Below are 57254 nucleotides of genomic sequence, written 5' to 3'. Positions count from 1 at the left end.
GGCCGGCCACGTCGCTGTCGCAGGCGGCGATGCGCTGCGCCAGTTCGATCGCTTCGCGCTCGTACAGGTCCAGCTTGTCGCGGTTGTTGAAGCCGAGCAGCCAGCGGCGGCGGTCGCTGATGTTGTGGCGATCGTCCTTCTCGAAACGCTCGCCCGGGTGCTTGACCTGGCCTTCCTTGGTGATGCCGCGGTCGGTATCGCGCAGGTGGCGCGCATCGACGCATTCGTAGTCGAAGCGCTTGCCCAGCTCGCGGCGCAGCCAGCCGGCATAGCCGTGCTCGCGCAGCACCAGCTTGTGCAGCAGCGAGCGTGCCCCCGGCTCGCGGCCATGCAGCGCATCATCGTTGCGGCGCACGCGGTAATACACCAGGCGGGTACCGAGGTGGGTCTGGTTGATCCACTCCGAGACCTGGGCATGGTGGCGCTCATCGACCAGCAGCGACTGCGCGAAGCCATGCAGCACACGCTCGATCGCGCCCTGCCACGCGGCGTCTTCATCGCGGACCTGCAGCAGTTCACCCACGAACGGCAGCGCCGCCTCGGGAATGCCGGTGTCGCTGCTCAGGCGCGCGCGCAGCTGCTGCATCGGCGCCGGAATGCTGGACGGGGTGCGCTTGAGCGCCTCCAGTTCCGAACGCACCTCGGCAAAGCGGCGCTCGTCATCGCGCTTGCCGCCCATGCGCTCGGCGATGGCTTCATCCAGCTCGGCCGCGGCACGCTGGCCGTCGTCCAGTCTGGCCTGGGCGCGGGCCAGCTGTTCGGCGAAGCCGTGCGCGGTCTCGGCCAGGGTTTCGCCGAGCTCGCGGCTGGCATGGTTGGCCTGGTTGCGCTTGGCCAGGCGGCGGTCGCGTTCCTGGGCGACACGGCCCTGTTCGCGCTCCAGCTCTTCGATGCGCTCGCCGCCCTGCTGGCGACGCTGCGCCTCCAGTTCGGCGAGGTGGCTTTCATGGTTCTCCAGCGCGCTGCGGCGCTGGCCTTCTTCACCGGACAGGCCGCGGTCGCGGGTGTCCAGTTCCAGCAGGCGAGCCTCGAGCAGGGCCAGGCGACGCTGCTCGCGCACACCGTCGATGCCCAGCTTCATCTCGTCCAGGTCTTCACGCTGGCGGCGCAGTGCCTGCAGATCGGCGTAGTGACCGCGCGCCGGCAGCAGCGTTTCGACCTGGCGGCGCGCGGTGACCACGGCCTGGTGGGCGCCATCGAGTTCGGCGAAATCATCGACCAGGCGCTCGGCGGCATCGAAGGTGCGCGGCGCATCGAGCATGAAGTCGCGCAGGAACACGTTCAGATCGCCGAGGTTCTTCGCCGACTGCGTCTTGTGCAGCAGGCGCAGCGCCATTTCGTTCTCGATCCCGAGCACGTGGCGGAACCATTCGGCATAGCTGGCGAAGCTGTCGAAGTGATGCACATCGCCCAGGCGCTGCTTGAGCTTGCGCAGGTCCAGGTCGAAGCCGCCGAGGTCGCGCGCGATGTCGAAGCTGCGCTCTGCGACCATGTAGTGCTTGCGCACATCGGCCGCGGCGGCGCCGTTGCCGGCGATCCAGAACAGCCGCACCAGGCTGACGATGCGGCCGTCGTTGCTGCGGTACTCCAGCACCAGCGCGGTCCAGGTGGCGCCCTTGCGCAGGTACTGGGTGGCGATCTCGCCGGTGCCGCTGTCCTGCTGGTCAGCCCACGCGCCACGCACATAGGAGACCAGGTTGCGGTCGCGGCCACTGCGTTCGGCTTCGCGCGCGGCGGCGTTGAAGTCGACCAGGGCCGGCGGCACCAGCAGCGCGGACATCGCATCGAGCAGGGTCGACTTGCCCGAGCCGGAGCGGCCGACGAACAGGAAGCCACGTTCGGCGATCGGCACTTCGGTCAGGCCGGAGAAGGTGCCCCAGTTGTGGACCTGCAGGCGGCGCATGCGGAACTGCTGCGCGCGCGGGTCGGGCTGGTCGCCGGGGAACAGGGCGGGTGCGGGAATGTGGACGGTCATGGCAGGGCTAGCAATCCAGGCAGGGCAGCGGCGCGCGGGCGCGCGCTCAGGCGTCGAGGTCGGCCGGCGCTTCGCGCAGGCGGCGGTACACCTGGGCCAGGGCGGCGACATCTTCGGCGGAGAACATCAGTTTCAGTGCCGGCGAGACTTCATGACGCGCATCGTCACCGCCAAGGCGGGTGAGGATGTGGTTGTCCTTCATCTTCTGCACGGCACTGGCGACGCGGCGGTTGAAGCCGGCGCGGTCGGTGGACAGGTGGCGCTCGTACACGGCCAGTGCTTCGGCCAGCTCGCCATCTTCGACCACCGCGCGCACGCCGCGTGCATCGGCTTCAGCCAGCTGCTGGCGCAGGTGCAGCAGCAGCACCGAGTCGATGAAGGTCAGCGGCGAGGTACGCAGCAGCACCGGCGCGTCGATATCTTCGGTATCGGCCTGGCGGGTGAAGGCCACCCCGCTCTCGCGGTCCAGCACCAGCTCCAGGAACAGGTCCGAGAGCGCCGAACGGATCGCCGCTTCACTGCGGATCAGCGCCGGCCACAGCTTGGCGTGGCGCAGCTGGTCGATGCTGGGGCCGATCAGCAGCTGGCACAGCGCGCGGCGGCCATCGAGCGGCAGCCGGCCGGTGTCGCCCATGTAGAAGACATCGTTGCTGCGTCGCAGGACCGGCGTCACCACGACCGGCTCGTCGTCATGCTCGTCGGCGCCGCCGTCGATCGGGGTGTCGGTGGATTGTTCATGCCAGCTCATGGCGTTTCTCCTGGGTGAACCAGATCAGCGGAATGCGGGCGCGACGCCATTGGCCATCGCCGCCGCGCCATTGCGCGATCTCCTGTTGATCGGTGGCGACCTCGCCATGGCGGGTGCCGAGGGAGAGGTAACCGATGATGCTGCCCAGCCCCTGCGGGGCCTCACGGTGGTCGAGCACCTGCGCGATCGACAGCCGCGGCTGCTCGCCAAGCAGGTCGTGCAGATCGCGGCGCAGGGTGCGGAAGTCGATTTCCGAGGCGGCGACGAGATCGCCGACGCTCTCCAGCGAGATCGCGGCGGTGTCGTTGCGCTGCACGCTGCCATCGACCTGCGCCTGGCGCGGGTCGTGCAGCTTCCATTGCGAGAGCGAACGCAGGCGGCTGGTAGTCAGCTGCAGGTCGCGGCCGATGCTGCGCTGGGCCGGGATGTGGTCGCGCAGGCCCAGCGCCTCGCCTTGGGCCTGCTTCAGCAGCTGGTTGAGGCGGCGCTGTTCCAGGTAGCCGCGGCTCTGCACGAAGCCACGCAGGCTGCGCGCGAAGTGCTGCAGCACATCGTGGACCTGGCCACCGCGCTCGAGCATGGTGGTGGTGAAGCCGCGCAAGAAGGTGCGTTCGTTGCGGTCCAGCTTGCGGGCGAAGCCACGGGCAAGCACGGTCTCCAGCGCGGCGTCGAGCTGGGCGCTCTGTTCGGCATCGTTGAGCAGGCGCCAGAACGCGTCGAAGCTGCGCCCGGCATCGCTGTCACCGATCACATCCACGCCTTCGAACAGCTTGGAGAGCACGTCGCCGCGCTCGCCTTCGTCATCGATGATGCGTTCGCGGAATTCGCGGTTGAGGCGTTCGAAGTCGTCACGCACGCGGCGGAAATCTTCAGTCAGTTCGTCGGCCAGGCCGATGATCTGGCGGGTCCGTTCCAGCGCGCGCTTGCCATCCAGCGATGACACCTTGCCGCCGCTGACGCGGGCGATCTCGGCATCGATGCGGTCGCGCTCGTCGCGCAGCGCGGACAGGCGCGCATCCGGATTGGATTCGGTCAGCGCGGCCAGCTGCGAGAGCTGCTCGATCACCAATGCCAGCCGGCTCTCCGTAGCGGCGGCGCGTGCCTGCTCCAGGCTGTCGGCGAAGCGGATCGCCTGCGCGGCCTGGGTGGACAGTTCGTACTGTTCCTGGTCGGCACCCTCGGGCAGGCGGCGTTCCAGCCAGCCCTGGGCCAGCCAGTGGGCGATGTAGGCCTGCGCGGTGCGCGGCAGATCGCGCGACAGTTCATCGGCCTTCAGATCATCCAGCGCGCGCTGCAGGCGTTCGTGCAGCACCGCGGTGGACAGGGTCCGCTCGTCCTGCATCAGCAGGCTCTGCAGCAGGCCGATGATCTCCGGCGCGTGATCGGCCGCCAGCAGCTTCCACTGCGATTGTTCGCGCAGGTGGCGGTAACGGGTAATGCGCTCGCGATGCTTCATTCGAGACCGGGGACAGGAAGACGGGCCGCGCGGGTCGCAGCGGCCGGGAGGGAAACGGGACGCGCACGCACCCGCAGGGCCGGGCCGAAGCCCAGCACCTGCCGGCCGCGCGCGACGGCGCGGGGAATCAGCGCTTGCCGCCCACTTCGATGAAACGCAGGAACTCGGCGCGGGTACGCGCGTCCTCGCGGAAGCTGCCCAGCATCTTGGAGGTGACCATGCTGACGCCACGCTTGTGGATGCCGCGGGTGGTCATGCACTCGTGCGCACCTTCCACCACCACGCCCACGCCGACCGGCTGCAGCACGTCCTGGATGCACTGGGCGATCTGCGCGGTCATCTTTTCCTGGACCTGGAAGCGGCGTGCGTACGCCTCGACCACGCGGGCCAGCTTGCTGATGCCCACCACCTTGCCGGCCGGCAGGTAGCCGACGTGCACGCGGCCGATGATCGGCGCCATGTGGTGTTCGCAGTGGCTTTCGTACTCGATGTCGCGCAGCACGATCAGTTCATCGTAGCCGGCCACTTCCTCGAAGGTCCGCTCCATGTAGGCGCGCGGGTCATCGCGGTAGCCGCTGAACCAGTCGCCATAGGCTTCGGCGACGCGGCGCGGGGTATCCAGCAGGCCTTCGCGGGTCGGATCTTCACCGGCCCAGCGCAGCAGGGTGCGCACCGCCGATTCGGCCTCGGCCTGGGTGACGGGGTTGGCGTCGTTGTCTTGCTTGCTCATTACATACAGCACCCGAAGGGGGGCGAGCATCGTACCCGACAGACCCCTCGGGCGTCCTGCGCCGGGGCTCGGTGGCCCTGCCCGCGCAGGCCCTCGTTGGGCGACGGTTGTGCCGGAGGTATTGATAGGAGGGAAATTAGTAGTATCCTATCTATTCTGATGAACCGATCCTTCGACGAACGCACCCAGCTGCAGATGCAGCTCAGTTCCGGCCTGCTGTACGCAGGGCGGCAGTGGCAGCGCCTGGCCGACCAGGCCCTGGGCAGCTACGGCATCTCCGCCGCCTGCACCATGCCGCTGCTGATGATCGGGCGCGCCGGCGGGGGTATCCGCCAAGTGGCACTGGCCCATCAGCTGGGCATGGAAGGCCCGTCGCTGGTACGCCTGCTGGACAAGCTGGCCGCCAGCGACCTGGTCCGCCGCGAATGCGACGCCAGCGACCGCCGCGCCAACCTGCTGTGGCTGACCGACAAGGGCCAGGCCCTGGTCAGCGAGCTGGAAACCCAGTTGATCGGCCTGCGCCAGGACGTGTTCGGCGAGCTGTCCATGGATGAACTGCGCACCGTGCTGAAGCTGTGGCAGCTGCTGGCCGACGCTGCCGATCGCGTGACGTAAGCCTGTTCCCCCGTTGTGCCGCCCGGTGTCGTCCCTCGACGCCGGGCGATCCCCTTTCCGCTCCCCTGCGAATCCTTTGCCTCGATGTACGGTGAATTCAGTCTCTATGGTGTGTTCGTCCCGACCCTGCTCGGGCTGATGCTGCTTGCCTACCTGCTCAAGAGCGGGTTGCGCGTGGTCCTGCAGCGCACCGGCGCCTACCGCCACATCTGGCACCCCGCCCTGTTCAACCTGGCCCTGTACGTGATCGTGCTCGGCGGGTTGTTTTCCCTGATGCGTTGGATGCAATCGTGAACAAGATCCTCAAGCAGACATTCCCGGTCGTATTGACCGTCGTGGCCGTGGTGGCCGCCGTGCTGGTGCTGCGTCACCTGTGGGCGTACTACATGGACGAACCGTGGACGCGCGATGCGCACGTCAGCGCCGACGTGGTGCAGGTGGCGCCGGATGTGTCCGGGCTGGTGGAAGCGGTGAAGGTGGCCGACAACCAGCCGGTCAAGCGCGGTGAGGTGCTGTTCGTGGTCGACCGGGCGCGCTATGAGATCGCGCTGGAGCAGGCCCAGGCCGCCCTGGGCGAGCGCCGCGCCACGCTGGACCAGCTGCGCCGCGAGATCGCGCGTGACCGTAGCCTGCAGGATCTGGTCGCCGCCGAGGATGCCGAAGTGCGCCGCGCCAAGCTGCTCGCCGCGCAGGCCTCGATGGCGACCGCACAGGCCGCGGTGGATCTGGCCAAGCTCAACCTGGCGCGCACTGAAGTGCGCAGCCCCAGCGATGGCCACGTCAACGACCGCACCGTGCGTGCCGGTGACTATGTGACCGCCGGGCGCCCGGTGATGGCCGTGCTCGATACCGCCTCGTTCCGCGTGGATGGCTACTTCGAGGAAACCCGCCTGCAGGGCGTGCATGCCGGCCAGAAGGTCGACATCCGCCTGATGGGCGAGGCGCAGCCGCTGCAGGGCCACGTGCAGAGCATCGCCGCCGGCATCGAAGACCGTTACCGCAGCGAAGGCAGCAGCCTGCTGCCGAACGTGACCCCGGCCTTCGACTGGGTGCGGCTGGCCCAGCGCATCCCGGTGCGCATCCATATCGACCGCGTGCCGGCCGGGGTCAACCTGATCGCCGGGCGTACCGCCACCGTCACCATCCAGCCGGACACCGCGCCGGCCACGCCGGCACAACCGGCACGGACGGCACTGTGAACCGCCCGGCGCTGCACCGCATCGCGCTGGGGCTGGCGCTGACCACGCTGGCCGCGTGCCGCACCGTCGGCCCGGACTACGCGGTGCCGGCCGGCTCCGCGTTCCAGCGGCCGGAGGCCAATGCCGCCTTCCTCGACACCGGCAACCCGCAGGTCGCCGCTGGCGCCGCGCTGCCCGCACGCTGGTGGGAGCTGTACCAGGACGACACCCTCAACGCGCTGGTGCAGCAGGCGCTGCGCGACAACGTGGAACTCAAGGTGGCCGATGCCAACCTGCGTCGCGCTGCTGCCGTGTACGAGCAGGCGCTGGATGCCGGTGGGTTCGAATACGAGGCCGAGGCCGGGGTGAGCCGCGCGCAGCTGTCGGCCGAATCATTCCTGCTTGAACACGAACTGCCGCCGATCAACCTGGCCGACGGCAAGTTCGCGGTGTCCTATCAATTCGATCTGTTCGGCAAGCTCAAGCGCGCCTCCGAAGCCGCGCATGCCGACGAGCAGGCCACCGCCGCCGCGATGGACCTGGCGCGCGTGTCGCTGGTGGCGCAGGTGGCCGGCAGTTACGTCGACATCTGCCACGCCAACCACGAACTGCATGTGGCCGAGCACTCGCTGCAGCTGCAGCAGCGCAGCCGCGAGGTCACCCAGCGCTTGATCACCGCCGGCCGCGGCACCCCGCCGGAGCTGGCGCGTGCCAACGCCCAGGTGGCGATGCTGCAGGCCGCGTTGCCGCCGCTTCGCGCGCACCGGCAGGCCGCCGAATACCAGTTGGCCGCCCTGCTCGGCCGCACCCCGGGCCAGCTGCCCGACGGCGTGAGCGACTGCAGCCAGGCCCCGACCCTGGCCCAGGCGCTGCCGATCGGCGATGGCCGCGCGCTGCTGCAGCGCCGCCCGGACATCCGCCAGGCCGAGCGCAAGCTGGCTGCCGCCACCGCGCGGATCGGCGTGGCCACCGCCGAGCTCTACCCGGACATCCGCCTCGGCGCCTCGCTCGGTGCGGCCGGCCTGCTGGAAGACTTCGGCACGCCGCTGACCCAGCAGTGGTCGATCGGCCCGCTGATCTCCTGGACGCTGCCCTCCTCCGGCACGCATGCACGCATCCACGCCACCGAAGCCGGTGCCGATGCGGCGCTGGCCGAGTTCGACCACAGCGTGCTGCAGGCCCTGCGCGAAACCCAGACCGCGCTGAGCCGCTATGCCCAAGACCTGCAGCGCCTTCAGTTCCTGCAGCAGGCGCAGCAGCAGGCCGACCTGGCCGCCAGCCAGAACCGCCGCCTGTACCAGGGCGGGCGCACGCCCTACCTGGCCAGCCTGGACGCGGACCGCAGCCTGGCCAGCGCCGATGCGACGCTCGCCGATGCCCAGGCGCAGGTCTCGCGCGACCAGATCCAGTTGTTCCTGGTGCTCGGCGGGGGCTGGAATGCCGACGCCGTCGCCGCCGGCACGGCCGCGAGGTAAGCCATGCTGCTGCTGGACAGACAGGCCTGGTTGTTCTCGGTCAAGACCTTCCTGGCGGCGCTGGCCGCGCTGTACATCGGGCTGGCCGGCAATCTCTCGCGCCCGTACTGGGCGATGGCCACGGTCTACATCGTGACCCAACCGATGCTGGGCCCGACCCGCGCCAAGGGCGCCGACCGCATCCTCGGCACCCTCATCGCCGGTGCGGCCACGCTGTGGATGCTGCCGCACCTGGTGGAAACGCCGCTGCTGCTGAGCGCGGCGATGTCGCTGTGGCTGTCCACCTGCCTGTTCATCGCCCTGCTCAACCGAGGCCCGCGCGGCTACGCGTTCCTGCTGGCCGGTTACACCACCGCCTTCATCGGCTTCCCGGCGGTGACCTCGCCGGACACCATCTTCGACACCGTGGTGGCGCGCAGCGAGGAGATCATCCTCGGCACCGTGGTGGCGGTACTGTTCGCCTCGCTGTTCTTCCCCGCCTCGGTGCGGCCGATGCTGCGCGCGCGGATCGGCGGCTGGATGGGCGATGCCGCCGACTGGTGCCGGCAGATCCTCTCGCGCGGTCACGCGCATGGACCGCGCAACCGCCTGGCCGCCGATCTGGTCCAGTTCGAAGCGCTGATCGAGTTCATGCGTCGCGACGACCCCCGCCACGCCGGGGCGGCGGTCTCGATGGAGCGCCTGCGCGAACGCATGCTGCTGATGCTGCCGGTGCTGTCCTCGATCGCCGACCGGCTCGGTGCGCTGCGCGCGGGTGGCCGCGCGCTGCCACCGGGGCTGGAGCCGTTGATCGCCGATCTGGCGCAGTGGCTGGAGCAGCCCGGCCGCTCCAGTGCCAGCGCCTACGCCACGCTGCGCGCGCGCATCGTCGCGCTCAAGCCGGCGGTGGATGGCGAGCTGGATCATCTGCTGCTGGTGACCCTGCTGCTGCGCCTGGAAGAACTGGTCGACCTCTGGCAGGACTGCACCACCCTGCACGCTGCCATCGATGCCGGCACCGCGCCGAGCGATACCGCGCACTACCGCGTGCGCGCCCAGCGCGTGGACCATGTGCGCCATGTGGACTACGGGATGGCGCTGTTCTCCGCGGCCAGTGCCGGTGTCGCCCTGATGACCTACTGCGTGCTGTGGATCGGGCTGGGCTGGGAAGGCGGTGGCAACGGCGCGATGATGGCCGCGGTGGCCGCCGCGTTCTTCGCCGCGCAGGATGATCCCGCACCGAGCATGCTGTCCTTCCTGCTCTGGGCCATCGTGGCCAGCCTGGTGGCCGGCGTGTACCTGTTCGGGATCTTCCCTGCCGTGCACGACTTCGGCAGCCTGGCCCTGGTGCTGGCGGTGATCTTCCTGCCACTGGGCCTGCTGCTGCATCGGCCCAAGACCGCGTTGATTGGCTTGCCGCTGACGGTGAACCTGGTGGCGCTGCTGAACGTGCAGAACACCTACAGCGCCAACATCCAGAGCTTCATCAACTCCGCCGTGGCGATGTTCATCGGCATCGGCTTTGCGGTGGTGATGACCCGGCTGTTCCGCTCGGTGGGTGCCGAGTGGACCGCGCGCCGGCTGGTGCGCCAAGGCTGGACCACGCTGGCCGATGCGGCCGAGGGCCGCGGCCAGCAGGATCGCCAGCAGTTCGCCGCGCGCATGCTGGATCTGCTCGGCCTGCTCGCACCGCGCCTGGCAGCCACGCCGGAAGGCAGCGACATCGCCTCGGTGGACATGCTCACCGAGGCGCGCATCGGCCTGAACATCCTGCAGCTGCGCCGCTCCCGGCACGGCCTGCCGCCGGCCAGCGTGGCCGCGATCGAGGCCATCCTGGACGACATCGCCGCGTACTACCGCGCGCAGGCGGCCAAACGCCGCCCCCTGCCGGCACCGCCCGGGCTTCAGGCACGGCTGGAGGCCTCGCTCAAGCGCGTGCAGACCGTGGAGGCGGGCAAGGCCCGCGACGAGGCCCTGATGGGGTTGATCGGGCTGCGCTATGCGCTGTTCCCGGAGGCACCGGTCATCGAGGCCGCCGCCGACCCCGCCGCGGCAGCACCGGGCCTGCCGGCGCCGCGCTGAACCGGCCCCGGCGCGCGCCGGCCGGTCCGCGCCGATCAGGGCTATCCTGACGCATGCATTTGCGCATGGATCAAGGTGATTCCCGATGAGTTACGACCTGATGGTGTTCGACCCCGCCGTCGCCCCGCGCGAGGCCGAGGCCTTCCTGCAGTGGTACGACGCGCAGACCGAGTGGAACGAGACGCACGACTACGACGACCCGGCCGTGTCGGTGCCGGCGCTGCAGGCGTTCTTCGCCGCGCTCGCCGAGCATTACCCGCCGATGGACGGTCCGCTGTCCGATGAGGAAGACGACCGCCCGGAGGTGACCGACTACAGCATCGGCCAGCACGTGGTCTACGCCTCGTTCGATGACGAGGTGGCCGAGAACGCGCATGGCCTGGTGCAGGTGCTGGCCAACACCCACCAGCTGGGCTTCTTCGATGTCAGCGGTGACGGCGCCATCGTGTTCCCCGATGGCACCGTGGTGATTCCGGAGTAAGACCGGACACGGGGCTAGAACAACTGCCCCTGGGCCGGCGCCGCCACGACGGCGTCGGCCACTGTGCTCCCCTCGCGGCCCTGCAGGCGAGCAGCCAGACCTGACAGCCGGCTGGCGTGCCGCGCCAATGCGGCCTCCAGCACCTCCGCACTGCCCAGCACATGCAGCGCCTGCCGCGCGCGGGTCATGCCGGTATAGATCAGCTCGCGCGACAGCACGCGATTGTCGCGTCGCGGCAGCTGCAACCAGACCTCATCGAACTCCGAGCCCTGCGCCTTGTGCACGGTCATCGCGAACGCGCTTTCGTGCGCCGGCAATGCACCCGGGTGGAAGCCACGTGGTTGATCCGGCGTTTCGCCCGGGAACCACGCGGTCACGCTGCCGTGGCGATCGATCAGGCAGATGCCGATGTCGCCGTTGAACAGGCGGTGCCGGTAGCTGTTCTCGGTGATCAGCAGCAGCCGGCCGTGGAAGTAACCCGGCGCCATGCCCGGCCGCGGCACACCGGCCAGCAGCGCTTCGATGCGGGCGTTGAGCCCGCGCGCGCCCTGTGGGCCTTCGCGCACGGCGGTGAGCAGGCGGATGCGGCCGGCATTGGCCAGCGCAACGCCGGGATCGGCGGCTTCGCCGAGGCCGCGCCAATGCCCGAGCAGCTGCTCGCGGTGATGCTGCAGCGGATCGCTCTGGTCTTCATGGAAGTGCACACCGGCCAGCGTGCCCGTCCTCAGCAGTGCCAGCGCGGTGGCGCTGTTGCCGTCGCGCACGGCATGCGCCAGCGGCGCCAGATCGAGCGCGTCTGTCTGCCGATAGCCCCGCTGCAGCTGCACGCGCCGGCCGGCGAACCGGCGTGGCGGTGCCAGCGGTTGCAGGGCATCGGGGGCGAGCAGCACGCGCAGCGCCTGGGCATCGTCAGCCTGGGTACCCAGGCCATCGCCGCTGGCACGCAGGATCGCGCTGAGCACATCGCCGGCTTCCACCGAGGGCAGCTGGTCCGGATCGCCGAGCAGCACCAGCCGGGTGCCATCGGCGACCGCCTCGACCAGCTTGGTCATCAGCGGCAGGTCGATCATCGAGGCCTCGTCCACCACCACCACGTCGTACGGCAGCGGGTTGTCGGGGTGATGCCGGAAGCGTGGCGAATCCGGGATCACCCCGAGCAGCCGATGCAGGGTGGTGCCGGTGCTCGGCATCGCGTCGCACAGCGCCGGTGCGATGCCCACCAGGCGCAGCCGCTGCACGGCCAGGCGCAGGCTCTCGGCCATGCGCTCGGCCGCGCGGCCGGTGGGCGCGGCGAGCGCGACCCGTGGCAATGCCTGGTCGGCCTGCACCGCCTGTGCGGCAAGCAGCACCAGCAGCCGCGCGATGGTGGTGGTCTTGCCGGTGCCGGGGCCGCCGGTCACCAGCACCAGTGGATGGCGCAGCGCGACGGCCGCGGCGCGGGCCTGGTGATCGATCCCATCGTGGGCCTGCGGGAACAGCTGGCCGAACAGCGTGGCCAGGGTGCCGGGATCGGCGTCGGGCAGCGGATGCGTGGCGATGCGCTGCAGGCCCTCGGCAAGCCGACGTTCGTATTCGCGGTAGCGACGCAGATAGAGCAGGCCGTTCTCCAGCACCAGCGGTGCATCGCCAGCGACCACGTCCTCCGCGCCGGGTACCTCCACCCACGGCGACGCCTGCAGCTGCGCCAACCACGCCTCGGGTGCCGGCCAGTCGACATCGACCTCGATCAGGCGCTGCGGCTGGGTCGGATCCAGGCCGGCGTGTCCTTCCGAGACCGCCAGCGAGGCCAGTGCGGCACCGACCAGCACCGCGTCGGGCGTGTCAGGGCGCAGCCTGCGCAGGCTCTGCGCCAGGGCATGGTCCAGCGTGCGAAGCACGTTGCCACGGTAGAGCGTGGTGAGCAGGCTCATGCCTCCCCCCGTGCGCGCGCGGCCATGCGTGCCTGGGCGTGTTCGCCCCCGGCGAACAGGGCATCCAGCGCATCGACCAGGGCCGGATCGAAGCGATGCGCATACAGGCCCGGGCTGTCGTCGCGGCGGGCATCCAGGCCGCGGCAGAACAGATAGCGGATACCGCCCATGTCGCGCGCATAGTCGTACTGCGCGCCCAGCCGGAAGCGCAGCCAGCGGTGCAACGCGACGGTGTAGATCAGCGCCTGCAGGTCGTATTCGCTGTGCTGCATGGCGCTGGCCAGCCGGGCCGCGTCGTAGCCGGGCAGGCGATTGGATTTGTAGTCGAGCACGTACCAGCGGTCCGCACGCACGTAGGTGAGATCGATCTTGCCCGTCATCAGCCCCTCCAGCCGCCGGCGGGTGCCGAAGCCATGGCGGTCACGCACCAGCCCGTGCGCGTGCAGCAGGCTCAGCAGCGCTGGAACGGCGGTCGGCTGCATCGCGAAGTGGAACTCGATCTCGGCACGGCGTGCATCGGCCGGCAGGTCGTGCAGTGCGCCGCCTTCCGGCAGGGGCACGGTCAGGGTCTGGCCGACCAGCCCGGTCAGCATGGCCACGCCATCGTCCAGGTCTTCCTCGGCATAGCCTTCCGCGCGCAGCGAGGCGCGCAGGACCTCGGCTTCTTCGCCGGGTGCGGTCTCGCCGGCCTGCCAGCCGCCCCACTGGGCGAAGTCGGTGTTTTCCAGCGCATCGTGCAGCACGTTGCCGAAGCGGCTGCCCATGAAGCGCGGGTCGCTCTCTTCGCTGGCCACGGCCGGTTGTTCTGCTTCCAGGCTGAGGTCCACGCCGGCCGGCTCATCGGCTGCGGGTGACGGCACTTCGGTCGCGGCCGCATCGGTGTCGTGGCCCGCGTCGGCATGCGCCAGCTGGGTGAAGCTGTACACCCACCAGTCGTGCGGCACGCGGCGGGTCAGCGCGCGGACCGGTGGCAGTTCGCCGTCGCGCTCGAAGGCGAGCTGCGCCGGGCGGGGTTCCACCGGGCCCTCGATCACGGCGATGTCCGGATGCGCACGCAGCGCTTCCAGGTCCGACAGCATCGGTGCCAGGCGGGTCTTCGCCAGCCCGGCCAGATCACCGGCGGCGATCCACAGGGCGTGCTCGGCCCGGGTCAACCCGACGTAGAGCAGGCGCGCGTCTTCGGCGTCCTGTTCCTGGGTGCTGCGCGTGCTGGCCGCATTCCAGCTGTCGTCCTTGTCCAGTTTCCAGTGCAGCTCGCGGCGGCCGTTGGCGTACACCGTGCAGTTGGCCTCGGTGTTCGGTGCGCCCCCCCCGATGCCGACGAACGGCAGGAACACCAGCGGATACTCCAGCCCCTTGCTCTTGTGCAGGGTGATGATCTGCACGCGGCGCGCATCCGATTCCAGGCGCAGCAGCTGCTGTTCGTCGTTCTGGTCGGCATGCGCCATCTGCACCTGAAGCCAGTCGAGCAGGCCGTGCATGCCCAGCGTCTGCCCGGCCGCCTGCTGCAGCAGTTCACCCAGCTGCAGGTAGTTGGTCAGGCGGCGCTCGCCATCCAGCAGGCCCAGCAGGCGCTCGGCGTGTTCGGCGCAGAGATCGGCGATCACCGCGAACGGGCCGCCGCGCTGCCAGCGCTCACGCCATTCCAGCAGCCGCACCTGGAAGGAGCGCTGCGCATCGCCTTCGCGCTCCAGCGCATCAATCGCCTCGGCATCTTCGCCGAGCAGCACGGTCGACAGTGCGGCGCGCAGCCGCCCTTCGTCGGCCGGCTGCAGCAGCGCCAGCAGCAACAGGCGCAGGTCGTGCGCTTCGGGCGTGGCATACAGGCTCTGCTTGCCCGCAGCGACGGCGGGAATGCCTACCGCACCGAGCGCCTGCTGGATGCGCGTGGCCTCCTTGTGCGAGCGCACCAGCACCGCGATGTCGCCGGGTTGCACCGGCACGTCGCGCAGCAGCGCGCGCCCTTGCCGGGCTTCGCTGAGGATCTGGTGGATCGCGGCCACACAGGCATCACTGGCCTGCTGCCGCGAGGGATCGGCCTTGAGGTCGCCGCCCTCGGTGTTGTGCAGCACGCGCACGGTCAGGCCAGGTGCGGGGAGACCGTCGCGCAGGAAATCCGCATCCATCCGGGTGCTGCCGGGGTGCACCGGTTCGAAGGCGATGTCGGCTTCGAGGAAGGCGCGCTCACCGGCGTTGGCGTACAGCGCTTCGATCGCGTGCAGCACCGCCGGACGCGAGCGGAAATTGCGGTCCAGCGCGGGCGCGGCATCGGCCTGGCGCTTGGCCTTGAGATAGGTGTGGATATCGCCGCCGCGGAAGCCGTAGATCGCCTGCTTGGGGTCGCCGATCAGGAACAGCGCCGGTGCCAGGCCCGCGTCCCGGGTCTCCTCCGAGTCGCCAAACACACGCTGGAAAATGCCCCACTGGCGGTCATCGGTATCCTGGAACTCATCCACCAGCGCGATCGCATACTGCGCGCGCAGCTGCTGCACCAGGGTGGCGCGGTGCGGGCCTTCCAGGGCATCGGCAACGCCATCGATCAGGTCATCGTAGGTCTGCACGCGGCCGATCCGCTTGAGCTCGGCCAAGCGCGCACGCGCTTCGTCGCGCAGGTCATGCAGGAACGCGGTGGCCTGCTGGCGCAGCCATTGCTCGCGCGCATCGGCGGCATGCCACCAGGCCTGCAACGCATCGAACAGTGGCGAGGCCGGGCACTGGCCTTCCATGCCGTCCTTGCAGAAGGCCAGCAGCTGCACCGGCAGCAGTTTGCCCAGGTGGCTCTTGTCGCCACGCGGCCAGTGCTGCGCGCTGCGGCCGGCCAACAGCTCGCCGAAGGCCTTGTCGAAACTCGGCCGTTTGGCACGACGGCCGTCGAAGACCTTGCGGTCGAACGCCACGGCGATCTGCGCCTGGGCGTCTTCGACGTGCGTCTGGATCGCCTCGGCCAACGCAGCCGCGGTGAGCCGCAGTTGCGGGGCGGGATCGTCGAAGGTACGCGTGGGCCGCGCTGGCAGCAGCGGCAACGGCTTGATCAGCGTGGACAGATCGCCTGCCAGCGCCTCGGGCGAGGACCACAGCCAGGTCAGCGCATCGACCGTGGCCGGGTCGTTGGCATGCACGCGCCACAGGTCGGCGGCCAGTTCTTCGTGCAGCTCGCGTTCGCTTGGCAGCAGGGTCGGCGGATCGAAGGTATGCCCGCTCTCCATCGCATGTTCGCGCAGTACCCGGGTGCAGAAGCCGTGGATGGTGAAGATCGAGGCGAGGTCGATCTCGTCGGCGGCGGTCTGCAGCCGGCGCGCAAGCGCGGCGGGTGTCTCTTCACCGAGGGCGAGCTGGCGTTGCAGGATCACCCGGGTCAACGCGACATCGGGGCTGTCCTGTTCGCTGGGCGCGCGCTCCACCAGCTGCGCGGCCAGGGCCAGGCGCTCGCGGATTCGCTTGCGCAGTTCCTGGGTGGCGGCATCGGTGAAGGTGACGGCCAGGATCTGGCCGATGCGCCAGCCCTTCTCCACCACCAGCCGGGTGAACAGCGTGGCCAGGGTGAAGGTCTTGCCGGTGCCGGCGCTGGCCTCGATCAGGCGCACGCCGTCCAGCGGCAGCGCCAGGTAGGGATCGTTGAGAAGCTCGTGGTCGGTCATCGCAGGGCTCCTTCCTCGTCAAAGCCCGGGAACACCCGGCCTTCGCGCACCGCGGTGAACACCACGAAGCTGTTGTGCAGCAGTTGCCGGTAACTGTCGGCACTGGCGAAGGGGTCGTGGCCGCGCAGCGCGAGCTGGTAGCCGGCGCCGGTGGACTCGCCCCAGGTGCGGTCGCTGCCGTGCCACTTGGCGCGGCCCTCGGCCTCGCGCCTGGCCTCGGCGGCGGTGTACAGCACCCAGCCGGTGGACGGGCCGTACAGCAGTGGCGCACGCAGCCCTTCGCTGCGCAGCTGCAGCAGGCGACGCAGCACCTGCTGCGCGCGCTCGGCGCCCAGCGGCGGCAGCGTGTGCGGACCCAGGCCGTCATCGCCTGCCTCGTGGAACTGCACCAGCGGCAAGGCATCGCCGGCGGCATTGGCCAGCAGCCAGTCCAGGCCCTGGCGGATCGCGGCACGGCCGTTGAGCGGACCTGGGCGCAGGCGCACCAGCCCGTGCGGATGCACTCCGTCCACGCGGCCGTGCAGGCGAACCCCGTCGATATCCACCTCGTAGCGGCGGCTGTCGGCCGTGGTACCGGCCTGCCACTGGGCCAGCGCCTGCGCATAAGGCTCGGTCTGGGCCTTCAGCAGCGCGAACTGTCGTTCGCCCAGGGCGCCGGAGGGCAGCAGCGCCCGCGCACGCAGCCGTGGGTACAGCGGCGTGTCGTCCTGCCCGAGGGTGGCCTCGATCACGGCCTGCTGCAGCAGCACCGTGTCGCCACCGCGCGCGGCCATCACCAGCGGCTCGACGTCGTCGGCGTTGTCCACGTCATCGGGCAGGCGCAGGCCGAGCCGTTGCGAGAGGAACTGGCTGGCCGGATCGGTGAGGAAACGACGCAGCGCATCCACGCTCAGTTCCGGCTCGGCAGCGCTGCTCTCCATCGGCGGCAGCGGCGTGGCGAACCACGGCGCCAGCGCGCGACGTGCACCGCCGAGCGAGCCGGCAGCGGGGTGCCATTGGCGGCGGTAGCTGAAACGCCGCGGCTCCTCGCCCCCGCCGAACGCGGCCGGAGCGAACGGCTGCAGCGAATGGCGCACGGTCATCCTGCGCGCCGCCGCCGGGGGATCCAGGTGGTACTCGGCCGCCGCATCGATCAGCTCGCTGACCAGCACCGAGGGCTCGCGCACGCTGCCGTCGCGCGGGTCGGCGCCCAGGTAGCTCAGGTAGAACACGTCCTGCGCTGAGGCGAACAGCTGCAGGAACAGGAAGCGGTCGTCCTCGCGCAGCGAGCGGTCGCCATGCCGGCGCTTGTCGGTGCCCAGCTCGGCGGTGAGCTGATTGAGCCCGGCAGCCGGATCGCGGCGCGGGAAATCGCCATCGTTCAGGCCGAGCACGCAGATCACCCGGAACGGCAGCAGGCGCATCGGCACCATCCGGCCGAAGCTGACGCCACCGGTCAACAGCGGTGCACGCGTATCGGCCTGGGCGAGCACGCCGGCGAAATGGGCGCGCAGCACCTCCGGTGGCACGTCGCCCTCGAAGCCGGCGGTCTCCGCATCGCGGGCGAACTCGTTGATCAGTTTGCGCAGGCGCTCCAGCGCGCGCTGGCTGCTGGCCGCCTGCGGCGGTTCGGGCAGCAGCGCATCGAGCAGGGCCAGCAGGCGCTGCCGCCACTGCCCGGGCGACATGGCCTCACCGAGCGCGCGCTGGTAGCGCGCCAGCACGCGCAGCAGGCCGAGCAGGCGGTCCAGCGCGTCCAGCGCACTGCCTTCCAGCTCCGGCCATGGCGCGACCCCGGCGATATCGCCATCGCTGCCGCTGGCGTGACCCAGCAGCAGGCGATCCAGCGCGAACTGCCAGGTAAACGCATCGTCCACCGGGGCCTGATGCTGGCCGCGATGGGCCGCATCCAGCCCCCAGCGCGCGCCGGCGGCCTGCAGCCAGTCGTGCAGGCGGTCGAACGCCGCGGCATCGAGGCCGGCGGCGTCCGCCAACGGTGCACTGGCGAGCAGATCGAGCACTTCGTTCAATCCGAAGCGCGAGACCGGCAGCCCGAGCAGGTGCACGAACACATCGGCCAACGGCTCGCCGGCCAGCGGGCTGGTATCGGCCAGCGCATAGGGGATGTGGTCATCGCCGCCGCTGCGGCCGCCGAACACCGCTTCCAGGTATGGCACGTAGGGGTCGATGTCCGGTGCCAGCACCGCGATGTCGCGCGCCTGCAGCGGCGGATCGAAGCGCGGATCCTGCAGCAGGCCGCGCAGCTGGTCATGCAGCACCTGCAGTTCGCGCAGGCGGGTGTGGCAGGCATGCACCTGCAGGCTGGGGTCGTCGTAGCGCAGCCCCTCGCGCAGCTCACCCGCCGGCTGCCCGCGGCGGTGGAACAGATCGCGCTGCAGGCGGTGCAGCAGGCTGTCGGACAGCCCGCCGTCGGCCATGTCCGGGCGCGCATCCTCTTCCGGATCGTCGTACGCGGCGATCTCACCGGAGGGGTGCACGACCTCGTAGCTGCCCAGCACCGCCATGAAATCGCGACCCGCCGCGCCCCAGGCCTGCAGCAGGCGGTTCTCGCCCGCCGCCTCCCCGAACGGATCGGGCGCGCCGCTGCGAAGCTTCTCACCCAGCGTTTGCAGATCGCCCCAATAGGCCTGGGTCGGCGTGGGTAGATAGAAGTGCATCGTGCCGACCCGCGCCTGGGTGGCCAGCACCCGCAGCACGTCCGGGGAGATGTTGAGGGTGGCGAAGGCGAACACGCGTGTCGGCAGGCCCTGCGGCAACGGCTGCCCGGCACCCTCGAAGCGGGCCAGGTAGGCATCGATGCGGCGCGCACGGTACTGCTCGCCGCCGGCGATGCGCCGCCACAGGATCGCCTGCGGGTCGTTCGGCGCTGCGCCCGCGTCCCAGCGCAGCAGCCAATCGCGACGCCACGCCTGGTACTTCTCGAACACCGAGGCCAGTTCGGCCGCCAGCGCCCATGGCTTGAGCGGATCGGCCGCGGACAGATACGCCTGCAGCGCCGCCATCGGCGGCTGCGCCATCAACACCGGGTCGCGCAGGGCGGCATACAACCGCCAGCGCAGCCCCTCGGCATTGAGATCGTCATGTTCCCCGGGCACGTTGGCATTGAGGGCGCGGGCGACCAGCTCACCCGGCGTGAGGAACGCGAGGTTGGCGGCAATGCCATACTCGGCCGCCAGGGTCGATTGCAGCCAGCGGCGCATCGCCACCTGCGGGATCAGCACCACCTCCGGCACCAGGATGGATTGACCCGGCACCGGCGTGCGCAGTGTCGTGGCCAGCAGGGCGGCCAGCACATCGAGCGAGTTGGAGTGGTACAGGCGAAAGTCTGAAGCAGCGTCGGTCATCGCAGGAGTGTGCCGTAGCCGACGCACGAACGCAGCGCTGCGGGCGGTGTGGACGGGGAAAAGGCGCGGGCCACCACCGGCCCGACACGCTGTGTTGCAGGTGACGGCATGCCCGCCGCGGCACTGCCCTCACCCGCCCGTGCGACAATACTGCACGGTCCAGTTCGGTTATGTTCAGCCGTTCACCACGATCTTACAACGTTGGAATTTTGTTAATGGCGCCCATGACGGTTTCCGAAGAGAGTCTGGTGCAGTTGTCCAACGTCCGCATCGACCGCGGCGGACGTACGATCCTGCGCGACGTTTCGCTGACCGTTCCGCGCGGCAGCATCACCGCCGTGCTTGGCCCGTCGGGCAGTGGCAAGTCCACGCTGCTGGCCGCGCTGACCGGTGAGCTGCGCCCGGTGGCCGGCGAGGTCACCCTGTTCGGCCAGCCCATTCCGACCGGCGCACGCGCGCTGTTGGAGATGCGCAAGAGCGTGGGCGTGCTGCTGCAGGGCAATGGCCTGCTGACCGACCTGACCGTCGCCGAGAACGTGGCCCTGCCACTGCGCACCCATACCCGCCTGCCGAAGCCCGTATTGCACCGCCTGGTGCAGATGAAGCTGCACGCAGTGGGCCTGCTGGCCGCTGCCGATGCCTGGCCGCGCGAGCTGTCCGGCGGCATGGCGCGGCGTGTGGCCCTGGCCCGTGCGCTTGCGCTCGACCCGCCGCTGATGATCTACGACGAGCCGCTGACCGGGCTGGACCCGATCGCCTCGGGCGTGATCATGAGCCTGATCCAGCGCCTCAACCACAGCCTGGGGCTGACCAGCATCATCGTCAGCCACCACGTGCACGAGACCCTGCCGATCTGCGACCAGGTGATCGCCATCGCCAACGGCGGCATCGTATTCCAGGGCAGCCCGGCCGCACTTGAATCCAGCCAGGACCCGCTGCTGCGGCAGTTCCTGCATGGTGAGCCGGACGGCCCGATCCCCTTCGATGCCGCACCACGTGCGAGGGTTGCCTGATGCCGTTCGTTGACGCTACCCGCTCGCTCGGTCGCGCCGGCCTGTTCTCGCTGACGGTACTGCGCGGCTCGCTGCCGACCGCCGATTTCCTTGCCGAGCTGACCCGCGAAATCTACAAGATCGGTGCACGTTCGCTGCCGATCATTGCCGTAGGCGGCGCGTTCGTGGGCCTGGTGCTGACCCTGCAGGGCTACCGCACGCTCACCACCTTCGGCGCCGCCGATGCGTTGTCCACGCTGCTTGGCCTCTCGCTGTACCGCGAACTGGCCCCGGTGCTGACCGCACTGCTGTTCATCGGCCGCGCCGGCAGTTCGATCGCCGCCGAACTGGGCTTGATGCGCGCCACCGACCAGATCAAGGCGCTGGAGCTGATGGCGATCGACCCGGTCGCCAAGGTCGTCGCCCCGCGCTTCTGGGCGGCGGTGCTGACCGTGCCGCTGCTGACCGGCATCTTCTGTTCGCTGGCGATCAGTGCCAGTTACTTCGAGGCCGTGCACGTGCTCGGCCTGGACAATGGCGTGTTCTGGTCGGCGCTGAGCAACAGCGTGGACTTCTGGGATGACTTCGGCGTGGCGATGCTGAAGTCGGCGATCTTCGGCGGCACGGCTGCCCTGGTCGCGTCCTATGTCGGCTTCCATGCCGAACCCACGATCGAAGGCACGTCGGTCGCCACCACGCGCGCGGTGGTCAACGCCTCGCTGCTGGTGCTGGTCTTCAACTTCGTGCTGTCCGCCATGATGTTCCAGTAGGTACCGACCGTTGGTCGGTACGGCCGTTGTCCCTGGCCAGTACCCCCGCTTGAGTACGCAAAGACTTCCCGCCCGGACACCTGTCCAGGCACCTGACAAAGAACAGTGAGATATCCCATGGCCATCCGCGGTCCCAGACTCGAATTTTCCGTCGGCGCGTTCCTGCTGCTGGCGCTGGCCTCGCTGCTGGTGCTGGCCGTGGCCTCCACCAATCAACGGTGGGGCACCGGCGGCAGCGGCTACGAACTCAAGGCGCGCTTCACCCAGATCGGCCAGCTGCGCAAGCAGGCGCCGGTCAAGATCGGCGGCGTGACCATCGGCCAGGTCTCGGGCATCGAACTGGATCCCCAGAAGTTCGACTCGATCGTGACCCTCAAGCTGGACGGCAAGTTCAAGGATCTGCCGGCCGACACCTCGGCCGGCATATTCACCAGCGGTTTGCTCGGCGAGAGCTATATCGGTCTGCAGCCGGGCGGTGACCCGGATGTGCTCAAGTCCGGCGACGAGATCGTCTTCACCCAGCCGGCGGTGGACCTGCTCCAGCTGGTCGGCAAGTACATGTTCAGCGGTCCGGCCAATACCGGTGGCGCTGACTCCCACGATGGCAACGGCGCGCCTGCGCCTGCAACGGAACCGCAACCATGAAAAAGACCCTGATCCCGGCGCTGCTGGCCTCGGCCCTGCTCGCCGCCACGCCCTCGCTCTCCTTCGCCCAGGCCGCTCCCGCTGCCGCCGCCGCCCAGCAGGGCCAGGCCAGCAAGGCGGTGATGGACGCCAGCACCCGCATCCTGACCTCGCTGCAGCAGCGCCGCACCGAGTTCCGGGCCAACCCGGCGGTGCTGCGTGACTTCATCAACAGCGAGCTCAACAAGACCTTCGACCGCGACTACGCCGCCCGCCTGGTGCTGGGCGTGCACGGCCGCGGCGCCTCGGATGCCGACGTCAAGCTGTTCGCCGATGCCATGGCCGACAACCTGATGCAGCGCTACGGTTCGGCCCTGCTCGAGATCCAGGGCAAGCCGACCTTCCGCCTGAAGAGCGAGTCGCCGCTGCCGGGCAACCGCGGCGTGCGCGTGTCCACCGAGCTGATCCGCGCCGGCAACGAGCCGACCCCGGTCGACTACCTGATGCGCAACGTCAACGGCCAGTGGAAGATCTTCGATGTGATGATCGAAGGCATCTCCTACGTGCAGACCTTCAAGACCCAGTTCGACGCCCCGCTGCGCCAGAAGTCGATCCAGCAGGTCGCCACCGAACTGCGCAACGGCAGCATGCAGGCCGGGCAGGCCCCGCGTGGCAAGTAACAGCGCCAGCGTGCAGCGCAACGGTGCCTCGCTGGTGTTCAGCGGGGTGCTCGACCGCGCGGCGGTGACGGCCCTGTGGCCCTCGCTGGCCGCGCTGGACGGCGTGCAGCAGTTGGACCTGGCGGCGGTGACCGGACTGGACAGTGCCGGCCTGGCCCTGCTGGCCGAGCTGGCCGCACGGCTGCGTGCAAACGGGACCGCGCCGACGATCATCGGCAGCCCGGACGGTTTCACCGACCTCAGTGCCGCCTACCGGCTGGCACCCACCCTGGATTTCCATGCCCTTTCTGCGGCGAGCTGACATGAACGTCATACGCACCCTCCCCCTCCTCGTGCTGGCGCTGGCCCTGAGCGCCTGTGCCGGCAAACCCGCACGCGACACCGCACCGGTCAGCGTCGAGGTCGCCCCTGCGGCGGCACCGGTGGCCGATGTGGCCGACACGCCCGTGGTACCGGCCGACGCCGTCGCCGACAGCACGGCCCCGGCCGCGCAGGCCGGTACCGACCCGGCGGCGGAACCGGCCACGGCCGGCACCGCGCCGACCAACGCCGAGGACGACTTCGCTGCGTTGTACGGCGGGCCCGCCCCGAGCGCGGATGGCACCGAGCCCAGCGGCACCCCGTACGATCCGTGGGAACCGTTCAACCGCAAGGTGCACAGCTTCAACAACGTGGTCGACCGTGCGGTCGCACGCCCGCTGGCGGTGGCCTACACCAACGTGGTGCCGCGCTTCGCCCGCACCGGCGTGAGCAACTTCTTCAGCAACCTGCGCGCACCGGTGACGATCACCAACCAGCTGCTGCAGGGCCGCCCGGACGATGCCTGGGACAGCCTGGGCCGCTTCCTGATGAACTCCACGCTGGGTATCGGCGGGCTGTTCGATCCGGCCAGCAAGGCCATGGTGCCGCGTCGCAAGGAAGACTTCGGCCAGACCCTGGGCACGTGGGGCTGGCGCCGTTCGCGCTACGTGGAGCTGCCGTTCTTCGGCCCGCGTACCGTGCGCGATGTGTTCGGCCTGGCCGGCGACATGCCGCTCTCGCCGATCCGCACGATCGAAGAGGACAAGATCCGCATCGGCCTGCAGGGCCTGCAGCTGGTGGACATGCGTTCGCAGCTGCTGGCGGTCGATGACATGCGCGACAACGCCGTGGACGAGTATTCGCTCGTGCGCGATGCATGGCTGCAGCGCCGCAACTACCAGATCGAGAACGACCTGCGTGGCAAGCATGCGCGCGGCAAGGACGATCCGGACGCCCCGATTCCGGTCGATGCGATGCCGATGCCGAACTGGGGTAACTGATCCCCCACGAGAAAGCCCCGCCGAAGCGGGGCTTTTTTTGTTCCCGAGTCAGCCGATCAGGCCGCCAGCGCGGCGTCGATCGCGGCCACCAGGCGGGCATCGTCAGCCGGCACGTCCGGGGCGAAGCGCGCGATGACCTGGCCATCGCGGCCGATCAGGAACTTCTCGAAGTTCCACAGCACGCCCGGGGCGGCATTGACCACCAGCTCGGGGTACTTGGCCACGGCGCCCTGCAGCTTTTCGCGCATCGGGCCTTCGCCGGTGGCGCTCGGCTGCGCGGCGGTCAGCTGCTGGTACAGCGGATGGGTGTCCTCACCGGCCACGCTGATCTTGGCGAACATCGGGAAGCTGACGTTGTACTCGAGCTGGCAGAACTGCTGGATGTCCGCTTCGCTGCCCGGTTCCTGGGCCAGGAAGTTGTTGGCCGGGAAGCCCAGCACTTCCAGGCCGGCGGCCTGCTTGTCGGCGTACAGCGCCTGCAGACCTTCGTACTGCGGGGTCAGGCCGCACTTGGAGGCGACATTGACCACCAGCAGCACCTTGCCGCGGTAATCGGCCAGCGAGGTCGGCTGACCTTCGATGGTGGTGACGGGGATGTCGTAGACGGTCTGGCTCACGGCAGGTTCCTTGCGTTGGATCAGGGGAGGCACAGCATAGCCGTGCCGCGGGAAGCTCAGTCGACGCAGATCGTGCCCAGGGCCACGCCGCCATCGATGCGCTGGCGGCAGCCGAAGTTCTGGCTGACATCGCGCTGGCAGACGCCGCGCGCGGCCGTTCCCGGCGCGACATCGCTCGTGGCCAGGCATTGGCCACTGCAGTCGGCCTTGGCGCTGCAGACCTTGCCGGCATCGGCGTAGGGCACCACGCACTGCACGCGCTGCAGGCGACCCAGCGGCTGCAGGCTGCCACCGGCGGCGGCGCATGCGGCGGCGCTTGGTGTGGCGGAGGTGGTCGCCGCGGTGTCGGCAGGGGTATCGACAGGTGGCGTACTGCTGCACCCGGCCAGGGCGAGCAGGAGGGACAGCATCAGGGTCAGGCGCATCGGCGTTCCTTGGAAGGCGGAAGAGAGGCAGGGCAAAGCGTGTGCCGCGCAGCATGCGTGATCGCCTGCATGCATGGCGTCGGCGCTCACTCCTGCGCGGCGCTGGTCTCGTCGCCGGCCACGTCCTCGTCCTCGCCGCTCATGTCGCCGAGCAGATCCTGGGTCTGTTCGCTGCCCAGCGTTTCCACGCTGCGCAGGCGGCGCTCGATGGTGCGCGTCTTGCGGCTGGCTTCACCGAGGCTGCGGCCCACCGTGCTGATCTGCTTCTCGGCTTTTTCCAGGATGCCGGCGAACTTGCCGAACTCACTTTTGACCGCACCGAGCAGGCCCCACACTTCGCTGGAGCGCTGTTCGATGGCCAGCGTGCGGAAGCCCATCTGCAGGCTGTTGAGCAGCGCGGTGACGGTGGTCGGGCCGGCCACCACCACGCGGTGGTCGCGCTGCAGCAGGTCGATCAGGCCGGGGCGGCGGATCACTTCGGCGTACAGGCTTTCGGTCGGCAGGAACATCACCGCGAAATCAGTGGTGTGCGGCGGGGCGATGTACTTGTCGCAGATCGATTTGGCCTGGATGCGGATCGCGCGCTCCAGCTGCGCGCCCTGCACGCGTACCCCCTCGACATCGCCCTGTTCCTGCGCATCGAGCAGGCGCTCATAATCCTCGCGCGGGAACTTGGAATCGATCGGCAGCCACACCGGGGTGTCTTCGTGGCCACGACCCGGCAGGCGCACCGCGATATCCACGATCTCGTTGCTGTCCGGGCGCACTTTGACACCGCGCCCGTACTGCTCCTGGGTCAGCGTCTGCTCGAGGATGTTGTCCAGCTGCACTTCGCCCCAGCTGCCACGGTTCTTGACGTTGGTCAGCACCCGCTTGAGGTCGCCCACGCCGGTGGCCAGCTGCTGCATTTCGCCGAGGCCACGCTGGACCTGCTCCAGTCGTTCGGAGACCAGCTGGAACGAAGCACCCAGGCGGGTTTCCAGGGTGGTCTGCAGCTTCTCGTCGACGGTCACGCGCATCTGGTCGAGCTTTTCGGCGTTATCGCTCTGCAGGCTCTTGAGCTGCTGCTCGAGCGTGGCGCGCATCTCGCCGATGCGCTGCTCGTTGCGCTGGGTCATCTCCTGCAGGCGCAGGCCCAGCGATTCGGCCAGGCGCTGCTGCGACTGACCGGTTTCCTCACGGCCCAGGCGTGCGTCGTCGGCCAGGGCCTGGCGCAGCGCGGCCATGTGGCTGTCGGTGCGGGTGGTCAGTTCCACCAGCTGCTGGCCGAACGCTTCGATGCGCGCCTGCTGCTGGTGCCCGAACGCTTCCAGCTGCGCGCGCACGTCCTGCATGCGCAGCGCCAGCAGCTCGCCGGTGCGCTGCTGGCTGAGCGTGCTTTCCTCGCGGGCCTTGCGCGCGTCTTCACCCAGCGCGTCGCGCAACAGGTCCAGGCGCTGATCGGTACGGGTGGAAAGATCGGTCAGCGCGCGCGCGAAGCTTTCCAGCCGCGCGTCCTGCTGGCGGCCCAGGCCTTCGAGCTGCTCGCGCAGTTCGCTGCGGCCGACCCGGGCCTCCTCGCGCAGGCTCTGTTCGAGGTCGCCATGGCCGGAACGCCGCAGCAGCGCGAGCAGCTGCAGCACGAGGACGGCACACACCAGGGCGCCGAGAATGAGGAATTCGGTTTGCATGCGGCAAGTGTAGGCCGCGGCGGTCTCATTGGCTGCGTCAGAAACCTTCAAGCACGAGCTTGCCGCGGGCGCGGTGGCTTTCGATCAGGGCATGCGCCTGGCGCAGGTTGGCGGCGTTGATGCGGCCGTAATGCTCACCCAGCGTGGTGCGCAGTACGCCGGCATCGATCAGCGCGGCAACGCGTTCGAGCAGCTCGTGCTGGCGCTGCACGTCGGGGGTGTTGAAGCTGGAGCGGGTGAACATCGATTCCCAGTGCAGCGACAGGCTCTTGCGCTTGAGTGCCATCACATCGAGCTGGCCCGGGTCGTCGATCAGCGCCAGCTGGCCCTGCGGGGCGAGCGCGGCGACGATCTGGTCGTAGTGCTGATCGGTATGGGTCAGGCTGGCGACGTGGCTGACCTCGGCGATCCCCAGGCGCTGCAGGCCTTCGCCCAGCGGCTGGGTGTGGTCGATCACATGGTGCGCGCCCAGCGCGTAGACCCAGTCCTGGGTGTCCGGGCGCGAGGCGGTGCCGATCACGGTCAGGCGGGTCAGCTGGCGGGCCAGCTGGACCAGGATCGAGCCGACGCCACCGGCCGCGCCGATCACCAGCAGGGTCTGGCCTTCACCGCCGTTCTCGGGGATGCGCAAGCGGTCGAACAGCAGCTCCCAGGCAGTGATCGCGGTGAGCGGCAGCGCCGCGGCGGCAGCGTCATCCAGGCTCGCCGGTTTGTGCCCGACGATGCGCTCGTCCACCAGCTGGTACTCGGCGTTGCTGCCGGCACGGCCGATCGCACCGGCATAGAAGACCGCATCGCCGGACTGGAACAGCGTCACCTCGTCACCGACCGCATCCACGATGCCGACCGCGTCGAAACCGAGGACGCGCGGCTCGGTCACCGCCACGCCGTTGCGGACCTTGGTATCGACCGGGTTCACCGAGATCGCCCGGACTTCCACCCGCAGGTCGCGTGGGCCAGGCGTGGGGATCGGCAGGGTGATGTCCACCAGCGCGGCGGGGTCGCTGATCGGCAGGCCATGCTGGGTATAGGCGACGGCTTTCATGGGGGAGATCCGTTGGGGAAGACGGACAGACTGCGCTTCTCCGCCAAGCGGAGAAAGGCGCAAAATCGGGCAGCACTTTCACTCCAGGAATGAAAATGGTCCGGTTTGACGATCTCGCCCTGTTCGTCCGCACGGCGGCGCTGGGCAGCTTCTCCAACGCCGCGCGCGAGGCCGACCTGCTGCCCGGCCAGGTCGCGGCGGCGGTGGCGCGGCTGGAGCGCGAGCTGGACCTGCGCCTGTTCGTACGCTCGACCCGCAGCCTGCGCCTGACCGCCGAGGGCGCGTTGTACCTGCCCTACGCGCAGGAGGTGCTGGCTGCGCTGCGCGAGGGCGAGGCCCGGGTGCGTGGCGAGGATGCCGAGCTGCGCGGCACGCTGCAGGTGGCGGCGCCATCGGACCTGGGCCGCAACCTGCTGCTGCCGTGGCTGACCGAGTTCCGCGCCGCGCACCCGAAGCTGCAGCTGCGCCTGCAGTTGTCCGACCAGGTGGCCGATGTGTTCCGCGATCCGGTCGACATCGCCTTCCGGCTGGGCCGGTTCGACAACGCCAGCTATGTCGCCCTGCCCCTGCTGCCCGGCAACCGGCGGGTGCTGGCCGCCTCACCGGACTACCTGGCCCGGCACGGCACGCCGGACAGCCTGGACGCGTTGAAGGAGCACCACTGCCTGCTCTACCAGCTGGCCGGGCGTGCGTATGACCGCTGGAGCTTCGAGGCCGATGGCCGGCGCACGGTGATCCCGGTGCGCGGCAACATGGTCTGCGACGATGCCGACGTGGTCCGCCGCTGGGCGGTGGCCGGGCAAGGCATCGTGTTCAAGTCATGGCTGGATGTCTGCGCCGATGTCGAGGCGGGGCGCCTGCAGGTGCTGCTGGGCGGAGCCGGCGACAGCCTGCCGTTGAACCTGGTGTGCCCGCACCGCAAGCAGTTCTCCCCGGCGATCCGCCAGCTGCATGCGATGTTCGAACAACGGCTGCAGCCCCTGCTGGCCGGCTTGCCAGCCGGCGCGCGCTGACGCTATCGCCCGGGGCGCGGCTGCCGGACAATGCCTCTCCCCCGTTGTCGAGTCGCCGCCATGCCGTGGATGGGCATCCAGGATCTGTGGACCTTTGTTGCTGCCGTGCTGGTGTTCCTGGCCCTGCCGGGCCCGGGCACGTTCACCCTGCTCACCGCCACCGGCCGCGGCGGCGTGCGTGGCGGTTACACGGCGTTGTTCGGCCTGCTGCTGGGCGATCAGATCCTGATGTGGCTGGCGGTGGCCGGTGTGGCTGCATTGCTCAAGGCCAACCCGATGGTGTTCCACGCGGTGCAGTACCTGGGCGCGGCCTATCTGGTATGGATCGGCATCGGCCTGCTGCGCCAGCCGCGCGCCCTGGGGGAGGAAGGCGGGATCCGCCTCACGCCGGGCCACTACTTCCGCCAGGCGGTGCTGATCAACCTGCTGAACCCGAAGGCGATCATCTTCTACATGGCGTTCCTGCCGTTGTTCATCGATCCGGCACGCCACCAGGGCGTGGTGACGTTCGCGACCATGGCACTGATCATCTTCGTCATGGGGCTGGCGTACTGCTCGGTGCTGATCGGGGTGGGCAACCTGCTGCGCCGTCGGATTCTCCAGCACCCGCGTGTGGGGCTTTGGCTGAGGCGGGTGGCAGGGGTGTTCCTGATCGGGTTCGGTGTGCGCCTGGGCGTCAGCGGCTGAGGCCTTGGCCGCCGTCCGTCGGCGTGCCGCGACAGCGCGCGTCGCGTTCGGCCGCAGATAGACGCCGTCATCGCGACGGTTGCGTTTCATTCAAACATTGAGATTCCCCCGTGTCCCGGGGCAGTGTTCAATCGGCGCCATCGCCGTGTCGCGAGGATCCGATGGCCGCCCCGATCTACTTCGTGCAGCACCTCAATGGCCATGACGAGCGCCTGCTCGGCATGCACACCCGCCGCATCGATCTGGCCCACCCGGCCGTCAGCCGCATCCTTGCCGGCCTGCACCCGGTGGACCGGGTGGAACTGCGCGCCTGCCTGTTCGACTGCCAGGCCAGCCTGATGCTCGCGCTTCGCGATCGCATCGCGCGGGCCGAAGCCGCCGCCCAGGGCTGGCGGGTGTTCGATGCGCGCGGCGTGCTGTGCTGCAAGCGCTTCCCCGAGGATACGCAGGTGATCTATCCACAGGGTCATCCGCCGCTGGATGGCTGGGCCGGCGCGCTGCTTTCCCCGGTGCGCTGACCCGCCGGCGTCAGCGCCGCATCGCCTCGCGCAGGTAATCGATGAACACCCGCAGCTTGGGCGCCATCTGCTCGCGCGCCGGGTAGTACAGATGGAAGCCGGCGAACGGCTGCTGCCAGTCCTGCAGCACGCATTGCAGGCGGCCGGCCGCCACGTCGCCGGCGTACAGCGCCTCGAACCCCTGCGCCAGCCCCACCCCTTTGCGCACTGCCGCCTGGATCAGGCCGGCATCGTTGAACACCAGACGGCCCGCCACCTCGACCTCGAAATCGCGACCCTCGCCGGTGAACTCCCATGCCATCCGCCGGCCCGTGCTGAGCCGGTGCACGATGCACTCGTGGGCGACCAGATCCGCCGGGGTCGCGGGCACGCCGTGCGTGGCCAGGTACGCCGGAGTGGCCACCACCACCTGACGCTCCAGTGGCCCGATCGGCACCGCGATCATGCCGCGCGCCAGGCTTTCGCCCAAGCGGATGCCGGCGTCGAAACCGCCGGCGACCAGATCGGTCAGCGCGGTTTCCACGAACAGCTCCACCTCGATCTGCGGGTAACGCGCCAGGAAACCGGGCAGGTGGGGCAGCACCAGCAGTTCGGCGGCGATCCGCGGCACGTTGATGCGCAGCTTCCCGGCGGGCACATCGCGCTGCTGGTCCAGATCCTCGAAGGCTGCATCGATGCGGGCCAGGCCCTCGCGCACCTGCGCCAGGAAACGGGCGCCCTGCTCGGTCAGGCCAACCCGGCGCGTGGTCCGCTGCAGCAGCCGCACGCCGAGGTGCGCCTCCAGCGCGCGGACCGTCTGGGAGAGCGCCGAGGGCGACACCCCCAGCTCATCGGCGGCCCGGGTGAAGCTGGCATGGTGCGCGACGCGGGCGAAGGCGACGACGGCGGGCAGGGGGTGCTGGGCACTCATTGTGAAGGCTGGCTTCAAGGATGATGCAGGAGCGGCCAGTTTATCCACATAGTCCGCAGGAGGATGCTGGTCCTGTTCCTTCCCTTCCCCCGGAGTACTTCATGCAGACCCGCACCCTTGGCCGTGATGGCCCCACCGTTTCCGCGCTCGGCCTGGGCTGCATGGGCATGAGCGCCTTCTATGGCGGCCGCGGCAGCGATGCCGACGCCACCGCGGTCATCCACCGCGCGCTGGAGCGCGGCGTCACCCTGCTCGACACCGCCGACATGTACGGCCCACACACCAACGAGGTGCTGGTGGGCAAGGCGATCGCCGACCGCCGCGACCAGGTGTTCCTGGCGACCAAGTTCGGCATCAAGCTGGAGCCGAGCGACACCGCCGCACGCAGCGTCGATGGACGCCCCGAGTACGTGATCGCCGCCTGCGAGGCCAGCCTGCAGCGGCTGGGCGTGGACCACATCGACCTGTACTACCAGCACCGCGTGGACGGCGAGGTACCGATCGAAGACACCGTGGGCGCAATGGCGCGCCTGGTCGAGCAGGGCAAGGTGCGCTTCCTCGGCCTGTCCGAAGCCTCGGCCGGCACGATCCGCCGCGCCCATGCGGTGCATCCGATCACCGCGGTCCAGACCGAGTACTCGCTGTGGTCGCGCGATCCGGAAGACAACGGCGTGCTGGCGACGGTGCGCGAGCTCGGCATCGGCTTCGTGCCCTACTCGCCGCTGGGCCGTGGCTTCCTGACCGGCGCGATCCGCAGCCCGGCCGATTTCGACGCCGATGACTACCGCCGCCAATCGCCGCGCTTCCAGGGCGAGAACTTCGACCGCAACCTGGCGCTGGTCGATGCGGTTACGGCGATGGCCAACGCCAAGGGCGTGAGCCCCGGGCAGCTGGCCCTGGCCTGGGTACTGGCGCAGGGCGAGGACCTCGTGCCGATCCCGGGTACCAAGCGCCTGGCGTATCTGGACGAGAACCTGGGCGCGCTGCAGGTGCAGCTCAGCGCCGACGAGCTGGCCCGCATCGACGCCCTCTTCCCGGCCAATGCCGCCGCCGGCCCGCGCTATGCCCCCGCGGCGATGGCGACATTGAACCGCTGAGATCCACCGGCCGGATCGGGAGGCTCGGTCCGGCCGATGCGGCCGATGCGGCCAGCAGCGTGCGCGGCAGCCAGACCGCGTTCGGCAACGATACCGGTGCCGTGGCCGGTACCGGATGCCACTGGGATGAGTGCCCGGACTTTGTGCTGGTTTCGTCACCTTCGCCCCAGTCATGGCGACCGTGCGGCCGCTTACGACGCTTGGCAGTAGTAATGCTGCGCCGCGTTCGGTAAAACTCGCAGACTTGTCGTTCACAGTCATCCACCGCGAGGCCCCATGTCATTGCTCCGGCGCAAGTCCCTAGACACTGTCACCGTCCATGAAGCCGGCAGGCAACTGATCCCGACCCTGAGTTGGCCGCACCTGATCGCGCTGGGCATCGGCGCGATCGTCGGCACCGGCATCTACACCCTGATCGGTGTCGGCGCGAACCTGGCCGGGCCGGCGGTGTTGATCTCGTTTGCCATCGCCGGCGCGGTCTGCGCCTGCGCGGCGCTGTCCTATGCCGAACTGGCCACGATGATGCCGGCCGCCGGCAGCGCCTACACCTACAGCTATACCGCGCTCGGCGAGATGGTGGCCTGGGTGGTGGGCTGGAGCCTGATCCTGGAGTACTCGCTGGTGGTCAGCACGGTGGCGGTGGGGTGGTCCGGCTACGCGGTCGGCTTCCTGCACGGCTGGGGCATCGACCTGCCCTTGATGCTCACCGCCGGCCCGCACGTGGAAGGCGGCTTCATCAACCTGCCGGCCGTGCTGATCACCTTCCTGGTGGCCGGCATGCTGATGGCCGGGACCAAGGAGAGTGCGACGCTCAACGCGGTGCTGGTGGTGGTCAAGATCATCGCGCTGACCGTGTTCGTGGCGATCGCCCTGCCGCACTTCGATACCGGCCACATGGAGCCGTTCATGCCGTTCGGCTTCGTCAAGTCGCTGGGCGCCGATGGCGTCGAGCGCGGAGTGATGGCGGCCGCGGCGATCATCTTCTTCGCGTTCTACGGCTTCGATGCGATCTCCACCGCGGCCGAAGAAACCAAGAAACCCGAGCGCGACCTGGCGATCGGCATCATCGGCTCGATGGTCGGCTGCACCATCATCTACGTGCTGGTGGCGCTGGCCGCCGTGGGTGCGATGAGCTACACGATCTTCGGCCAGAGCGCCGAGCCGCTGGCACTGATCCTGCGCGAGCTGGGCAGCCCGGGCGCGGCCAAGTGGATCGGCGCGGCGGCGGTGATCGCCCTGCCGACCGTGCTGCTGGCCTTCCTGTATGGCCAGAGCCGCATCTTCTTCGTCATGTCGCGCGATGGCCTGCTGCCGCGTGGCCTGTCCAAGGTCAGCGCGCGCACCGGCACCCCGATCGCGACCACGCTGTTCACCGCGGTGCTGGTGGCCGCGCTGGCCGGCGTGGCACGCCTGGATGAAATCGCCGCACTGGCCAACGCCGGCACGCTGGCCGCGTTCACCGCGGTGGGCCTGTGCCTGGTGGTGCTGCGCAAGCGCGAGCCCAACCGCGTGCGCAAGTTCCGCACGCCGCTGGCCTACGTGGTCGGCCCGCTGGCGGTGATCGGCTGCGTGTACCTGTTCTTCAGCCTGCCGAGCACCACGCAGTTGTACTTCCTGGCGTGGAACGTCGTGGGCCTGATCGCCTACTTCGCCTATGGCCGCCGCAATGCGGTGCTGGGCAAGGGCTGAGCTATCGCGCCGGCCACCGGGCCGGCGATGAGATGACCGGGTGTGAAAAAGGCAGGCCCAAGGCCTGCCTTTTTCGTTGTTGGCAGCGGTGACGCCGCCCTGCCGGGCAGGGCGCGACGCGCCACTGGCCTCAGGGTTTCGCGGCCGCGGCCTTGGCGGCATGATCCTGCGCCTGCTGCATGACGCGCAGCAGGTTGCCGCCCCAGATGCCGGCGATCTGCTGCTCGGTGTAACCCTTGCGCAGCAGCCAGGCGGTGATCTTGGGCAACTGGCTTACGTCCTGGAGATCGGCCAGGCCACCGCCGCCATCCCAGTCCAGGCCGATGCCCGCGTGTTCGGGGCCGACCACCTTGAGGATGTGCTCGAAGTGGGCGAAGAAATCGTCCAGCGTGGCCTTGCGCAGCGGGATGCGCTGGTCGATCTCCTCCAGCCCCTTCTTCAGCGCGACGCCCTGCTGGATGCTCATCCCGTCGTAATCGGTGCCGAGCTGCGCCATCAGCGCCGTCTCGGCCGCTTTGCGCGCCTCGCTTTTGCCGGTGTCGATCAGGTAACCGCCATAGGCGTTGACCTGGATCACGCCGCCGGCCTTGGCCAGCCGCTTCAGGCGCGCATCGTCGAGGTTGCGCGGATGGTTGTAGATCGCCTTGGCCGAGCTGTGCGAGAGCACGAACGGCACCGGCATGCGCTCGATCAGATCATCGAACACCGCATCGGAGGCATGCGATTGATCGATCACGATCCCCAGCCGCACTGCTTCATCCACCAGCGCCTTGCCGGCCGGGCTCAGGCCCTTCCATTCGGCGCCCTTGGGATCGGTGGCCGAATCGGCGAACTCGTTGTTGGCGAAGTGCACGGTGCTGAGCAGGCGCAGGCCGGCCAGGTGGTAGTAGCTGAGCAGCGTGGGATCGTCGACCAGCGGGCTGGCGTTCTCCATGCTGATGTAGACCACGCGCTTGCCGGCGGCCTTGATGCGCGCGGCATCGGCGGCGGTCAGCGCGAGCTGGAAGGTATCCGGATGCGCGGCGAGCATCTCGCGGATTTCCGTCAGCCGCAGCAGGCCGGCATCGCGGTCGTGCTGGTGCGCCTGCGCACTGCGGTCGCCCTGGTCGGTGTAGATGGCCCAGAAACCGCCATCCAGCGCACCTTCCACCATGCGCGGGTAATCCACTTGCGACAGCGCGTTGTGGTCGTGCCGCTGGGTGATGTCGAAGCCGTCGCGGTGGAAGTTGGCCGGTGTATCGAGGTGGCTGTCCAGGGTCAGCAGCCGCTGCTGCAGCGTGGACGCCCTGGCCAGTTCCTGCGGGGTGAATTCGATCGCGTGGGCGGCCAGTGGCGTGCACAACGCCAGCGAAACCAGCAAAGACAGACTGCGCAACGTCATGACGCCTCACCTTGGATTGTAGAGCCACGCCATGCGTGGCTGGGCTTGATCTGGCCCGCGAAGCCACGCATGGCGTGGCTCTACGGTCCCGGGTTCAACGGGTCTGGCCCGGACAGACCTCAATCCACCACGCGGCAGAACACGGCCTTGAGGTAGCGCGATTCCTGCACGTGGGCCATGAACGGATGGTCCGGACCGGCGCCAGCCACTTTCAGGATCTGGATGGTGCGGCCGGCGTAGAACGCGGCGCGGCGCAGCATGTCCAGGAACTGATCCTCGGCCACCAGGCCGGTGCAGGAGAACGTGGCGAGCAGGCCGCCGGGCTTGACCACGCCCAGCGCCAGCTTGTTCATGTCCAGGTACTTCTTCAACGCGGTGATGACCTGGTCGCGGTCGCGGGTCATCTTGGCCGGGTCGAGGATCACCACGTCGTACTGCTCACCGCGGTTGGAGGCATCGCGCAGCCACGGGAAGATGTCGGACTGGATGAACTTCGGGCGCACGTTGTTGAGCTTGGCGTTGCCCTTGGCGATGGCGATCACGTCTTCATCGATATCGATGCCGACCACTTCGGCCGCACCGCGCGCAGCGGCATACACCGCAAAGCCACCGGTGTTGCAGCACAGGTCGAGCACGGTCTTGCCTTCCACCTGCTGGCTCAGCCACTGGCGGTTCTCGCGCTGGTCAGCGAAGAAACCGGTCTTGTGCGCACCGGCCGGGTCGGCGCGGAACTTCACGCCGTACTCGGTGATCACCGACGCTTCGGTGGTGGTGTTGCCGTGGAAGTCGAAGCTTTCCTGCTTCTGCACGTGCTCGTCGGCGAAGCTGTGGAAACGGCAGCCCGGGAACTGTTCGCGCAGGGCCTCGTAGACCCATTCGCGGTGGCGGAACATGCCGGCGGCGAAGAATTCGACCACGACCAGGTCGCCATAGCGGTCCACGACCAGGCCGGACAGACCGTCGCCTTCGCTGTGGACGACGCGCCAGGCATCGGAGACCTGGTCCAGCTTGAGCACCTCACGACGCATCGACACCGCCTGGGCGATCTTGCGCGAGAACCAGCCGGCGTCGACAGGGATGGCCTGATCGGTCTCCAGGATGCGCACGGCGATGCGCGAGTGACCGTTGTAGAAGCCACGCCCGATCCACTCCCCGTCTACGCCGACGACGTCGACGATGGCACCGGGTTTGGGACGGACGGCCGGCTTTTCGACCAGTTTCTGGAAGATCCACGGGTGGCTGGAGCGCCAGGCGTTCTTGAGGCGGACAACGGGGGCAGGGGTATTCATGGGCGTATTGTAAACGGGAAGCCTGCAGCCCTCGGCGCTGGGAGCGACGCCGCTGGCGCTCTGGTAGTGGCGGCCGCCGGCCGTCAGCGCGGCAAAGCCGGCCATGACGTGGTTCACGGCCAGCGGCCGTCACGGCCTGTCGGGGTGTTTCGTTCAGCCGTGCCGGGGCAAGGAAAGGATTTGACGGCGGCCCCGCCACCCCGCAGAATCGGCCCCAGAAGGGGAGTAGCTCCCAGACGTTGTCGCCGTCAATTCGAGCCCGCAGGCTCCGGTGCAACGGCAGTCCCACCCATCGGGACTGCGAGCGAGACCTTCGCCGTATGGCGAAGCTCTGTCCCCGGATCCCCCGATCCTCCGTTGCAGATCCTCGCCGTCCGGCTTGAGGCATTCCATTTTTCCAACGGACAAACCCAATGCAGACGATCGGTAATGTGTGGTTGTGGGGCGGCTTCGGCGCGGTGGTGATCATCGCGCTGCTGGTCGACCTCGTATTGATGCGACATGGCGGACCGCACAAGGTCACCTTCAAGGAGGCCCTGTGGTGGTCGATCGGCTGGGTCGTGCTGGCCCTGGCCTTCAACGGTGGCCTCTGGTACTACCTCAACGAGACCGCCGGCCAGGTGGTGGCCAACAAGGTCGGCCTGGAGTTCCTGACCGGTTACCTGGTCGAGAAAGCCCTGGCCGTGGACAACATCTTCGTGTTCCTGATGATCATGGGCTACTTCGCGGTGCCCGAGGAACAGCGCCAGAAGGTGTTGATCATCGGCATCCTGGGCGCGATCGTGCTGCGTACGATCATGATCTTCGCCGGCAGCGTGCTGCTGACCAAATTCCACTGGCTGCTCTATGTGTTCGGCGCGTTCCTGCTCTTCACCGGCTGGAAGATGTGGTTCTCGGCCGGCAGCGAGCCGGATCTGGAGACCAACCCCGCCCTGCGCTGGATGCGCAAGCACCTGCGCCTGCTGCCCGACTACGCCGGCAATGCGATGAGCGTGATGCGCGATGGCAAGCGCTGGTTCACCCCGCTGTTCGTGGTGCTGATCCTGATCGCGGTGACCGACGTGATCTTCGCGGTGGACTCCATCCCGGCGATCTTCGCCATCACCACCGACCCGTTCATCGTGCTGACCTCCAACGTCTTCGCGGTGCTGGGCCTGCGGGCGATGTTCTTCCTGCTGGCCGGCATGGCCGATCGCTTCCACCTGCTGCCGTACGGCCTGGCCCTGGTGCTGGCCTTCATCGGCATCAAGATGATGCTGATCGACATCTTCAAGATCCCCACCCCGATCTCGCTGGGTGTGGTGGCGGTGATCATCGCCGCGACCGTGGTGCTGAGCCTGAAGAATCCGCCGAAGGAAGGCGGCCACGCCTGACCGACCGTGCCGCCTGCGGGATTGTCCCGCAGGCGGTACCTCTCTCTCCCACGGCGTTGCCCTTGTGTTCATCCGGGGCGGCGCCATCCCTAAGGGTATGAACGCCAACCTGCCCCAGCCCACCGGCGCGCCGCCGGTCCCCTCCCGCAACGACCGTGGTGGTGTACTGCGGGCGTTCAACCTGAGCCTGGCCTTCGTGCTGCTGCTGGTGGCGGTATATACCGCCCAAGGCCACTTCGACTGGCGTCCGTGGGCGGTTGCCCCGCTGGACAAGGCCGGCCTGCTCGGCATTCTCGGTGCACCGCTGCTGCATGGTTCGATCCAGCACCTGGGTGCCAATGCGGCGGCCCTGCTGATCCTCGGCACCCTGGCCGGCAGCGTCTACCCCAACGCAACGCTGCGCGCGCTGCCCCTGCTGTGGCTCGGTTCGGGACTCGGTGCCTGGCTGCTCGGCGATCTGGGCAGCCGCCATCTCGGTGCCAGTGGCATCACCCACGGCCTGATGTTCCTGGTGTTCGTGCTTGGCCTGCTGCGCCGCGACCGGCCCGCCATCGCCGCCGGGCTGATCGCGTTCCTGTTCTACGGCAGCATGCTGCTCACCATCCTGCCGCACGAGCCGGGCGTGTCCTGGCAGTCGCACATGGGCGGCGCCTTCGCCGGCATCATCAGCGCACTGCTGTTCCGCCTCTCCGACCCGATGGCGCCGCGCAAGCGCTACAGCTGGGAGGACGAGGAAGAGGACGAGCTCGAGGCAGCGCGCGATGCCGACCTGGAGCCGCCCTCCCCGACCCGCGTGCCGGTGCTGTGGCAACCGCGCGAGGGCCGCGACTTCGTGGTGCTGCCGTTCCGGCGGCGCGATGAAGGGTCATCGCTGGACTGACCGGCAGCGCCATCTGATTGCATGCCACGGTAGAGCCACGCCATGCGTGGCTGCCGTGCGCCGGATATTCCGATATCGCGCCCACCGAGCAAGGTCGATGCGCGTAGCACCGATCATGATCGTACCGACCAACGGTCGGTACCTACCGGGTCGCCGGTGTCCCGTCCCCATCCACCGCACGCCGGCCCAGCGCCGGGTCATCGGTGAAGAACGCATCGATGCCGGTGGCCAGATAGGCCCGCATTTCGGCGACCGAGCCGTCGGCATTGCGGGCATTCGGCTCGCCCTTGCGGAACTCCGCCGCCTGGAATTGGTTCTCCGGCCGGAACGTATACGGCACCACCATCAAGCCGGCCGCATGCGCATCGCCCACCAGCGAGGTGGGGGCGCCGAGCTTCCCCTGCGCGTCCAGTGGGATGACCATGCGCAGGCTCGGGCCGATGCCATCGGCATAGGTGGCCACCTCGCGCAGCCCGGCCGGGGTGATCAGATCGGCATAGCGCTGGCGGCCCTTGGCGGCCAGCACGTCACCGGGCTGCTGCGTGGGATCGCCGAGCAGCTGCAGCAGGCGGATGTTGCTGTCGCGGCCGAGCTTGCCACGCAGGTAACGCAGGTTGCCGACCTCGAAGGACTGGATCGTCACCGGCGCCACGCGCGTGTAGGCGTTGCCCTGGAGCGCGGCGACCACCTTGTCTTCCATCGGCAGGCCGATGCTGGTGAAGTAGGTGCCGTGCTTGATCTCCGGCACCAGCCCGATGCCGCGGTTGGCGCGGCCGGCCTGCTGCAACAGGAAGGCGATGATCTCGTCCAGCGTGGCAATGCGGAACTGGCCGTCGAAGGCGGTGCTGCGCAGCTGCGGCAGGCGCTCGCGGGCGTACAGCGTTTTCAGCTCGGCCAGGGTGAAGTCTTCGGTGAACCAGCCTTCGATGCGCTCGCCGTCGATGGTCTTGACGGTCCTGCGGCTGGCGAATTCGGGGTGCGCGGCCACATCGGTGGTGCCACCGATCTCGTTCTCGTGGCGCGATACCAGCACGCCGTCCTTGGTCATCACCAGGTCCGGCTCGATGTAGTCGGCGCCGTCGGCGATGGCCTGCGCATAGGCGGCAAGCGTGTGCTCGGGCAGCAGCGCACTGGCGCCGCGGTGGCCGTAGACGGCGGCCTTGGCCGGCGTGGAGGAAGACGATTCAGCGCTCATGGCCACCGATGGTGCCACGGCCAGCGACACCAGCAACACACACCCCCACAACGGCTTGGACACTTCAGATTCCTGTCGATAAAGAACCGGGTCAGTCTGCTGCAGGGGTGTGACAGCGCGAAGAAAGGCGCCGCCTACTTCCCGATGCAGAAGCTCGAGAAGATCCGCCCGAGCAGATCATCCGCGCTCATCCGCCCGGTGATCTCGCCCAGCGCCTCATGGGCCAGGCGCAGTTCCTCGGCGGCCAGCTCCAGGTGCTCGTGGACCAGCTCCGATTCGGCGCGCTCGGCATGGCCGATGGCCTGGCTGATCGCCTCCACATGGCGGGCACGCGCGGAGAACTCGCCGTCCACGCTGTCGCCGGCACTGCCACTGGCCAGCGCGCGCAGGCGCGCGTGCAGCTGATCCAGGCCGAGGCCGGTCGCGGCCGAGACATGCACCACGTCCGCAGCGGCGTCAGACGCAATCGCGTCCAGCAGATCGCTCTTGTTGTGGATCCACAGCTGCTGCGGCACCTCGGCGATGCTGTCGCCTACCGCGTCGCGGCCCGCCTGCGGGTCGCGCGCATCGACCACCACGATGGCCAGGTCGGTGCGCTGCATTTCCGCGCGCGCCCGGCGCATGCCTTCGCGCTCGATGGCATCCCCGCCTTCGCGCAGGCCGGCGGTGTCGACCAGGGTCAGTTCCAGCCCATCGATGCGGATGGTCTCGCGCAGCGTGTCGCGGGTGGTGCCGGCGATGTCGGTGACGATTGCCCGCTCGCTGCCGGCCAGCGCATTGAGCAGCGAGCTCTTGCCGGCGTTCGGCGGGCCCACCAGCACCGCGTGCAGACCATCGCGCAGCCTGCGCCCGCGTTCGGCATCGTCGCGCAGCCGGATCAGTGCCTGCAACGCGGTGACCAGACCGCTGCGCACCTGGGCGCCGCCGAGGGTATCCAGGGGTTCGTCGGCGAAATCGATCGCCGCTTCCACGTGGATCCGCAGCAGAACAAGCTGTTCTGCGACCTCGTCCACGCGGCGCGAGAACACGCCATCCAGCGAGCGGCGGGCCGCGCGCGCTGCGCGGGTATCGCTGGCGGCGATCAGGTCGGCGATCGCCTCGGCCTGGGCCAGGTCGAGCTTGCCGTTGAGGAAGGCGCGCTCGCTGAATTCACCGGGCCGCGCCTGGCGCGCGCCCAAGGCGATGCAGCGCGCGACCAGCTGCTGCAGCACCACCGGGCTGCCATGCCCCTGCAGCTCCACCACTTCTTCGCCGGTGAAGCTGTTCGGGGCCGGGAACCACAGCGCGATGCCATCGTCGATCACCTCGCCGGCCGCATCGCGCAACCGCGCGTAGTGCGCATGCCGTGGCTGCATCGCGCGCACGCCGATCGCCTCGGCGATGGGCCGCGCCTGCGGGCCGGACAGCCGCAGCATGCCGACGCCGCCCGCGCCGGGCGCGGTGGCGATGGCCACGATGGTGTCGGGGGCATGGATCATGTCGGGCTCACTGCGGCGTGCGGGAATCAGGGGGCATTCTACGGACCGCACGGATGCGCGGGCCGCAGATGCAGGAAACCCGCCTTGCGGCGGGTCTCCTGTGCGGCTTACTTCTTGGCGGTGACGACCGGCAGCGGGTCGCTGCCGTGGCGCTTGGTCATCCACCACTGCTGGAGCAGGCCCAGGCCGCCGTTGACGACCCAGTACAGCACCAGACCGGACGGCATGAAGGCCATCATGACGCCGAACACCAGCGGCATCAGCTGCATCATCTTGGCCTGCATCGGGTCCATGCCCGGGGCCGGGGTCAGCTTCTGCGTGGCCCACATCACCGCCACGTTGATCACCGGCAGGATGAAGTACGGGTCACGCGCGGTCAGATCCTGGATCCAGCCCAGCCACGGGGCCTGTCGCAGTTCCACCGATTCCACCAGCACCCAGTACAGCGCGAAGAAGATCGGCATCTGGATGAGGATCGGCAGACAGCCGCCCATCGGGTTGATCTTCTCTTTCTTGTACAGCTCCATCATCGCGGTCTGGAATTTCTGGCGGTCATCGCCATAGCGTTCCTTGAGCTGCGCGATGCGCGGCTGGAAGCGACGCATCTTGGCACCAGACTTGTACTGCACGGCCGAGAGCGGATACAGCACCAGCTTCAGCAGCACCACCAGGCCGACGATGGCCCAGCCCCAGTTGTCGACCACCTTGTGGACCTGGTTCAACACCCAGAACAGGCCCTGGCCGATGATCGCCATCAGCGAGAAGCGGCTGTAGTCGACCACGCGGTCCAGGCCCTTCACGTCTTCCTTGGCGATCAGGTTGACCAGCTTCGGGCCGACCCACAGGCGGGCTTCGGTGCTGACCTGCTGGCCCGGGGCCACGGTGAAGGCCGGGCCGCGCGCTTCGATCTGGTCACGGCCGTTGTTCTGCGCCAGCGAGTACTGCGCGGCCTGGTCGGCCTGCGGAATCCACGCGGTGAAGAAGTGGTGCTGCAGCATCGCCAGCCAGCCGCCGGTGATGGTGCGGTTGAGGTGGCCGTCGTCCAGGTAATCCTTGAACGCGCGACGCTCGTAACCGTCCTGCGGGCTGAACCAGGTCGCGCCGTTGAAGCTGAACGAGTCCGGGTTGGTCATGCTGCGCGAGAGGATGGTCGGGGTGCGGTCCAAGGTGCGGAACACGTAGCCGCTCCACGGGGCGCTGCCGCCGTTGACGACTTCATCCTTGACCGTGATCGCGTACTCGTTGCGACCCAGCGAGTAGGTGCGGCGGATGGTCACGCCGTTCGGGCCGGTCCATTCGAACGGCACGGTGACCTCGTCCTGGCCCTTGGCCAGCACGAAGTCGTGGTTGTCGCCGACCAGCTTGAAGCCGTTGGCGGCCGGCACCGGCATGGTCTTGTCTTCACTGATCCAGCCACTGACCGCGCGGTACGGGTGGGTGGCTTCTTCGGTCAGCAGGCGGACCGGCGGGCTGCCTTCTTCCTTGGTCTGCGGGAACTGCAGCAGTTCGGCGTCCAGCACCGTGCCACCGTCCAGCACCAGACGCAGCACGTCGGTGGTGATGGTCACGCGGGCCGGGCCGGCCTCGGTCTGTGCGGCCGGCTGTGCCGCCGGCAGGGAACCGTCAGCCTGGGGCACGGGTGCACCGGGAATGCTGCCGGCCGCCGCACCCGGCACGCTGGCCTGGGTGGTCTGGGCGGCCACGGCCGGGGTCGGCGGCGCGGCTTTGTCGCGGCCCCACTCCATCCACAGCAACACGGCCACCATCAGCCAGGCAAAAATCAGGAAAACGCGGGTCTGGTTCATCAGCGTGCAGGCTCGACGGGGCCGGCACGCAATGCCGGCTCGGACTGGGAAAGGGGTACAACGCCCAGGGGCGGCGGCATTGTGCCGTCCGCGCCCGGCATGGGCAATGCGCCAAGGCGGCGCAGCAGGCGTTCAAAGGCCTGGCGGATATCTGAATTGCTGGCGGTACGGGCAGCGCTGCGGGCAACGACGACGTAATCGCCGGCACTCATCCACGGCCGTAGGTGGCGTGTGGCATCGCGCAGCACACGCTTTACTCGGTTGCGACCCACGGCTCGGGGATCGACTTTGCGCGACACCGCAAGACCCAACCTGGCTGGCGTATCGCTCTTCAGCCAGTGCAGGGTCATCAGCGGATCGGACACACGGCGGGCGCCGTTGAAGACCGTTGTATATTCGGCACGCGTACGAACCCGCGCAGAGCGAGGAAATCGCTTGCGCGGGTCGGAACTGCTCACAGTCAGGATTGCGTCTGCCGCGGGAAGCGGCATTGCAATCAAGCGCTCAGGACTTTACGGCCCTTGGCGCGGCGACGCGACAGGATCTTGCGGCCGTCAGCGGTCTTCATACGGGCACGGAAGCCATGGTCGCGCTTACGCTTGAGGTTGCTGGGTTGGAAAGTGCGCTTGGTGGCCATGCGGGCCTCTATATGAAGGGGACGGAAAGAACCGGAAATTCTATAGACCTCATCGAGGTCCCGTCAAGTGTCTGTCACTACGGTAATTCACCGGGCTGTGCAATAGCTGTGGATCGTTTTGTGAATAACTTTGGGACAACCATTCCCGGCCCCCCTCGTCGGTGGTAGTCTGCGCCATCCATTCTTCCCCCCTTCCGGCCTGCGGTGCGGCGCTTTTGTTCGCCTATCCGCTGGCCCCAGACGATTATTGCCGATGGATGCCTGGTCTCGTTCCCTCGAACGCCTCGAAGCAGAGTTTCCGCCCGAGGATGTTCACACCTGGTTGAAGCCGCTGCAGGCAGATCTGCGCGCGGACAGCCTGGTGCTTTATGCGCCGAACGCCTTCATCGTCGACCAGGTGCGCGAGCTGTATCTGCCGCGCATCAAGGAACTGCTGGCGCACTTCGCCGGTTTCGGCGACGTTTTTCTTGAAATCGGCTCGCGTCCGCGCCCGGTGGAGGCGCAGATCGCGCCGATTCCGGGCCTGTCCGCACCGGCAGCGCCGGCCGAGCCCATGGTGCCGTTCGCCGGCAACATGGATTCGCACTACACCTTCGCCAACTTCGTGGAGGGCCGCAGCAACCAGCTGGGCCTGGCCGCGGCGTTCCAGGCGGCGCAGAAGCCGGGCGACCGGGCCCACAACCCGTTGCTGCTGTACGGCGGAACCGGCCTGGGCAAGACCCACCTGATGTTCGCGGCCGGCAATGCGATGCGTCAGGCCAACCCGGCGGCCAAGGTGCTGTACCTGCGTTCGGAACAGTTCTTCAGCGCGATGATCCGTGCGCTGCAGGAAAAAACCATGGACCAGTTCAAGCGCCAGTTCCAGCAGGTGGACGCGCTGCTGATCGATGACATCCAGTTCTTCGCCGGCAAGGACCGTACCCAGGAAGAGTTCTTCCATACGTTCAACGCCCTGTTCGACGGCAAGCAGCAGATCATCCTGACCTGCGACCGGTACCCGCGCGAAGTCGAAGGCCTGGAAGCACGGCTGAAGTCGCGACTGGCCTGGGGCCTGTCGGTGGCGATCGAGCCGCCGGACTTCGAGACGCGTGCAGCGATCGTGCTGGCCAAGGCCCGCGAGCGTGGCACCGATATCCCCGACGATGTGGCGTTTCTGATTGCCAAGAAGATGCGCTCCAATGTCCGCGACCTCGAAGGTGCGTTGAATACCCTGGCCGCACGCGCCAATTTCACCGGCCGTGCGATCACCACTGATTTCGCCCAGGAAACCCTGCGCGACCTGCTTCGCGCCCAGCAGCAGGCGATCAGCATTCCCAACATCCAGAAAACCGTGGCCGACTACTACGGGCTGCAGATCAAGGATCTGCTGTCCAAGCGTCGGACCCGCTCGCTGGCCCGTCCCCGTCAGGTCGCCATGGCCCTGACCAAGGAACTGACCGAGCACAGCCTGCCGGAAATCGGCGACGCCTTTGCCGGCCGGGACCACACCACGGTGCTGCATGCCTGCCGGCAGATCCGGACGTTGATGGAAGCCGACGGCAAGTTGCGGGAAGACTGGGACAAGCTGATCCGGAAGTTGAGCGAATGATGCATGTACGCCGCTAAGGCGTCATCGCATAAAACGGTGCAGAATCCGGTAGTAAGCGAGGTATAGGTTGTGGATAAAAAAGCTGCTCGATTCGGCGGTAAAGTTATCCACACCTTTCCCCACCCCTTGGGGGCTAGTAATGCAGAGGGTTTCGAGGTCAAAAACCCTTTTGTTTACAAAGGCTTAGTCGTGTTTTCCCGCGATTCTGGCCCTACCAGCACCACCAAGCTTTTGATTTATTCCACATTTTTTTAAAGCATAGGGGCACGGAACCACATGCGTTTCACACTGCAGCGCGAAGCCTTTCTCAAGCCGTTGGCACAAGTCGTCAACGTGGTCGAACGCCGCCAGACCCTGCCGGTTCTGGCTAATTTCCTGGTTCAGGTCCAGAACGGACAGCTGTCGCTGACCGGTACGGACCTGGAAGTGGAAATGGTGTCGCGGATCGCGGTGGAAGATGCCCAGGACGGCGAGACCACCATCCCCGCCCGCAAGCTGTTCGAGATCATCCGTGCCCTGCCCGACGGCAGCCGGATCACCGTCTCGCAGACCGGTGACAAGATCACCGTGCAGGCCGGGCGCAGCCGCTTCACCCTGGCAACGTTGCCGGCCAACGACTTCCCGTCTGTCGACGAAGTCGAAGCTACCGAGCGCGTGGCCATCGGCGAAGCGACCCTGAAGGAACTGATCGAACGCACCGCGTTCGCGATGGCCCAGCAGGACGTGCGCTACTACCTCAACGGCCTGTTGTTCGACCTGCGTGGCGATGCCCTGCGTACCGTGGCGACCGATGGTCACCGCCTGGCGCTGTGCGAAACCGAGCTGGAAAAGGCCAGCGGTGCCAAGCGCCAGATCATCGTGCCGCGCAAGGGCGTGACCGAGCTGCAGCGCCTGCTGGAAAGCGGTGATCGCGAGATCGAGCTGGAAGTCGGCCGCAGCCACGTGCGCGTCAAGCGCGACGATGTGACCTTCACCTCCAAGCTGATCGACGGCCGCTTCCCCGATTACGAGGCCGTCATCCCGATCGGTGCCGATCGCGAAGTGAAGGTCGATCGCGAAGCCCTGCGTGCCTCGCTGCAGCGTGCTGCGATTCTGTCCAACGAGAAGTACCGCGGTATCCGCGTGGAAGTCTCGCCGGGCAACCTGAAAATCAGCGCGCACAACCCGGAGCAGGAAGAAGCCCAGGAAGAGATCGAGGCCGATACCACGGTCAGCGACCTGGCCATCGGCTTCAACGTGAATTACCTGCTGGATGCCCTGTCGGCACTGCGCGACGAGCACGTCGTGATCCAGCTGCGTGATTCGAACTCCTCTGCCCTGGTCCGCGAGGCCAGCAGCGAGAAGTCGCGTCATGTGGTGATGCCGCTGCGTCTCTGACCTGGCGCGCTGGTTCCACGTGGAACCGAGTTGTTTGAGAAGCCCGGCACTGCCGGGTTTCTTTTTGGGCGAAAGAAGCGATGTTCCACGTGGAGCATCGTCGTAGCGTTGAACCTCGGAGATGCTTGGTTCGTCTGCCGGCCTGCCTGCTTGTCTGACCGGGTATCCGTTCACGCGGGCCTGCTTCATAGGGGGTGAAGGCCGATCTCCATGGTTACCGGCCACGTGAACCAAGGTCGCCACCGGTACACGCGATTCGCATCCCCGCTGCGCTCATAAACCAGTGGCGATCTTGCGATGGGGCGATCGTTATCGCACTCAGGTGCATAAGTGGCTCGGTAGCGCCTGCCCGCCGCCAATCTCGCGAATCCTGTTAAGCCGCCACTGCGAACCAGGACAGATTTCTCTCCAGATCTGGAGCGCCGCGTCGAGCCGTCTTTCTGCCGCTGAATCACAGCTCTATGCTTTTAAAAACTGTATATAAATCTAAAGCTAGGTGGTGGTGGTAGAGCCAGATTTGGTTGAAAAGTAGGTTAAGTGTTTGGTTATAAAGGGAATTGGGGGCTCGAAACCCCCGGTAAAACAGGGCCTGAGCCTGGGGGTGATCCTGTGGATATCTTTAAGGCCTGTTCCAGGGCCTCTTTTTATCCACAGATTGCCCTGAGGTTGTGCATAACTCATACATGGGGGATGTGGACAGTCTCGTTTGGGTCTGCGCGAGCGTCGTTCATTTCTGACAGGGTGCGCTTCGGCCACGCGCGCAGAATTCAAACAATCCAGCGCGGACGTACCGATCGGGCTGCTGGGCGCCCTGGAAAACGCCGCGGATTTCTTGAAATCTGCAGCACCATGGGCCTGGACGAGCCTCAGAATTAAAGAAATTGAGCGTGTTCTTGAGCGTCCGGGTGGAGGTCGACGGGCATGTTCCACGTGGTACGGCACGCCTGAGTGACTCCCCTACGCGCCTCGTCCGCCTTGCACTGCACTGCTCCACATCGGGCAGTGGGGTTCGCCATCGTCCGCCCGGGCCCGGCATTTCCTCCCGCCGCTGGGTGAAACGCCGGGGACTGTACGGCGGCGCACTTCCAGGGCTGCTTGCACCACGTGGAACCAGGGCAATGCAGTAAGCTGATCGATTCCCCGCTACCCCTCTGCCGCCCGGCGCGTCGTCGATCTTCCGCATGCATATCCGCCGTCTCTCCCTGCACCAGGTTCGCCGCTTCGATACCGTCGAACTCGCGCCGAAACCGGGTATCAATCTGATCACCGGCGACAATGGCGCCGGAAAGACCAGTGTCCTGGAGGCGCTGCATGTCATGGCGTACGGGCGCAGTTTCCGTGGCCGGGTGCGGGATGGGCTGGTGCGCCAGGGCCGGGAGGCGCTGGATGTCTTTGTCGAATGGGATGAGCAGCGCGAAGGCGCCGAAACCCCGACGCGGCGCAAGGCCGGGCTCCGCCACAGTGGGCAGGAATGGAAAGGCCGACTGGACGGCGAGGATGTCGCCCAGCTCGGCACCCTCTGCGCAGCGCTGGCGGTGGTGACCTTCGAGCCAGGTAGCCACGCGCTGGTCAGTGGCGGCGGTGAGCCCCGTCGGCGGTTCCTCGATTGGGGTTTGTTCCACGTGGAACCAGACTTCATGGGGCTGTGGCGGCGGTACTCGCGCGCCCTCAAGCAGCGCAACGCTCTGCTCAAGCAGGGCGGCCATCCGCACGCCCTGGATGCCTGGGATCGAGAGCTCGCCGAGGCCGGCGAACCGCTGACCATCCGCCGGCAGCACTACCTGGAGCGGTTGCAGGAGCGAACCGTGGAGCTGGCCGCCGTCCTGGCCCCCAATCTGGGCATCCAGTCGCTGAGCTTGAGCCCAGGGTGGCGCAAGCAGGAGGTTTCTCTCTCCGATGCCCTGCTTCTGGCCCGGGAACGTGACCGGATGGCCGGCTATACCTCGGTCGGTCCACACCGGGCCGACTGGAGCGTCGGATTCGAGACCATTCCCGGCCGGGATGCACTCTCACGGGGGCAGGCGAAACTGACGGCCCTCACCTGCCTGCTGGCACAGGCCGAAGACTACGCCGAGCAGCGCGGCGAATGGCCGGTCATCGCATTGGACGACCTGTCTTCGGAGCTGGATCGGCACCACCAGGCACGGGTGCTGGAGCGCTTGAAGGCCGGCCCGGCGCAGATCTTCATCACTGCCACTGAAGTTCCGGCGGCACTGATCGACGCGACAGATATCACGCGGTTCCACGTGGAACATGGACAGGTCCAGCCTGTGCCATAGTGGTCCCCCAGGGGCCACGGTGCCCGGCTGGTATAATTGCTGTTGCAACCCCTTATTACTCGGCGCCCCGCCTCATCGCGGCGGACCGACCTGCGGAGCCTACGGCAAGCGCAATGACTGAAGAACAGAACATCCCCGCAAACAGCGGCAACTACGACGCCAACAGCATCACCGCCCTGGAAGGCCTCGAGGCTGTCCGCAAGCGTCCTGGTATGTACATCGGCGACGTCCATGACGGCACCGGTCTGCACCACATGGTGTTCGAGGTCGTCGACAACTCCATCGACGAAGCCTTGGCCGGCCACGCCGACCATGTGTCGGTGATGATCCACGCGGACGGTTCGGTCTCGGTGTCGGACAACGGGCGCGGCATCCCGACCGGCAAGCACGAGCAGATGAGCAAGAAGCTCGATCGCGAAGTCTCCGCCGCCGAAGTCGTGATGACGGTCCTGCACGCCGGTGGCAAGTTCGATGACAACAGCTACAAGGTGTCTGGCGGCCTCCACGGCGTCGGCGTCAGCGTGGTCAATGCGCTCTCGCAGAAGTTGCTGCTGGATATCTACCAGGGCGGCTTCCACTACCAGCAGGAATTCGCTGACGGTGCTGCGGTCAACTCGCTCAAGCAGGTTGAAGCCAGCACCAAGCGCGGTACCACCCTGCGCTTCTGGCCGTCGGTGAAGGCGTTCCACGACAACGTCGAGTTCCACTACGACATCCTGGCCCGCCGCCTGCGTGAGCTGTCCTTCCTCAATTCCGGCGTCAAGATCGTGCTGGTGGACGAGCGCGGCGACGGCCGGCGCGACGACTTCCATTACGAAGGCGGCATCCGCAGTTTCGTGGAGCATCTGGCGCAGTTGAAGACGCCGCTGCACCCGAACGTGATCTCCGTCACCGGGGAGTCCAACGGGATCGTCGTGGACGTGGCGCTGCAGTGGACCGATTCCTACCAGGAAACGATGTACTGCTTCACCAACAACATCCCGCAGAAGGATGGCGGTACCCACCTCGCCGGTTTCCGTGGTGCGCTGACCCGTGTGCTCAACAATTACATCGAGCAGAACGGCATCGCCAAGCAGGCCAAGATCAACCTGACCGGCGATGACATGCGCGAAGGCATGATCGCGGTGCTGTCGGTGAAGGTGCCCGACCCGAGCTTCTCCAGCCAGACCAAGGAAAAGCTGGTCAGCTCGGATGTGCGCCCGGCGGTGGAAAGTGCCTTCGGTGCGCGCCTGGAAGAATTCCTGCAGGAAAACCCCAACGAAGCCAAGGCGATCGCCGGCAAGATCGTGGACGCGGCGCGTGCACGTGAAGCGGCCCGCAAGGCGCGCGATCTGACCCGCCGCAAGGGCGCGCTGGATATCGCCGGCCTGCCGGGCAAGCTGGCCGACTGCCAGGAAAAAGATCCGGCGCTGTCCGAACTGTTCATCGTCGAGGGTGACTCGGCAGGTGGCTCGGCCAAGCAGGGCCGCAACCGCAAGAACCAGGCCGTGCTGCCGCTGCGCGGCAAGATCCTCAACGTGGAACGTGCCCGCTTCGACCGCATGCTCGCCTCGGACCAGGTCGGTACGCTGATCACCGCGCTGGGCACCGGGATCGGCCGGGACGAGTACAACCCGGACAAGCTGCGCTACCACCGCATCATCATCATGACCGACGCCGACGTCGACGGCGCGCACATCCGTACGCTGCTGTTGACCTTCTTCTACCGTCAGATGCCGGAGCTGATCGAGCGTGGCCACATCTACATCGGCCTGCCGCCGCTGTACAAGATCAAGCAGGGCAAGCAGGAGCTGTACCTGAAGGATGACCCGGCGCTGGATGCGTACCTGGCCAGCAGCGCGGTGGAAAATGCCTCGTTGATCCCGGCCGAGAGCGAGCCCGGCATCGAAGGCGTGGCGCTGGAGAAGCTGCTGCTTTCCTACGCCTCGGCACAGGAAACCATCGCGCGCAACAGCCATCGTTATGACCGCCAGGTGCTGGAAGCGCTGATCGATTTCACGCCGATGGATCTGGAACACCTGCGCAAGGCCGGCGCAGACGAGGGCCTGGCCGCGCTGGCCACCCGCCTCAACCAGGGCAGCCTCGGTTCACCGCGCTATACGCTGGAACTGCAGGAACCCACCGACGAACGTCCGGCAGCCGTGCTGGTCACGCGTCGCCACATGGGCGAACAGCTGATCCAGGTGCTGCCGCTGGCCGCATTCGAGACCGGCGAACTGCGTGCGCTGCACCAGTCCTCCCTGCTCCTCCACGGACTGGTCCGTGCCGGTGCGAAGATCAGCCGCGGTGCCAAATCGGCCGAGGTCGGCAGCTTCGCCGAGGCGCGCAACTGGCTGCTGGATGAAGCCAAGAAGGGTCGCCAGATCCAGCGATTCAAGGGTCTGGGTGAAATGAATCCGGAGCAGCTCTGGGACACCACGGTCAATCCCGACACCCGCCGCCTGCTCCAGGTGCGGATCGAGGATGCCGTGGCTGCCGACCAGATTTTCAGCACGCTGATGGGCGACGTGGTCGAACCGCGCCGCGACTTCATCGAAGACAATGCGCTGAAGGTCGCCAACCTGGATATCTGACACAATCGGGGCAAGGCCGGCCGGGGGCGACCCTGGCCAGCCATCGCCTCCCGATGCCAGGAATCCGATGTCCGTTACCCCCCCGGCGTCCATGACGCCTCCGCTGCCCCCCGCTGTTCCATCATCACCGCGCAGGCCGGGTTCTCCGCTTGCAGGGTTCTTCATCGATCTGGGCATCGGCGTGGCGGTGCTGCTCTCGCTCAGTCTGATCAGCGGTTTGGCCTGGGGGCTCTACCGCGGTGCGATCGTCGGTTACCAGGCGGCGCGCGACGGTGCGGATGCGTCCGCGGTCGCCGGTCTTGCCCAGCAGCTCGGACAACCCGGTGCCCTCGCCCAGATCCTGATGGCGCTGGTCGCCACCGGTGGCGCGGCACTGGTGCTGTATTTCTTCCGTCGTCGGGCCACGCCCGCCGAACGGGCGCTGTCGTTCCAGGCCGCCCGTCGCCCTTCCACCTGGGGGTGGACACTGCTGGTCGCCACCGGGGTGATCGTCGGCAGCAATCTGATCGCGTGGCTGGCCAAACAGGGCGGTATCGAGCCGGTGCCGACCAACCTGGCGCTGATGGAACAGGCGATGACGCGCTTCCCCTGGTTCCTGGCGCTGTTTGCCGTGGTGCTCGCTCCGGCCTATGAGGAACTGCTGTTCCGCCGGGTGCTGTTCGGTCGCCTGTGGCAGGCCGGCCGGCCGCTGCTGGGCATGTTGCTGAGCAGCCTGGCCTTCGCCCTGGTGCATGAAATTCCCGGTACCAGCGCCAACGGCCCATGGGAAATCGCCCAGCTGTGGCTGGTCTATGGCGGCATGGGCGCCGCCTTCGCCTGGCTCTACCAGCGCACCGGTACCTTGTGGGCGCCGATCGCCGCGCATGCGTTGAACAACGGCATTGCCCTGGCCGCCCTCATGTTCCTGGGCATCCAATAACGACCACGCGGCTTGACGAAAATTTACGTCGCCACGTTCCACACTGCGCATATGAACACGGGGGATCGCACATGAAACCAGTGCTGTTGGGAATTGCCATCGCCATGCTGGTGAGCGCGTGCGCCACCACCACCTCACCCACCGGCCGCCGCCAGATGGTGGGCGGGGTATCGCAGGCCGAGCTGGACCAGCTGGGCGCGCAGGCGTTTACCGAGACCAAGTCCAAAGGTACGTTGAGCACCGACCCGAAGCAGAATGCCTACGTCCAGTGCGTGGTGAATGCGCTCGTCGCTCAGCTTCCCGCACAGTACCGTGGCGTACGGTGGGAGACGGCCCTGATGGTCGACAAGGAACCCAACGCGTTCGCTTTGCCCGGCGGCAAGGTCGGGGTCAATACCGGCATCTTCACCGTCGCCAAGAACCAGGATCAGCTGGCCGCCGTCATCGGCCACGAGATCGGGCACGTGATCTCCCGCCACCACGAAGAACGCATCACCCGCCAGATGGGTGCGCAGACCGGGCTGTCGGTGCTCGGCGCGCTGGCAGGCGCGGCCTACGGCGAGGGAGCGGCCAGTACCGTCAGCCAGCTCGGCGGCGCCGGTGCCCAGGCGGCCTTCCTCCTGCCAGGCTCGCGGACCCAGGAAAGCGAGGCCGATATCGTCGGCCAGCGCCTGATGGCCGAGGCCGGTTTCAACCCTGCCCAGGCGGTCGATCTGTGGCAGAACATGATGGCTGCCAGCGGCGGCCGGTCACCGCAGTGGCTGTCCACCCACCCCGATCCGGCCAACCGCATCCGGGAATTGCAGCGAGACGCGCCCTCCCTGAGTGGTGTATACCAACAAGCCCAGGCGGACGGGCGTCGTCCGAAGTGTGGCTGACGCGCCCGTATGCGACCAAAAGATGCTGTATTGCAGCATCGGAAACGATTTCTCACGCCATCAGTTTCTGATACGTTTGGCGGCTCAGATTTTTCTGACAGTCCGTTTTGATGCCGCTGCGGCGGTTCGATCGAGGTGAAAGATGATTTTCAGCAACCACAAGCAAGCCGTCCTTTCCGTCCTCATCGCGACCGCTGTAAGTGGCGCCATGATCACCGATGCCTTCGCCCAGGCCCGCTCGTCGGAGCGTGGCGCGCGTGGTGGGAAGAAGCAGGCCAAGGCCGAAGTGCTCTACCCGAACGCGACCCGCCAGGAGCCGGAGCAGAAGTCCTCGGCCAAGGTCGGCCCGAAGCTGCAGAAAATGATTGACAGCTACAACGACCAGAAGTTCCCGGAGACGCGCGCGCAGGCCGACGAAATCCTGGCCAATCCCGCCGCCAACACCTACGACAAGTCGCTCGCCGCGCAGCTCGCCTCGCAGGCGGCCTACCAGCTGGACGACGTCGCCTCGGCCAAGAAGTACCTCGAGCAGGTGCTGCAGCTCGGCGGCCTGGACAACAACGGCCATTACCAGTCGATGTTGATGCTGGGTCAGCTGCAGCTGCAGGACGACCAGATCAACGAAGGCCTGGCGACCCTGGACAAGTACTTCGCCGAGACCAAGTCGAACAAGCCCGAAGAGCTGATCGCCAAGGGCCAGGCGCTGTACCAGGCCGAGCGCTATGCCGAGGCCATCCCGGTGCTGCAGCGGGCCATCGCCGGCTCGCCCGAGCCGAAGGACAACTGGAACCAGTTGCTGATGGCCGCCATGGCCGAAGCCGGCCAGACCGGCGAAGCGGTCAAGCAGGCTGAAACGCTGGCTGCCAAGAACCCGAACGACAAGAAGGCCCAGCTGAACCTGGCCAGCATGTACATGCAGGCCGACCAGATGGACAAGGCCGGCGCGGTCATGGCCAAGCTGTATGCAGCCGGCCAGCTGACCGACGAGCGCGAGTACAAGCAGCTGTACTCGATCTACGCCAACAGCGAGAACAAAGAAAAGGACGTCATTGCCGTTATCAATGATGGCCTGCAGAAAAACATCCTGAAGCCGGATTATCAGGTATACCTGGCACTGGCCCAGGCGTACTACTACTCCGAGCCGCAGCAGGCGGACAAGGCGATCGAGGCGTGGCAGAAGGCTGCCCCGCTTTCCAAGGATGGCGAGACCTACCTGAATCTGGCACGCGTGCTGCATTCGGAAGGTCGCATTCCGGAGGCCAAGCAGGCCGCCCAGCAAGCGCTGGCGAAGGGTGTGAAGAACCAGGCGGATGCGAAGAAAATCATCAACCTGAAGTAAGTAGGAATAACGCCTGAATGCCTGCACAAGTGATGCGCAGGCGCTCAGGATTGGTATAAGCTTGGAGGTTCCTGCGGTGTCATGCACCGCTGATCATGGGCTACCTGTCCCCGGGTATCCCGGCCCCACTAATGAGCTCTTGGCGCATGACGGAACAACTAGTCGTTCACAGGTACGAACAACGCGATGACACCGGCCTCTCCTGGCCGCGTATCGTGGGTATCGCTTTTGTAATCGCACTGCATCTCGCCGCCTTCATGATGCTTCTGATCCCGGCTGTGGCTCCCAAGGCCGTCGCGGAGAAAGAACGCAACATCATGGTGACCCTGGTCGACGCTCCGCCGCCGCCCCCACCGCCGCCGCCGCCGCCGCCGCCGGATGACACTCCGCCGCCGCCGGTCAAGAACCTGTCGCCGCCGAAGCCGTCCCCGGTTCCGCCGCCGCCGCAGGCTCCTGTGGTCGATATCCCGGACCCGCGTCCGACCGACATCGTCACGCCGCCTTCGCCGCCGTCGCCGCCGCAGCCGCCGAGCACCATTGAGGCAAGCGTCGACATCTCGTCGAAGAACATGAACCCCCCGCGTTACCCGCCGGCCGCGTTCCGTGCTGGTATCCAGGGTGAAGTCATCCTGATCATTGACGTCGATGCCAATGGCAACGTCACCAATGTGTCGGTCGAGAAGTCCAGCCGTAACCGTGACCTTGACCGCGCCGCCATGGAAGCAGCTCGCAAGTGGAGCTTCCGTTCCGCGGAATCGGGCGGGAAGAAGGTCGCAGGTCGCGTTCGCGTCCCGGTCAACTTTGCGCTGAACTGATAGTGGCCGGTGGCCCGCCGGCCACCGCCTCTAGCGGTTATTTCTAGCAATACCCTTTATCACCACACACAACAAAGGTAAGCGTCATGCTGCAGGAACTTTTCATCGCCGCTGCTGCCGGGGGCAACTCCAACGCCCTGTCGCAGATGGGCTTCGAGCACCTGATCCACGAGATGACCACCCAGCCGGGTGACTTCGCCGTCTCCTGGGTCGTGCTGCTGACCCTGATCATCATGTCGGCCATGTCCTGGTACTGGACCGTCATCAACATCTTCCGCGCCACCCGTCTGAAGGCTGCTGCCGACAAGGTCGTGAGCCTGTTCTGGGATACCCCGAACGCCCAGGACGCCATCCGCGCGATGGAAGAACAGCCGGCTTCGGAGCCCTTCTCCAAGATCGCTCTGGACGCTGCACAGGCTGCTGCGCACCACCAGCGTTCGGAAGGCGGCACCTCCGGTGGCCTGGGTGAGAACCTGAGCCGTTCGGAGTTCGTCGATCGCGCCCTGCGTCAGGCCGTGACCCGCGAAAGCAACAACCTGCAGTCGGGCATGACCCTGCTGGCCACCGTCGGCGCAACCGCTCCGTTCGTGGGTCTGCTGGGTACCGTGTGGGGCATCTACGGCGCGCTGATCAAGATCGGTGCCACCGGTTCCGCCTCGATCGACGCCGTTGCCGGCCCGGTGGGTGAAGCACTGATCATGACCGCCATCGGTCTGTTCGTGGCTATCCCGGCCGTGTTCGCCTTCAACTTCTTCAGCAAGATCAACAGCGCCACGATCAGCAAGTTCGATACGTTCGCTCACGACCTGCACGACTTCTTCGCCACCGGTTCGCGCGTTCGCTAATAGCGACGCGCGTCACCCAGCGAGAACGTAGTCAACACGATCTAGACGGAGCCCGTTATGGCTTTCAGTAGTGGTAACAGCGGCGGCCCCATGGCCGACATCAACGTTACGCCCCTCGTGGACGTGATGCTGGTGCTGCTGATCATCTTCATCATCACGGCGCCCCTGATGTCCCACAAGGTCAAGGTGGATCTGCCTGAGGCCAACCTGGTGCAGAATCCGGAAGACGCTGAGAAGCGTTCGAGCCCGATCACCTTGGCAGTCAAGGAAGACGGCTCGATCTACTGGAACGACGAGGAAATCGACAAGCAGACGCTCGAGTCGCGCTTGGCGACCGCCGCCCAGCAGACCCCGCAGCCGCCCCTCAACCTGCGTGGTGATCGCACCACCAAGATGCGCGTCATCAACGAGATGACGAAGATCGCGCAGGAACAGGGCATGCTCGACGTTGGCTTCGTCGCCACCAAAGAGAAGGGGCAGTAAGCCATGGCGTTCAGTACTGGTGGTAACAAAGGCCCCATGGCCGACATCAACGTCACGCCCCTCGTGGACGTGATGCTGGTGCTGCTGATCATCTTCATCGTCACCGCGCCGATCATGACGTACCCGATCGCCGTTGACCTGCCGCAGCGCGTGCTCAACCCACCGCCGGTGACTGTCGAACCGCCGCCGCCGATCGAGCTGAAGGTGGACGCCAGCAACCAGGTGTCGTGGAACAACAGCCCCGTGGCTGTGAGCGAACTGCAGCAGCGTATGGAGCAGGAAGTGCAGCGTGATCCGACCAACCAGCCGGAACTGCGCATCGATGCCAGCCCGGACTCCGAGTACGACGTGATGGCCAAGGTGTTGGCTGCCGCGAAGAATGCTCAGATGAAGAAGATCGGCTTCGTACAGCAGTAATACGCAAGACGCAGTCATGACGCGACTGGAAAACGCCCCTGGAAACAGGGGCGT

The 57254-nt window shown here is 67.5% G+C and carries 48 protein-coding genes and 1 pseudogene (1 of these 49 running past the window's edge); 30 read left to right on the top strand and 19 right to left on the bottom strand.

The window, feature by feature from the left end; genetic code table 11:
* From OC373_RS14905 to folE, 4 genes and pseudogenes are all read right to left on the bottom strand, one after another.
* Positions 1-1975: the 5' portion of an SbcC/MukB-like Walker B domain-containing protein gene (locus OC373_RS14905; protein WP_261997942.1), read on the bottom strand. 1673 nt of this gene lie to the left of the window's left edge; only the first 1975 of its 3648 coding nucleotides appear in the window; the start codon lies at positions 1973-1975; its stop codon lies beyond the left edge, outside the window.
* 46 nt (positions 1976-2021) lie between these two features.
* Positions 2022-2621: pseudogene (locus tag OC373_RS14900) on the bottom strand (DUF4194 domain-containing protein); the annotation flags it as partial.
* Between the two features lie 88 nt (positions 2622-2709).
* Positions 2710-4179, bottom strand: coding sequence for a DUF3375 domain-containing protein (locus OC373_RS14895; RefSeq protein WP_046274169.1), 1470 nt, complete (start codon positions 4177-4179; stop codon positions 2710-2712).
* A 127-nt stretch (positions 4180-4306) separates the two neighbouring features.
* Entirely contained in the window at positions 4307-4909 is a 603-nt protein-coding gene (gene folE / locus OC373_RS14890; protein WP_019183982.1) for a GTP cyclohydrolase I FolE, read from the bottom strand.
* A gap of 159 nt (positions 4910-5068) precedes the next feature.
* Between folE and OC373_RS14885 the strand changes: the two genes are divergently transcribed.
* The 6 genes from OC373_RS14885 to OC373_RS14860 all read left to right on the top strand — a co-directional run bounded on the left by OC373_RS14885 (position 5069) and on the right by OC373_RS14860 (position 10719).
* Positions 5069-5524, top strand: coding sequence for a MarR family transcriptional regulator (locus OC373_RS14885; RefSeq protein ID WP_261997941.1), 456 nt, complete (start codon positions 5069-5071; stop codon positions 5522-5524).
* Between the two features lie 84 nt (positions 5525-5608).
* Positions 5609-5818 carry a DUF1656 domain-containing protein gene (locus OC373_RS14880; protein ID WP_261997940.1) on the top strand — a complete coding sequence of 70 codons (210 nt, stop codon included), beginning with the start codon at positions 5609-5611 and terminating at the stop codon, positions 5816-5818.
* A complete protein-coding gene (locus tag OC373_RS14875) occupies positions 5815-6723 on the top strand; it encodes an HlyD family secretion protein (RefSeq protein ID WP_261997939.1) in 909 nt (302 codons plus the stop codon). The genes OC373_RS14880 and OC373_RS14875 overlap by 4 nt, the downstream gene beginning before the upstream one ends.
* A complete protein-coding gene (locus OC373_RS14870; protein ID WP_261997938.1) occupies positions 6720-8177 on the top strand; it encodes an efflux transporter outer membrane subunit in 1458 nt (485 codons plus the stop codon). The genes OC373_RS14875 and OC373_RS14870 overlap by 4 nt, the downstream gene beginning before the upstream one ends.
* A 3-nt stretch (positions 8178-8180) precedes the next feature.
* On the top strand, positions 8181-10238 hold the full coding sequence (locus OC373_RS14865) for an FUSC family protein (RefSeq protein WP_261997937.1): 2058 nt from the start codon (positions 8181-8183) through the stop codon (positions 10236-10238).
* An 85-nt stretch (positions 10239-10323) separates the two neighbouring features.
* A complete protein-coding gene (locus tag OC373_RS14860) occupies positions 10324-10719 on the top strand; it encodes a hypothetical protein (protein ID WP_019183988.1) in 396 nt (131 codons plus the stop codon).
* 14 nt (positions 10720-10733) lie between these two features.
* On the opposite strand, the gene recD is transcribed toward OC373_RS14860, so the two are convergent.
* Genes recD through recC form a run of 3 tightly spaced genes read right to left on the bottom strand, consistent with a single transcriptional unit; the run spans position 10734 to position 19611 of the window.
* Complete coding sequence (recD, locus tag OC373_RS14855; RefSeq protein WP_261997936.1) at positions 10734-12629, bottom strand: exodeoxyribonuclease V subunit alpha; 1896 nt, start codon at positions 12627-12629, stop codon at positions 10734-10736.
* Positions 12626-16267, bottom strand: a complete 3642-nt coding sequence (gene recB / locus OC373_RS14850) for an exodeoxyribonuclease V subunit beta (RefSeq protein ID WP_261997935.1) — start codon at positions 16265-16267, stop codon at positions 12626-12628. The genes recD and recB overlap by 4 nt, the downstream gene beginning before the upstream one ends.
* Complete coding sequence (gene recC / locus OC373_RS14845) at positions 16264-19611, bottom strand: exodeoxyribonuclease V subunit gamma (RefSeq protein ID WP_261997934.1); 3348 nt, start codon at positions 19609-19611, stop codon at positions 16264-16266. The genes recB and recC overlap by 4 nt, the downstream gene beginning before the upstream one ends.
* 224 nt (positions 19612-19835) lie before the next feature.
* Here recC and OC373_RS14840 point away from each other — a divergent pair, with 224 nt between their 5' ends.
* From OC373_RS14840 to OC373_RS14815, 6 genes are all read left to right on the top strand, one after another.
* On the top strand, positions 19836-20624 hold the full coding sequence (locus tag OC373_RS14840) for an ATP-binding cassette domain-containing protein (RefSeq protein ID WP_261997933.1): 789 nt from the start codon (positions 19836-19838) through the stop codon (positions 20622-20624).
* Positions 20624-21373 carry an MlaE family lipid ABC transporter permease subunit gene (locus OC373_RS14835; protein ID WP_019183993.1) on the top strand — a complete coding sequence of 250 codons (750 nt, stop codon included), beginning with the start codon at positions 20624-20626 and terminating at the stop codon, positions 21371-21373. Before OC373_RS14840 ends, OC373_RS14835 begins: the two co-directional genes overlap by 1 nt.
* 117 nt (positions 21374-21490) lie before the next feature.
* Positions 21491-22018 carry an outer membrane lipid asymmetry maintenance protein MlaD gene (gene mlaD, locus OC373_RS14830; protein WP_019183994.1) on the top strand — a complete coding sequence of 176 codons (528 nt, stop codon included), beginning with the start codon at positions 21491-21493 and terminating at the stop codon, positions 22016-22018.
* Complete coding sequence (locus OC373_RS14825) at positions 22015-22677, top strand: ABC transporter substrate-binding protein (RefSeq protein WP_019183995.1); 663 nt, start codon at positions 22015-22017, stop codon at positions 22675-22677. The genes mlaD and OC373_RS14825 overlap by 4 nt, the downstream gene beginning before the upstream one ends.
* On the top strand, positions 22667-22978 hold the full coding sequence (locus tag OC373_RS14820) for an STAS domain-containing protein (RefSeq protein WP_070426264.1): 312 nt from the start codon (positions 22667-22669) through the stop codon (positions 22976-22978). The genes OC373_RS14825 and OC373_RS14820 overlap by 11 nt, the downstream gene beginning before the upstream one ends.
* Position 22979: 1 nt before the next feature.
* On the top strand, positions 22980-23978 hold the full coding sequence (locus OC373_RS14815; RefSeq protein ID WP_070426265.1) for a VacJ family lipoprotein: 999 nt from the start codon (positions 22980-22982) through the stop codon (positions 23976-23978).
* Positions 23979-24034: 56 nt separating this feature from the next.
* Here the strand turns inward: OC373_RS14815 and OC373_RS14810 are convergent, their stop codons facing one another.
* The 4 genes from OC373_RS14810 to OC373_RS14795 all read right to left on the bottom strand — a co-directional run bounded on the left by OC373_RS14810 (position 24035) and on the right by OC373_RS14795 (position 27735).
* Positions 24035-24595 carry a glutathione peroxidase gene (locus tag OC373_RS14810; RefSeq protein WP_261997932.1) on the bottom strand — a complete coding sequence of 187 codons (561 nt, stop codon included), beginning with the start codon at positions 24593-24595 and terminating at the stop codon, positions 24035-24037.
* 56 nt (positions 24596-24651) lie between these two features.
* On the bottom strand, positions 24652-25020 hold the full coding sequence (locus tag OC373_RS14805) for a hypothetical protein (protein WP_261997931.1): 369 nt from the start codon (positions 25018-25020) through the stop codon (positions 24652-24654).
* An 86-nt stretch (positions 25021-25106) separates the two neighbouring features.
* The gene (rmuC, locus tag OC373_RS14800; protein ID WP_019184031.1) at positions 25107-26690 is read right to left on the bottom strand and encodes a DNA recombination protein RmuC; all 1584 of its coding nucleotides are present in this window, start codon (positions 26688-26690) and stop codon (positions 25107-25109) included.
* Between the two features lie 37 nt (positions 26691-26727).
* Positions 26728-27735 carry a zinc-binding alcohol dehydrogenase family protein gene (locus OC373_RS14795; protein ID WP_261997930.1) on the bottom strand — a complete coding sequence of 336 codons (1008 nt, stop codon included), beginning with the start codon at positions 27733-27735 and terminating at the stop codon, positions 26728-26730.
* A gap of 95 nt (positions 27736-27830) precedes the next feature.
* On the opposite strand from OC373_RS14795, the gene OC373_RS14790 reads away from it, so the two are divergent.
* The 3 genes from OC373_RS14790 to OC373_RS14780 all read left to right on the top strand — a co-directional run bounded on the left by OC373_RS14790 (position 27831) and on the right by OC373_RS14780 (position 29953).
* Positions 27831-28748: a LysR family transcriptional regulator gene (locus OC373_RS14790; RefSeq protein WP_156785714.1), complete on the top strand. Its 918-nt coding sequence runs from the start codon at positions 27831-27833 to the stop codon at positions 28746-28748.
* 60 nt (positions 28749-28808) lie between these two features.
* Positions 28809-29435: a leucine efflux protein LeuE gene (gene leuE / locus OC373_RS14785; RefSeq protein WP_070426268.1), complete on the top strand. Its 627-nt coding sequence runs from the start codon at positions 28809-28811 to the stop codon at positions 29433-29435.
* A 161-nt stretch (positions 29436-29596) separates the two neighbouring features.
* Positions 29597-29953: a hypothetical protein gene (locus OC373_RS14780; RefSeq protein ID WP_070426269.1), complete on the top strand. Its 357-nt coding sequence runs from the start codon at positions 29597-29599 to the stop codon at positions 29951-29953.
* 10 nt (positions 29954-29963) lie between these two features.
* Here OC373_RS14780 and OC373_RS14775 read toward each other — a convergent pair whose 3' ends face one another.
* On the bottom strand, positions 29964-30863 hold the full coding sequence (locus tag OC373_RS14775) for a LysR family transcriptional regulator (RefSeq protein WP_261997929.1): 900 nt from the start codon (positions 30861-30863) through the stop codon (positions 29964-29966).
* Between the two features lie 101 nt (positions 30864-30964).
* On the opposite strand from OC373_RS14775, the gene OC373_RS14770 reads away from it, so the two are divergent.
* Positions 30965-31960, top strand: a complete 996-nt coding sequence (locus OC373_RS14770) for an aldo/keto reductase (protein WP_261997928.1) — start codon at positions 30965-30967, stop codon at positions 31958-31960.
* 276 nt (positions 31961-32236) lie between these two features.
* Positions 32237-33649, top strand: coding sequence for an amino acid permease (locus OC373_RS14765; RefSeq protein ID WP_019184038.1), 1413 nt, complete (start codon positions 32237-32239; stop codon positions 33647-33649).
* Positions 33650-33779: 130 nt separating this feature from the next.
* Here the strand turns inward: OC373_RS14765 and OC373_RS14760 are convergent, their stop codons facing one another.
* Positions 33780-35030, bottom strand: coding sequence for a dipeptidase (locus OC373_RS14760; protein WP_261997927.1), 1251 nt, complete (start codon positions 35028-35030; stop codon positions 33780-33782).
* A gap of 119 nt (positions 35031-35149) precedes the next feature.
* Entirely contained in the window at positions 35150-36319 is a 1170-nt protein-coding gene (locus OC373_RS14755) for a class I SAM-dependent rRNA methyltransferase (protein ID WP_261997926.1), read from the bottom strand.
* A 413-nt stretch (positions 36320-36732) separates the two neighbouring features.
* Between OC373_RS14755 and OC373_RS14750 the strand changes: the two genes are divergently transcribed.
* A complete protein-coding gene (locus OC373_RS14750; RefSeq protein WP_019184041.1) occupies positions 36733-37692 on the top strand; it encodes a TerC family protein in 960 nt (319 codons plus the stop codon).
* 97 nt (positions 37693-37789) lie between these two features.
* Entirely contained in the window at positions 37790-38572 is a 783-nt protein-coding gene (locus OC373_RS14745) for a rhomboid family intramembrane serine protease (protein ID WP_261997925.1), read from the top strand.
* 142 nt (positions 38573-38714) lie between these two features.
* Here the strand turns inward: OC373_RS14745 and OC373_RS14740 are convergent, their stop codons facing one another.
* From OC373_RS14740 to rpmH, 5 genes are all read right to left on the bottom strand, one after another.
* Positions 38715-39767, bottom strand: coding sequence for a glycerophosphodiester phosphodiesterase (locus tag OC373_RS14740; RefSeq protein ID WP_261997955.1), 1053 nt, complete (start codon positions 39765-39767; stop codon positions 38715-38717).
* 134 nt (positions 39768-39901) lie between these two features.
* Positions 39902-41245, bottom strand: a complete 1344-nt coding sequence (gene mnmE, locus OC373_RS14735; protein ID WP_261997924.1) for a tRNA uridine-5-carboxymethylaminomethyl(34) synthesis GTPase MnmE — start codon at positions 41243-41245, stop codon at positions 39902-39904.
* 107 nt (positions 41246-41352) lie between these two features.
* Entirely contained in the window at positions 41353-43050 is a 1698-nt protein-coding gene (yidC, locus tag OC373_RS14730) for a membrane protein insertase YidC (RefSeq protein WP_019184045.1), read from the bottom strand.
* Positions 43050-43541: a ribonuclease P protein component gene (rnpA, locus tag OC373_RS14725; protein WP_019184046.1), complete on the bottom strand. Its 492-nt coding sequence runs from the start codon at positions 43539-43541 to the stop codon at positions 43050-43052. Before rnpA ends, yidC begins: the two co-directional genes overlap by 1 nt.
* A 5-nt stretch (positions 43542-43546) precedes the next feature.
* Positions 43547-43687, bottom strand: coding sequence for a 50S ribosomal protein L34 (gene rpmH / locus OC373_RS14720; protein ID WP_006404565.1), 141 nt, complete (start codon positions 43685-43687; stop codon positions 43547-43549).
* A gap of 253 nt (positions 43688-43940) precedes the next feature.
* Between rpmH and dnaA the strand changes: the two genes are divergently transcribed.
* The 11 genes from dnaA to OC373_RS14665 all read left to right on the top strand — a co-directional run bounded on the left by dnaA (position 43941) and on the right by OC373_RS14665 (position 57200).
* On the top strand, positions 43941-45275 hold the full coding sequence (gene dnaA, locus OC373_RS14715; RefSeq protein ID WP_261997923.1) for a chromosomal replication initiator protein DnaA: 1335 nt from the start codon (positions 43941-43943) through the stop codon (positions 45273-45275).
* 276 nt (positions 45276-45551) lie between these two features.
* On the top strand, positions 45552-46652 hold the full coding sequence (gene dnaN / locus OC373_RS14710; protein WP_019184048.1) for a DNA polymerase III subunit beta: 1101 nt from the start codon (positions 45552-45554) through the stop codon (positions 46650-46652).
* A 1181-nt stretch (positions 46653-47833) separates the two neighbouring features.
* Entirely contained in the window at positions 47834-48931 is a 1098-nt protein-coding gene (recF, locus tag OC373_RS14705; protein ID WP_261997922.1) for a DNA replication/repair protein RecF, read from the top strand.
* A 113-nt stretch (positions 48932-49044) separates the two neighbouring features.
* Complete coding sequence (gene gyrB, locus OC373_RS14700; RefSeq protein WP_070426277.1) at positions 49045-51504, top strand: DNA topoisomerase (ATP-hydrolyzing) subunit B; 2460 nt, start codon at positions 49045-49047, stop codon at positions 51502-51504.
* A 67-nt stretch (positions 51505-51571) separates the two neighbouring features.
* On the top strand, positions 51572-52423 hold the full coding sequence (locus OC373_RS14695) for a CPBP family intramembrane glutamic endopeptidase (RefSeq protein WP_261997921.1): 852 nt from the start codon (positions 51572-51574) through the stop codon (positions 52421-52423).
* A 71-nt stretch (positions 52424-52494) separates the two neighbouring features.
* Positions 52495-53301, top strand: a complete 807-nt coding sequence (locus OC373_RS14690) for a M48 family metallopeptidase (protein ID WP_070426279.1) — start codon at positions 52495-52497, stop codon at positions 53299-53301.
* Between the two features lie 142 nt (positions 53302-53443).
* Positions 53444-54640, top strand: coding sequence for a tetratricopeptide repeat protein (locus OC373_RS14685; RefSeq protein ID WP_261997920.1), 1197 nt, complete (start codon positions 53444-53446; stop codon positions 54638-54640).
* 257 nt (positions 54641-54897) lie between these two features.
* On the top strand, positions 54898-55455 hold the full coding sequence (locus tag OC373_RS14680) for an energy transducer TonB (RefSeq protein WP_026069914.1): 558 nt from the start codon (positions 54898-54900) through the stop codon (positions 55453-55455).
* An 86-nt stretch (positions 55456-55541) separates the two neighbouring features.
* On the top strand, positions 55542-56300 hold the full coding sequence (gene exbB / locus OC373_RS14675; RefSeq protein WP_019184055.1) for a TonB-system energizer ExbB: 759 nt from the start codon (positions 55542-55544) through the stop codon (positions 56298-56300).
* Between the two features lie 57 nt (positions 56301-56357).
* The gene (locus OC373_RS14670; protein ID WP_019184056.1) at positions 56358-56783 is read left to right on the top strand and encodes a biopolymer transporter ExbD; all 426 of its coding nucleotides are present in this window, start codon (positions 56358-56360) and stop codon (positions 56781-56783) included.
* 3 nt (positions 56784-56786) lie between these two features.
* A complete protein-coding gene (locus OC373_RS14665) occupies positions 56787-57200 on the top strand; it encodes a biopolymer transporter ExbD (protein WP_019184057.1) in 414 nt (137 codons plus the stop codon).
* The last annotated feature ends 54 nt before the right edge of the window (positions 57201-57254 follow it).

Source organism: Stenotrophomonas sp. Ste96, assembly GCF_024519495.1.
GTDB lineage: Bacteria > Pseudomonadota > Gammaproteobacteria > Xanthomonadales > Xanthomonadaceae > Stenotrophomonas > Stenotrophomonas bentonitica_A.
Note: the sequence above shows the minus strand (reverse complement) of the source record. Positions and strands in the feature narration are given on the sequence as shown.

Bases quoted from the DNA above. Each gene is read 5' to 3' on its own strand.
- recF (WP_261997922.1), top strand. From the start codon at position 47,834: ATGCATATCCGCCGTCTCTCCCTGCACCAGGTTCGCCGCTTCGATACC.
- recD (WP_261997936.1), bottom strand. From the start codon at position 12,629: ATGAGCCTGCTCACCACGCTCTACCGTGGCAACGTGCTTCGCACGCTG.
- OC373_RS14885 (WP_261997941.1), top strand. From the start codon at position 5,069: ATGAACCGATCCTTCGACGAACGCACCCAGCTGCAGATGCAGCTCAGT.
- OC373_RS14840 (WP_261997933.1), top strand. From the start codon at position 19,836: ATGACGGTTTCCGAAGAGAGTCTGGTGCAGTTGTCCAACGTCCGCATC.
- OC373_RS14790 (WP_156785714.1), top strand. From the start codon at position 27,831: ATGGTCCGGTTTGACGATCTCGCCCTGTTCGTCCGCACGGCGGCGCTG.
- rmuC (WP_019184031.1), bottom strand. From the start codon at position 26,690: ATGCAAACCGAATTCCTCATTCTCGGCGCCCTGGTGTGTGCCGTCCTC.
- rpmH (WP_006404565.1), bottom strand. From the start codon at position 43,687: ATGGCCACCAAGCGCACTTTCCAACCCAGCAACCTCAAGCGTAAGCGC.
- OC373_RS14670 (WP_019184056.1), top strand. From the start codon at position 56,358: ATGGCTTTCAGTAGTGGTAACAGCGGCGGCCCCATGGCCGACATCAAC.
- folE (WP_019183982.1), bottom strand. From the start codon at position 4,909: ATGAGCAAGCAAGACAACGACGCCAACCCCGTCACCCAGGCCGAGGCC.
- OC373_RS14865 (WP_261997937.1), top strand. From the start codon at position 8,181: ATGCTGCTGCTGGACAGACAGGCCTGGTTGTTCTCGGTCAAGACCTTC.
- OC373_RS14805 (WP_261997931.1), bottom strand. From the start codon at position 25,020: ATGCGCCTGACCCTGATGCTGTCCCTCCTGCTCGCCCTGGCCGGGTGC.
- OC373_RS14750 (WP_019184041.1), top strand. From the start codon at position 36,733: ATGCAGACGATCGGTAATGTGTGGTTGTGGGGCGGCTTCGGCGCGGTG.
- dnaA (WP_261997923.1), top strand. From the start codon at position 43,941: ATGGATGCCTGGTCTCGTTCCCTCGAACGCCTCGAAGCAGAGTTTCCG.
- OC373_RS14835 (WP_019183993.1), top strand. From the start codon at position 20,624: ATGCCGTTCGTTGACGCTACCCGCTCGCTCGGTCGCGCCGGCCTGTTC.
- OC373_RS14775 (WP_261997929.1), bottom strand. From the start codon at position 30,863: ATGAGTGCCCAGCACCCCCTGCCCGCCGTCGTCGCCTTCGCCCGCGTC.
- OC373_RS14780 (WP_070426269.1), top strand. From the start codon at position 29,597: ATGGCCGCCCCGATCTACTTCGTGCAGCACCTCAATGGCCATGACGAG.
- rnpA (WP_019184046.1), bottom strand. From the start codon at position 43,541: ATGCCGCTTCCCGCGGCAGACGCAATCCTGACTGTGAGCAGTTCCGAC.
- mlaD (WP_019183994.1), top strand. From the start codon at position 21,491: ATGGCCATCCGCGGTCCCAGACTCGAATTTTCCGTCGGCGCGTTCCTG.
- recB (WP_261997935.1), bottom strand. From the start codon at position 16,267: ATGACCGACCACGAGCTTCTCAACGATCCCTACCTGGCGCTGCCGCTG.
- OC373_RS14680 (WP_026069914.1), top strand. From the start codon at position 54,898: ATGATGCTTCTGATCCCGGCTGTGGCTCCCAAGGCCGTCGCGGAGAAA.
- OC373_RS14880 (WP_261997940.1), top strand. From the start codon at position 5,609: ATGTACGGTGAATTCAGTCTCTATGGTGTGTTCGTCCCGACCCTGCTC.
- yidC (WP_019184045.1), bottom strand. From the start codon at position 43,050: ATGAACCAGACCCGCGTTTTCCTGATTTTTGCCTGGCTGATGGTGGCC.
- OC373_RS14665 (WP_019184057.1), top strand. From the start codon at position 56,787: ATGGCGTTCAGTACTGGTGGTAACAAAGGCCCCATGGCCGACATCAAC.
- mnmE (WP_261997924.1), bottom strand. From the start codon at position 41,245: ATGATCCATGCCCCCGACACCATCGTGGCCATCGCCACCGCGCCCGGC.
- OC373_RS14755 (WP_261997926.1), bottom strand. From the start codon at position 36,319: ATGAATACCCCTGCCCCCGTTGTCCGCCTCAAGAACGCCTGGCGCTCC.
- OC373_RS14770 (WP_261997928.1), top strand. From the start codon at position 30,965: ATGCAGACCCGCACCCTTGGCCGTGATGGCCCCACCGTTTCCGCGCTC.
- exbB (WP_019184055.1), top strand. From the start codon at position 55,542: ATGCTGCAGGAACTTTTCATCGCCGCTGCTGCCGGGGGCAACTCCAAC.
- OC373_RS14745 (WP_261997925.1), top strand. From the start codon at position 37,790: ATGAACGCCAACCTGCCCCAGCCCACCGGCGCGCCGCCGGTCCCCTCC.
- OC373_RS14895 (WP_046274169.1), bottom strand. From the start codon at position 4,179: ATGAAGCATCGCGAGCGCATTACCCGTTACCGCCACCTGCGCGAACAA.
- OC373_RS14695 (WP_261997921.1), top strand. From the start codon at position 51,572: ATGTCCGTTACCCCCCCGGCGTCCATGACGCCTCCGCTGCCCCCCGCT.
- recC (WP_261997934.1), bottom strand. From the start codon at position 19,611: ATGACCGACGCTGCTTCAGACTTTCGCCTGTACCACTCCAACTCGCTC.
- leuE (WP_070426268.1), top strand. From the start codon at position 28,809: ATGCCGTGGATGGGCATCCAGGATCTGTGGACCTTTGTTGCTGCCGTG.
- gyrB (WP_070426277.1), top strand. From the start codon at position 49,045: ATGACTGAAGAACAGAACATCCCCGCAAACAGCGGCAACTACGACGCC.
- OC373_RS14690 (WP_070426279.1), top strand. From the start codon at position 52,495: ATGAAACCAGTGCTGTTGGGAATTGCCATCGCCATGCTGGTGAGCGCG.
- OC373_RS14795 (WP_261997930.1), bottom strand. From the start codon at position 27,735: ATGAAAGCCGTCGCCTATACCCAGCATGGCCTGCCGATCAGCGACCCC.
- OC373_RS14815 (WP_070426265.1), top strand. From the start codon at position 22,980: ATGAACGTCATACGCACCCTCCCCCTCCTCGTGCTGGCGCTGGCCCTG.
- OC373_RS14765 (WP_019184038.1), top strand. From the start codon at position 32,237: ATGTCATTGCTCCGGCGCAAGTCCCTAGACACTGTCACCGTCCATGAA.
- OC373_RS14685 (WP_261997920.1), top strand. From the start codon at position 53,444: ATGATTTTCAGCAACCACAAGCAAGCCGTCCTTTCCGTCCTCATCGCG.
- dnaN (WP_019184048.1), top strand. From the start codon at position 45,552: ATGCGTTTCACACTGCAGCGCGAAGCCTTTCTCAAGCCGTTGGCACAA.
- OC373_RS14760 (WP_261997927.1), bottom strand. From the start codon at position 35,030: ATGACGTTGCGCAGTCTGTCTTTGCTGGTTTCGCTGGCGTTGTGCACG.
- OC373_RS14860 (WP_019183988.1), top strand. From the start codon at position 10,324: ATGAGTTACGACCTGATGGTGTTCGACCCCGCCGTCGCCCCGCGCGAG.
- OC373_RS14740 (WP_261997955.1), bottom strand. From the start codon at position 39,767: ATGAGCGCTGAATCGTCTTCCTCCACGCCGGCCAAGGCCGCCGTCTAC.
- OC373_RS14825 (WP_019183995.1), top strand. From the start codon at position 22,015: ATGAAAAAGACCCTGATCCCGGCGCTGCTGGCCTCGGCCCTGCTCGCC.